Source organism: Nocardiopsis alborubida, from assembly GCF_012396365.1.
Classification (GTDB): domain Bacteria; phylum Actinomycetota; class Actinomycetes; order Streptosporangiales; family Streptosporangiaceae; genus Nocardiopsis; species Nocardiopsis alborubida.
Window position 1 is genome coordinate 57,672 of record NZ_JAAXPG010000017.1, and the last position, 57,671, is coordinate 115,342.

At 72.9% G+C, this 57,671-nt stretch carries 39 protein-coding genes (2 of these 39 cut by a window edge); 9 read left to right on the forward strand and 30 right to left on the reverse strand.

The features are described from left to right. The 5 genes in view from HGB44_RS18535 to HGB44_RS18555 are tightly spaced (at most 41 nt apart) and all read right to left on the reverse strand, a layout consistent with a single transcriptional unit that may run on beyond the window. Positions 1 to 295: the 5' end (the start) of a VWA domain-containing protein gene (locus tag HGB44_RS18535; protein WP_061082012.1), read on the reverse strand. It extends 878 nt beyond the left edge of the window; only the first 295 of its 1,173 coding nucleotides appear in the window; the start codon lies at positions 293 to 295; its stop codon lies off the left edge, out of view. Further along, positions 292 to 2,724: a DUF5682 family protein gene (locus HGB44_RS18540; RefSeq protein ID WP_061082013.1), complete on the reverse strand. Its 2,433-nt coding sequence runs from the start codon at positions 2,722 to 2,724 to the stop codon at positions 292 to 294. Before HGB44_RS18540 ends, HGB44_RS18535 begins: the two co-directional genes overlap by 4 nt. Further along, on the reverse strand, positions 2,724 to 3,794 hold the full coding sequence (locus tag HGB44_RS18545; RefSeq protein WP_394327818.1) for an ATP-binding protein: 1,071 nt from the start codon (positions 3,792 to 3,794) through the stop codon (positions 2,724 to 2,726). The genes HGB44_RS18540 and HGB44_RS18545 overlap by 1 nt, the downstream gene beginning before the upstream one ends. A 41-nt stretch (positions 3,795 to 3,835) precedes the next feature. Next, the gene (locus HGB44_RS18550) at positions 3,836 to 5,338 is read right to left on the reverse strand and encodes a DUF5691 domain-containing protein (protein WP_061082015.1); all 1,503 of its coding nucleotides are present in this window, start codon (positions 5,336 to 5,338) and stop codon (positions 3,836 to 3,838) included. Further along, positions 5,335 to 6,582 carry an SWIM zinc finger family protein gene (locus tag HGB44_RS18555; protein ID WP_061082023.1) on the reverse strand — a complete coding sequence of 416 codons (1,248 nt, stop codon included), beginning with the start codon at positions 6,580 to 6,582 and terminating at the stop codon, positions 5,335 to 5,337. Before HGB44_RS18555 ends, HGB44_RS18550 begins: the two co-directional genes overlap by 4 nt. A 389-nt stretch (positions 6,583 to 6,971) precedes the next feature. Here HGB44_RS18555 and HGB44_RS18560 point away from each other — a divergent pair, with 389 nt between their 5' ends. Next, on the forward strand, positions 6,972 to 8,315 hold the full coding sequence (locus HGB44_RS18560; protein WP_061082016.1) for a cytochrome P450 family protein: 1,344 nt from the start codon (positions 6,972 to 6,974) through the stop codon (positions 8,313 to 8,315). A gap of 184 nt (positions 8,316 to 8,499) precedes the next feature. Here HGB44_RS18560 and HGB44_RS18565 read toward each other — a convergent pair whose 3' ends face one another. Next, positions 8,500 to 9,465, reverse strand: coding sequence for a TIGR03557 family F420-dependent LLM class oxidoreductase (locus tag HGB44_RS18565; protein WP_061082017.1), 966 nt, complete (start codon positions 9,463 to 9,465; stop codon positions 8,500 to 8,502). A 66-nt stretch (positions 9,466 to 9,531) separates the two neighbouring features. Beyond that, the gene (locus HGB44_RS18570) at positions 9,532 to 11,640 is read right to left on the reverse strand and encodes a catalase (protein WP_061082018.1); all 2,109 of its coding nucleotides are present in this window, start codon (positions 11,638 to 11,640) and stop codon (positions 9,532 to 9,534) included. A 283-nt stretch (positions 11,641 to 11,923) separates the two neighbouring features. Between HGB44_RS18570 and HGB44_RS18575 the strand changes: the two genes are divergently transcribed. Continuing rightward, the gene (locus HGB44_RS18575) at positions 11,924 to 12,778 is read left to right on the forward strand and encodes an SDR family oxidoreductase (protein WP_061082019.1); all 855 of its coding nucleotides are present in this window, start codon (positions 11,924 to 11,926) and stop codon (positions 12,776 to 12,778) included. 131 nt (positions 12,779 to 12,909) lie between these two features. On the opposite strand, the gene HGB44_RS18580 is transcribed toward HGB44_RS18575, so the two are convergent. Next, complete coding sequence (locus HGB44_RS18580) at positions 12,910 to 13,323, reverse strand: ChaB family protein (RefSeq protein WP_061082020.1); 414 nt, start codon at positions 13,321 to 13,323, stop codon at positions 12,910 to 12,912. 493 nt (positions 13,324 to 13,816) lie between these two features. Between HGB44_RS18580 and HGB44_RS18585 the strand changes: the two genes are divergently transcribed. Further along, on the forward strand, positions 13,817 to 14,752 hold the full coding sequence (locus HGB44_RS18585; RefSeq protein WP_061082021.1) for an alpha/beta hydrolase family protein: 936 nt from the start codon (positions 13,817 to 13,819) through the stop codon (positions 14,750 to 14,752). Positions 14,753 to 15,421: 669 nt separating this feature from the next. Here the strand turns inward: HGB44_RS18585 and HGB44_RS18590 are convergent. The 7 genes from HGB44_RS18590 to HGB44_RS18620 all read right to left on the reverse strand — a co-directional run bounded on the left by HGB44_RS18590 (position 15,422) and on the right by HGB44_RS18620 (position 25,368). Beyond that, positions 15,422 to 16,714, reverse strand: a complete 1,293-nt coding sequence (locus tag HGB44_RS18590; protein ID WP_168444062.1) for an HNH endonuclease signature motif containing protein — start codon at positions 16,712 to 16,714, stop codon at positions 15,422 to 15,424. 749 nt (positions 16,715 to 17,463) lie between these two features. Further along, a complete protein-coding gene (locus HGB44_RS18595; protein ID WP_061083284.1) occupies positions 17,464 to 18,789 on the reverse strand; it encodes an ABC transporter substrate-binding protein in 1,326 nt (441 codons plus the stop codon). A 64-nt stretch (positions 18,790 to 18,853) separates the two neighbouring features. Continuing rightward, positions 18,854 to 19,948 carry a branched-chain amino acid ABC transporter permease gene (locus HGB44_RS18600; RefSeq protein ID WP_061083283.1) on the reverse strand — a complete coding sequence of 365 codons (1,095 nt, stop codon included), beginning with the start codon at positions 19,946 to 19,948 and terminating at the stop codon, positions 18,854 to 18,856. A 2-nt stretch (positions 19,949 to 19,950) separates the two neighbouring features. After that, the gene (locus HGB44_RS18605; RefSeq protein ID WP_017562488.1) at positions 19,951 to 20,802 is read right to left on the reverse strand and encodes a branched-chain amino acid ABC transporter permease; all 852 of its coding nucleotides are present in this window, start codon (positions 20,800 to 20,802) and stop codon (positions 19,951 to 19,953) included. A 12-nt stretch (positions 20,803 to 20,814) separates the two neighbouring features. Next, a complete protein-coding gene (locus HGB44_RS18610) occupies positions 20,815 to 21,534 on the reverse strand; it encodes an ABC transporter ATP-binding protein (RefSeq protein ID WP_061083282.1) in 720 nt (239 codons plus the stop codon). After that, positions 21,531 to 22,421, reverse strand: coding sequence for an ABC transporter ATP-binding protein (locus tag HGB44_RS18615; protein WP_061083281.1), 891 nt, complete (start codon positions 22,419 to 22,421; stop codon positions 21,531 to 21,533). Before HGB44_RS18615 ends, HGB44_RS18610 begins: the two co-directional genes overlap by 4 nt. A gap of 85 nt (positions 22,422 to 22,506) precedes the next feature. Beyond that, a complete protein-coding gene (locus HGB44_RS18620; RefSeq protein ID WP_168444064.1) occupies positions 22,507 to 25,368 on the reverse strand; it encodes a helix-turn-helix transcriptional regulator in 2,862 nt (953 codons plus the stop codon). 386 nt (positions 25,369 to 25,754) lie between these two features. On the opposite strand from HGB44_RS18620, the gene HGB44_RS18625 reads away from it, so the two are divergent. After that, positions 25,755 to 26,927, forward strand: coding sequence for a carboxylate-amine ligase (locus HGB44_RS18625; RefSeq protein ID WP_061083280.1), 1,173 nt, complete (start codon positions 25,755 to 25,757; stop codon positions 26,925 to 26,927). Between the two features lie 212 nt (positions 26,928 to 27,139). Here HGB44_RS18625 and HGB44_RS18630 read toward each other — a convergent pair whose 3' ends face one another. After that, positions 27,140 to 28,186 carry a carbohydrate kinase family protein gene (locus tag HGB44_RS18630; protein WP_082768622.1) on the reverse strand — a complete coding sequence of 349 codons (1,047 nt, stop codon included), beginning with the start codon at positions 28,184 to 28,186 and terminating at the stop codon, positions 27,140 to 27,142. Next, positions 28,183 to 29,466: an AGE family epimerase/isomerase gene (locus tag HGB44_RS18635; protein WP_061083279.1), complete on the reverse strand. Its 1,284-nt coding sequence runs from the start codon at positions 29,464 to 29,466 to the stop codon at positions 28,183 to 28,185. The genes HGB44_RS18630 and HGB44_RS18635 overlap by 4 nt, the downstream gene beginning before the upstream one ends. Positions 29,467 to 29,740: 274 nt before the next feature. On the opposite strand from HGB44_RS18635, the gene HGB44_RS18640 reads away from it, so the two are divergent. Beyond that, complete coding sequence (locus HGB44_RS18640; protein ID WP_061083278.1) at positions 29,741 to 30,619, forward strand: SDR family oxidoreductase; 879 nt, start codon at positions 29,741 to 29,743, stop codon at positions 30,617 to 30,619. A gap of 122 nt (positions 30,620 to 30,741) precedes the next feature. On the opposite strand, the gene HGB44_RS18645 is transcribed toward HGB44_RS18640, so the two are convergent. The 5 genes from HGB44_RS18645 to putP all read right to left on the reverse strand — a co-directional run bounded on the left by HGB44_RS18645 (position 30,742) and on the right by putP (position 36,887). Further along, the gene (locus HGB44_RS18645; RefSeq protein ID WP_061083277.1) at positions 30,742 to 31,602 is read right to left on the reverse strand and encodes an alpha/beta fold hydrolase; all 861 of its coding nucleotides are present in this window, start codon (positions 31,600 to 31,602) and stop codon (positions 30,742 to 30,744) included. Between the two features lie 186 nt (positions 31,603 to 31,788). After that, positions 31,789 to 33,117, reverse strand: a complete 1,329-nt coding sequence (locus HGB44_RS18650) for an acyltransferase family protein (protein WP_061083276.1) — start codon at positions 33,115 to 33,117, stop codon at positions 31,789 to 31,791. Between the two features lie 535 nt (positions 33,118 to 33,652). After that, positions 33,653 to 34,483, reverse strand: coding sequence for an ammonia-dependent NAD(+) synthetase (gene nadE / locus HGB44_RS18655; protein ID WP_061083275.1), 831 nt, complete (start codon positions 34,481 to 34,483; stop codon positions 33,653 to 33,655). A gap of 131 nt (positions 34,484 to 34,614) precedes the next feature. Further along, complete coding sequence (locus tag HGB44_RS18660) at positions 34,615 to 35,199, reverse strand: putative glycolipid-binding domain-containing protein (RefSeq protein ID WP_061083274.1); 585 nt, start codon at positions 35,197 to 35,199, stop codon at positions 34,615 to 34,617. Positions 35,200 to 35,324: 125 nt separating this feature from the next. Then, complete coding sequence (putP, locus tag HGB44_RS18665; RefSeq protein ID WP_061083285.1) at positions 35,325 to 36,887, reverse strand: sodium/proline symporter PutP; 1,563 nt, start codon at positions 36,885 to 36,887, stop codon at positions 35,325 to 35,327. A gap of 444 nt (positions 36,888 to 37,331) precedes the next feature. On the opposite strand from putP, the gene HGB44_RS18670 reads away from it, so the two are divergent. Further along, the gene (locus tag HGB44_RS18670; protein WP_231972641.1) at positions 37,332 to 39,200 is read left to right on the forward strand and encodes a S1 family peptidase; all 1,869 of its coding nucleotides are present in this window, start codon (positions 37,332 to 37,334) and stop codon (positions 39,198 to 39,200) included. 219 nt (positions 39,201 to 39,419) lie between these two features. Beyond that, complete coding sequence (gene fxsT, locus HGB44_RS18675) at positions 39,420 to 43,205, forward strand: FxSxx-COOH system tetratricopeptide repeat protein (protein WP_168444059.1); 3,786 nt, start codon at positions 39,420 to 39,422, stop codon at positions 43,203 to 43,205. 51 nt (positions 43,206 to 43,256) lie between these two features. Here fxsT and HGB44_RS18680 read toward each other — a convergent pair whose 3' ends face one another. Beyond that, a complete protein-coding gene (locus HGB44_RS18680; protein WP_168444060.1) occupies positions 43,257 to 43,472 on the reverse strand; it encodes a DUF397 domain-containing protein in 216 nt (71 codons plus the stop codon). Between the two features lie 146 nt (positions 43,473 to 43,618). Here HGB44_RS18680 and HGB44_RS18685 point away from each other — a divergent pair, with 146 nt between their 5' ends. Next, entirely contained in the window at positions 43,619 to 43,939 is a 321-nt protein-coding gene (locus HGB44_RS18685) for a CU044_2847 family protein (RefSeq protein ID WP_082768473.1), read from the forward strand. A 214-nt stretch (positions 43,940 to 44,153) separates the two neighbouring features. Here the strand turns inward: HGB44_RS18685 and HGB44_RS18690 are convergent, their stop codons facing one another. The 5 genes from HGB44_RS18690 to HGB44_RS18710 form a co-directional block, all read right to left on the reverse strand. Continuing rightward, positions 44,154 to 45,236 carry a ribonucleotide-diphosphate reductase subunit beta gene (locus tag HGB44_RS18690; RefSeq protein ID WP_082768472.1) on the reverse strand — a complete coding sequence of 361 codons (1,083 nt, stop codon included), beginning with the start codon at positions 45,234 to 45,236 and terminating at the stop codon, positions 44,154 to 44,156. A 162-nt stretch (positions 45,237 to 45,398) separates the two neighbouring features. Further along, complete coding sequence (locus HGB44_RS18695; RefSeq protein ID WP_061081822.1) at positions 45,399 to 47,975, reverse strand: ribonucleoside-diphosphate reductase subunit alpha; 2,577 nt, start codon at positions 47,973 to 47,975, stop codon at positions 45,399 to 45,401. 783 nt (positions 47,976 to 48,758) lie between these two features. Then, positions 48,759 to 49,331: a tetratricopeptide repeat protein gene (locus tag HGB44_RS18700; RefSeq protein ID WP_061081821.1), complete on the reverse strand. Its 573-nt coding sequence runs from the start codon at positions 49,329 to 49,331 to the stop codon at positions 48,759 to 48,761. A 29-nt stretch (positions 49,332 to 49,360) separates the two neighbouring features. Then, a complete protein-coding gene (locus tag HGB44_RS18705; protein ID WP_061081820.1) occupies positions 49,361 to 51,079 on the reverse strand; it encodes an NYN domain-containing protein in 1,719 nt (572 codons plus the stop codon). A gap of 197 nt (positions 51,080 to 51,276) precedes the next feature. Then, positions 51,277 to 54,078, reverse strand: a complete 2,802-nt coding sequence (locus HGB44_RS18710) for a sigma-70 family RNA polymerase sigma factor (RefSeq protein WP_061081819.1) — start codon at positions 54,076 to 54,078, stop codon at positions 51,277 to 51,279. Positions 54,079 to 54,278: 200 nt separating this feature from the next. On the opposite strand from HGB44_RS18710, the gene HGB44_RS18715 reads away from it, so the two are divergent. Then, positions 54,279 to 55,022 (forward strand): hypothetical protein, encoded by a 744-nt coding sequence (locus tag HGB44_RS18715; protein ID WP_061081818.1) that lies wholly within the window; start codon positions 54,279 to 54,281, stop codon positions 55,020 to 55,022. Positions 55,023 to 55,285: 263 nt separating this feature from the next. Here HGB44_RS18715 and HGB44_RS18720 read toward each other — a convergent pair whose 3' ends face one another. After that, positions 55,286 to 56,191 (reverse strand): hypothetical protein, encoded by a 906-nt coding sequence (locus tag HGB44_RS18720; RefSeq protein ID WP_061081817.1) that lies wholly within the window; start codon positions 56,189 to 56,191, stop codon positions 55,286 to 55,288. A gap of 1,394 nt (positions 56,192 to 57,585) precedes the next feature. Next, positions 57,586 to 57,671 carry the 3' portion of a hypothetical protein gene (locus HGB44_RS18725; RefSeq protein ID WP_061081816.1) on the reverse strand. It continues 856 nt past the right edge of the window, so 86 of the gene's 942 nt are visible here — the last part of the coding sequence; the start codon falls outside the window, past its right edge; its stop codon occupies positions 57,586 to 57,588.

The following is a 57,671-nucleotide window of genomic DNA, read 5'->3' on the forward strand; positions in this document are numbered from 1 at the left end:
GGTGCAGCCCCAGCCGGTCCATGGCGTCCTTCTGCATCACCTGCACCACGGAGGAGGGGAAGTACTCGCGGATGTCGCCCAGCCAGCGCGCCACCCGCGGCGCCGATCCGCCGAGCCCGGCGGAGCGCTCGGCGCTGCTCCTGCCGGGACCGACTCTGTCGTAGAGCGCCTCCAGGGCTGCGTCCATCCCCTGGTCGGCGGTGCTGAGACCGGAGGCACCGACCCCGCCGGAGCACTGCGCCTCCCGCCCCAGCACGAGCCTCCAGCGGCGCTCCCGCTCGTCCACGGCGTTCATCGGCGCACCTTTCCGTCGGTGAGGATGGCCAGCGCGGTGGCCAGGGCCGGGGCCGCGCGTCCGGTGTCCACGTCCACGCGGGCCGGGGCGGTCCGGTCGGCGGCGGGAGCCGTCCCGAGCCGCAGGGCGGCCGCGCCGATCTCCTGGCGCTCGGGGCCGTCGAAGGCCCCGAAGGTGCGCCGCAGCAGCGGCAGCACCGCGGTGAAACGCTCCTCGGGCAGGGAGAGCAGCCAGGCGTCGATCAGCCCGAGCAGCCGGTCGTCGTGCACCAGGATCAGCCCACTGCCCTGGAGGAACCCCTCCAGCCAGGCGGCGGCCGAGGCGGGTTCGGCTCCCGGGGACATCGCCAGGCCGAGGCGGCGGCGCAGTTCGTCGGCGTCCACGAGCCCGGAGTCGGACAGGATCCGGTTGACCCGACCGGCGATGCGGCCGGGCAGGGTGTCGCGCACGGCCAGGGCGGCCAGTGCCGCCGTCCAGGCCTGGGCGCCCTCTCCGCCGAGGAGGGTGGCGGCGCCCTGGGTGGCGTCGATGCGCCGGACGAACTGCGCCGCCGCGTCGTCGTCCAGTCCGTGCACGGCCGGCGCCAGCCCGACACACACGCGCCGCAGGATCTGTTCGGCGACCGTGCTCAGGTAGGCGCTGTCGGTGCCGCGCACGTCCCCGTAGCGGGCGGAGCGGGCCAGCGGCGGCAGCGCCTCCATCAGGTGGGTGACGTCGCTGTCGGTGGCCGCGCGGTCGGTGAGCAGGGACAGCACGCGGGGCAGGGCCTCGCCCAGGTCCGCGAACAGGCACTGCTCTGTGAGGGAGGTCAGCGCGGGCAGGGCCGCGTCCTCCGCGAGGTCGGTCACCCGGGCCGTGGCCGCGGAGGCGACGGTGGTGCCCCACCGGCTGGCCTCGATCAGCGCCACGTCCATGTCGGGGTCCCAGCGCAGCCGCCACGACTCCCGGAAGGTGCCCTTCTGCCCGCCGTCGGGGGTACGGGGAACTCCCCACTCGACGCCGAGCAGCCGCAGCCGGTGCAGCAGCACACTGCGTTCGCGCTGGCTGTCCCTGCGCAGGTCCAGGTCGAGGTCGCTGTCGAAGGGCTCGGCCTTGAGCCGCAGGCGCTTGCGGATCGCGATGAGGTCGCGCTGGAGCGGGACCATGGGCGTGGACGGGGGCACCGAGCCCATCCGCTCGCCGACGGCCATCCGGCGGTGGACGAGGGCGGCCCGGGTGGGCTCGCCCTCGCACAGGACGGCGGTGAGCGCCTCGGCCACCTCGTCGAGCCCGGCGAGCGGTCGTCCGCGCAGCACGGCGAGGCTCTCGGCCAGCCGCACGCCCTCGATGACGTGGGACGAGGACACCGCCAGCCCCTCCTCGCGGAGCATGCGGGCGGCGTCGGTCAGCCACCGGTGCACCGGAAGGTCGGGCGCGGTGAACAGGTGGTGGTACCAGCCGGGGGCGGCGACCCCGGCGCCGTAGCCGCTGGAGGAGGCCAGGCGCCCGTGGGTCCAGGGCACCCAGGTGGCGGTGACCTTCACCTTGGGCAGGCCCTTGAGCAGGGCGGTGTCCTCCTTGACCGGGTGGTCGGCCAGGTCGCGCAGGGCGGGGGCGTGCCAGGCGCCGCAGACCACGGCGATCCGCTCGTGGCCCTCCTTGAGGGTGGCGCGCAGGGTCTGGCGCATGTACGCCTCCCGGCGCGCGTCGCGCTCCGTCTCGGGGCCGGACTCGGCGCGGACGGCGGCCATGGCGTCGGCGATCGCCGGGAACGGGGAGGGCTCCCCGTCCCTGCGCTGCTCGACGACGTCGTCCCACCAGCGCTCGGCGTCGTCGTAGCCCGCGGCCTCGGCGAGCACCCCGAGGGGGTCCAGCCGGATCCGCTCCGGCTCGCCGACCTCGCCGCCGTCCGTCCCGTCAGCGGCCTCCGAAGCCTCGGTCCCGTCGGTCTCTTCTGCCGCGACAGCCGCACCGGCTCCGGCAGCCTCGGTGTCTCCAGGAGTCTCCTCGGCCCCCGGGTCCTCGGAGCCGCCCTCGGCCCGGGCGCTCTCCTCCTCGGCCCGGCGCCGCTCCTCGGCCTCGGCGACGCGCTCGGCCAGGGTGTGCGCGGCGGGCAGGTCGCAGAAGCGGACCCGCACTCCGTTCTCCACCGCGTAGCGCAGCGCCTCCCACTCCGGGGAGAAGGTGGCGAAGGGCCAGAACGCCCATCCCTCGCCGGCCCTGGCCTCGTTCCCCTTCGGGGTGTCGGCGAGGTAGGCCAGCAGGGCCACCGGCGGCTCCAGCTCACCCACCAGCGAGGTGAGGGCGTCCGCCTCCGGCGGTCCCTCGATCAGCACGGCGTCGGGTTTGATCTCCTCCAGCGCCGCCCGGACGGCCCGGGCCGACCCCGGGCCGTGGTGCCGCACGCCGAGGACGTGCAGCCCGCTCGTGTCCAGTCGGGGCCGACCCATCAGGCGCCCACCTCGCGGCAGGCGCGGTAGAACTCGCTCCAGCCGTCGCGCCCGCGCGCGACGGTCTCCAGGTACTCGCGCCACACCACGCCGTCGGACACCCGGTCCTGGACGACGGCGCCCTGGATGCCCGCGGCCACGTCGGCCGGGCGCAGCTGCCCGTCACCGAAGTGCGCGGCCAGCGCGATGCCGTTGGTGATGACCGAGATCGCCTCGGCGGTGCTCAGCGTGCCGCTGGGCGACTTGACCTTGGTGCCGTTGTCCTCGGTCACCCCCGAGCGCAGTTCGCGGAAGACGGTGACCACCCGCCGGATCTCGGTGAGGCTGGTGGGCACCTCGGGCAGGTCCAGGGCGCGGCCGAGCTGCTCCACCCGCTGGGTGACGATGCGGACCTCGTCCTCGGCGCTGTCGGGGACGGGCAGCACCACGGTGTTGAACCGGCGGCGCAGCGCGCTGGACAGGTCGTTGACGCCGCGGTCGCGGTCGTTGGCGGTGGCGATGATGTTGAAGCCGCGCTGGGCCTGCACCTCGATACCCAGCTCGGCCACCGGCAGGGCCTTCTCCGACAGCACGGTGATGAGGCCGTCCTGCACGTCGGAGGGCATGCGGGTGAGCTCCTCGATGCGGCCGATGGAGCCGCGCGACATGGCGGTCATGACGGGGCTGGGCACGAGGGCCGCCTCGGAGGGGCCCTCGGCGAGCAGCCGGGCGTAGTTCCAGCCGTAGCGCACGGCCTCCTCGGAGGTTCCGGCGGTGCCCTGGACGAGCAGCGTGGAGTCACCGGAGATCGCGGCGGCCAGGTGTTCGGACAGCCAGGTCTTGGCGGTGCCGGGGACGCCGATGAGCAGCAGGGCGCGGTCGGTGGCCAGGGTGGCCACGGCGACCTCGACGACGCGGCGGGCGCCGATGTACTTGGCGCTGATCTCGGTGCCGTCGGACAGGGTGGTGCCCAGCAGGTACTGGGTGACCGCCCACGGGGAGAGCTTCCAGCCCGGGGGCCGCTGCCGGTCGTCGACCTTGGCCAGCGCCTCCAGCTCGGCGGAGTAGGTCTGCTCCGCGTGCGGGCGCATCGCCTGGGCGGCGTCGGTGCGGATGGAGGGGGTGGAGGTGGTCAACTGAGCTCCCTGTGCATGTCGAGTCGGAACCGGAGGGTGTCCCGGAGTCGGAGGTAGGCGTCGCCGGAGGCGTCGTTGTACGGAGGGGTCTGGTGGAGGTCGGTGAGGTGCCCGGGGGGCATGTGCACGGCCGCCGCCTCGCAGAGCAGCCGGTAGCCGTGGTAGTCGTTCTTGCGGTCCTTGGCGTGCAGGCGCGCGATGACCCGCGCGCTCAGCTCGGGGGTCCAGGGGCCGGGCGTGTCGCTGAGCTGGTCGCCCCAGCGGCTGAGGGAGGACTTGTCGGTCAGGACGCCGTCGGCGTACGCGCAGCGCTCCTCGACCGGCAGCAGTTCCAGCAGCCTGCTCGTTTGGAACCCCGGTCCCGTGCCCCGCGAACCGAGGAACTCCAGGACGGCCCTGGCCCACTCGACGTTCCGCTGGACGATGACGGCGTTGACGAGGGCGCCCACCAGGCGGGCGCTCCGCACGGCCTCCCGGTTCGCCGCCTCGAAGATCCTGACGGGCTCGACGCCCAGCAGCCCGGGCCACACGTCCAGCGGCGCGTGGGTGAGCAGCGCCCACAGCCGCTCGGCCTGCCCGTGCACGTTCTCGTCGCCCTTGGAGGGCGCGGCCAGCGCCAGGTCGCGGTGGACGGCGGCGTCGCGGGTGCGGACGGGGTCCACCCACAGGGCGCCGTCCTCCCTGAGCGAGGCGTGCGCGCGGACGTGGCCGCGCAGCCGCTCGGCGTGCGCGCTGTCGGGCAGCCGGGTGAGCAGGGACAGCGCGATCCCGCGCACGTTGGCGCTGCGGTCGTCCAGTGCCCGGTCGAGGAAGTCCGCGTCCGCCGGGCCGAGCCCGGTGGAGAAGGTCTCCAGCAGGCGGCGGCGCAGGTCGGCCTTGGCCAGGCCGGTCCAGACGGCGGCCAGCAGCTCGCGGGCGCGGTCGGGGTCGGTGGCGCGCAGCGCGGCGAGCGCGCGGCGGCGCTCGCCCGGGGTGCCGCAGCCCCAGTCGCGCTCGCTGAACCGGTCTGTGTGGACCGACTCGGCCAGAACGTAGAACCAGGCGGGGTTGAGCCCGGCCAGCCAGTGGCCGCGTGTGCCGACCGCGGCCGCGAGCGCGGGGCGCAGCTCGCTGTCGCGTGCGCCCTGGTCGAGGAGGGCGGGAACGCTGGAGTGCGCGACGCGCCGTCCCGAGGCGGCCACGAGCTCCAGCCACTCCGGGAGGAGTTCGGTCCGTGTCGTGAGGAGGCCCTCCAGCCGGGTGGTGGCGGCCTGCCCGGGCTCGGGGCGCTCGTCCTCGGCGCCGGGCTCGACGGGCTCGACGCCGGTGGCGGGGACGTACCCGGCGGCGCGGCGGACCGCGATCAGGGCCGCCCGGTCCAGGAGGGCGACGGAGTCCTCGTCCTCGGGGGTGGGGGGCAGGTCGGGGGTGTCGGGGACGGGGCGCTTGGAGGTGCCGACCAGGGCCGTGGAGACCAGGCGGTCCCAGGAGTCCACTGCGGCCAGGGGGTCGGGGGTCACAGGGAGACCGCCTTTCCGTTCCGGTCCCACACGGTGATGGGGGTGAGTCCCGTCCCGGGCGACCACTCGGCGGCGACGGTGGAGGGGTGGCCGCCGGTGACCGCGAGGAGGCGCCAGGGTTCGGGGGAGGCCAGGGGCAGTGCGTGGCCCTCGGTGTCGGTGAGGTACCACCGGCCGTCGTGGGCGGGGGCGGCGCGGTCGAGCACGACCGGCCAGGCGTCGCGCCAGGGGTCCTCGGCGAGGGAGGCGGCGAAGGCGTCGAGGGCCTGTGTGACCGTGCCGCCCTCGGGCGGGGCCGCCTCGGTCGTGACGCCGTCGCCGACGGGGGCGACGCGGTTGCCGTCGGGGTAGAAGGCGAACTCGGCCTCCACGTCGGTGCCGGTCCGGAAGGGGGTGGCGGGCGCCTGGCCGGATCGGGCGAAGGCCAGGTACAGGGCCACGCGCCCGGTCGCGGTGCCGCGCAGCCACAGGCGCCGCACGCGCATGTCGGCTTCCAGGGTGGGGGCGTCGCGCCAGCCCAGGACCCGCCAGGTGTCGCGGACGCGCTCGCCGCCGGCGATGACCTCCTCGGCCTTGACGGTGATGCCCACCCGGGAGCGGACGGCGCCGCGGACGCGCTCGTCGAGGGCGTCGCCCGCGCGGTAGCCGTTGACCAGCAGGTGGAGGAGGCTGAGCCGTTCGAGCATGCGCTCGGGCCAGCTGTCCCCGCGCGCCGCGGAGGGCAGCCGGGAGACGAGGGAGGCCGCGCCGCCCGCCTTGGCGTCCACAAGGCGCTTGGCCATGCGGTCCCAGTGGTCGTAGCCGTGTTTGGGCACCTCCGCCAGCCCGGCGTCGATCTGGTCGCGCAGCCAGAGGCCCAGTTCGTCGATCCCGGCCCCGACCGCCTCCTCCCTCTTGCGCAGGGTCGCGGCCGCCCTCTTGGGGTCGGCGGGCGCCGCCGGACTGTCCGCCTTCGCCTGGCGGGCGGCCCGTCCGGAAAGCCACTTGGCCACCCATTCGGGCCGATCCTCCCGCTCGGCCACGCCGTCCTGGGTCCACAGGGCCAACAGGCCCAGGACGTGCTTGCAGGGAATCTTGCGGCTGGGGCAGCTGCACTTGTAGGCGGTCCCGCCCGCGCCGTCCAGGTGGACGGCGGCCAGGTAGGGCTTGGAACCGCTGCCCTTGCACTCGCCCCAGACGGCGGAGGTGCCGCCGGAGGGGGCGGCGACCGCTCCGCGCTCGGGCCAGGACGACTCCTTGGCCACCTTGAGGGCGGCCTTGCGGGAGGACGCGTCCGGAGCCAGAGCCCATACGTCGTCGGTACTCCATCGATCGCTCACACAGAGAACACTACGGACTCCCTATGACAAAAAGCGGCCTTTTCGAACCTTCTTGCGAAGGCTCGCAAACTGTCGCATCCCCATGGCAGACTCCGGCCGCGGAGCGGCTCCCCCACGGCGCTGAGCCCCAGGATCCGGCACATGGACACCCCCATAAAAAGCACACTTAATACCATTCGTCACTAATGCGTGAGCGCCTTTTCTCCGTCGTGTTGAAAAAAGAACTCCACCCCTCCTACAATGAGTGATCCCGCTTCTCCCCTCTGTCACCGCACCGGCACACCACCTCCCCCGAGAGAGAGGGCATCGGTTCGATGACGACCACCCGGCTGTACGGCACCACACCCGACACCGGACGCGACGCCCTCTGGGCCGCGCTGCGCGAACGCCACGGACCCGTGGCCCCGGTCGAACTGGAGAACGGCGTCCGGGCCTGGCTGCTGCTGGGCTACCACGAGAACCTCGCCGTGTTACAGAACCAGCACCTCTTCTCGCGCGACACCCGCCGCTGGCGCGAGGTCGCCGAGGGACGCATCGACCTCGCCTTCGGTCGGCCCGCGCTGTCCTGGCGCCCCAACGCCCTGTACGCCGACGGGGCCGAGCACACCCGGCTGCGCTCGGCCATCGCGGACAGCCTGGCCCGGGTGGACATGAACGCCACCGCCCGCACGATCCGGCGGATCGCCGACGAACTCGTCGACTCCTTCATCGCCGACGGCAGGGCCGACCTCATCGCGGAGTACGCCAACCCCCTGCCCGTGCTCGTGGTCAACAGCATGTACGGGCTCTCCGACAGCTACGGGTACATGCTCGGCGACCTCACGGCCATCGTCTTCGGTGAGAACGCCGAACGCGCCGAGGACGCCGTCGGCCGCATCCACCAGTACTTCTCCGAACTGGTGGCCCGCAAGCGCCGGGTCCCCGGCCAGGACCTGGTGTCGTGGATGCTGGAGCACCCCGCGGGGCTGAGCGACCACGAGGTCGCGCACCAGGCCGCGCTCATCAACAATTCGAGTCACCAGACCACCACGCACCTCATCGGCAACACGATGCGCACCCTGTTCACCGACGAGGTGATCCGCAGCGCCTACACGGACGCGCAGATGACCGTCCACGAACTGCTCGACCACGTGATGTGGACCGACACGCCCTTCCAGGTCCTGCCCGCCAGGATCGCCCTCCAGGACATGCGCATCGGCGACGCCGACATCCGCGCGGGCGACGCCCTGCTGATCGGTTTCGACGCCGCCCACCGCGATCCGGCCGTCCGGTGCGAACAGGCGGGGGGCAGCCGGGCCCACCTGATGTTCGGCGCCGGACCGCACGCCTGCCCGGCCCGCGAGCTGGCCCGGCTGACCGCCACGATCGCGGTCACCACGCTCCAGGAACGCCTGGGCGGGCTCCGGCTCGCCGTGGAACCGGAGGACCTGCGCTGGGTCCCGTCACCGTTCCTGCGCGGGCTCCGCGAACTCCCGGTGGCTTTCACCCCGGGCGAACCCGTCACCGTCGGCCCCCGCGAGGGCGCCGGGAGGGGCGGGTCCGGAGGGGACGGGCAACCGGAGTCCGGGACACGGGCGGGAGACCGGGACCACGACGACGAGGGCCACGAGGACGACCTCCTCAGCCGCCTGCTCGCCTGGTGGCGCGGGCGGAGTTGACCCTGCCGCGGCGTCAGTTCCCGGGGGTCGGCGGCGGAGGGGACCCCCGGGCGCGAGCGGACTGATCGGAAGAGCTCTGACCTGCGGTGATCTTGTACTTATAGCGAGGTTGGACGGTCGAGGCGAGCTATAAGCACAAGATCACGGCGCGGGCCCTGGCCCGGCGAACCCCTGTGGTCGCGCGCTAGCCGGTCCCCATCGCGCGGATCGGCCCGGCCAACTCCCGCTCGAAGAAGCCGAAGAACCCCTCCGGATCGGGTCCGGCGTTGATCAGGCACAGGTGGTCGAACCCCGCGGAGGCGAACTCCCGCACCACCTCCAGGTGCCGGTCCGGGTCCGGTCCGTACGCGAAGACGTCGCGCATCGCGTCCCTGCCGATCAGCGCGGTGGCCGCCTCGAAGTTCACCGGGTTGGGCAGTTCGGCCTGCACCTTCCACCCCGTGAGGGCGAAGCGGAACAGTTCGCGTGCCGACTCCAGCGCGTCGCCCTCGTTGGTCGCCCACGCCAGCGGCACCTCGGCGTAGCGGGGCCCGGAGCCGCCGTTGTCCCCGTAGACCCGGTTGAGCGCCTTGCTCGGCTCGGTGCAGAACATGCCGTCACCCGCCTCGGCGGCCAGCAGGGCGGCCTCCTCGCCGCCCGCGGCCACGACGATCGGCGGCGCCTCCTCCGGCAGGTCGAAGACCCGGGCGTCCTCCAGGGTCAGGTACCTGCCGTCGTAGGAGTGGTAGCCGCCCGACCACAGCAGGCGGATGATCTGGATCGCCTCGCGCAGCATCTCGTGGCGCCGGGTCGCGTTGGGCCATCCCTGTCCCACCACGTGCTCGTTGAGGCGCTCCCCCGACCCCAGCCCGAGCGTGAACCGCCCCTCGGACAGGATGGCCGTGGTGGCCGCCGCCTGCGCGACGATCGCCGGGTGCACCCGCAGGATCGGGCAGGTGACGCCGGTGGCCAGCTCGACGCTGTCGGTGCGTTCGGCGATGGCGGCGAGCATCGACCACACGAACCCGGAGTGGCCGTGGCTGTACAGCCACGGGTGGAAGTGGTCGCTGATCTCCACGAAGTCGAACCCGGCCTGTTCGGCGCGGACCGCCTGTTCCACGATCTCCCGGGGTCCGAACCCCTCGGCGAAGAGCTTGTAGCCCACCTTCATCGCGTCTGTTCTCCCTTCACTCTGCCTTCGCTCCGTGTCAGTCGCGCCCCGCCCGTGCGGGTACCGTCAGGCGGGCACCGACGCCGTCGGCCGGTCCCAGAACCGGTGCTCCCCCAGCAGCCTCGTGAACGCGGCGACGCCCTCCTCCCCCGCGTCCGGCGAGGCGACCACGCCCAGCTCCACCCGCAGCCCGTCCACGGGAGCGGTCACCTCCTCCGGCAGCGGCGGGGCGAGCAGCTCCGTCCCCGCCCCGACCGCGGCCACCGGCTTGTGGTGCTTGTACGCCTCCAGGACGAAGTGCCGCGCGAGCCCGTCGCCCGCCAGCGTCCGGGCGGCGTCGGGGCCGCCGGTCACCACGACCGCGTCGTAGAGCACCGAGGAGACGGTCGGGTAGGCCCGGTCGACGGTGACGACGCCGCCCCGCGAGGTGCGGACCGCCCCGTCGGTGGCCGCGAGGAGCTCGACCACGGCCCCGGCCCCGATCAGGGGCTCCCGGAACGCGTCGACGGCGGCCTCGTCCACCCCGTCCGCGACCAGGACGGCCACCTTGCGGCCGACGACGGAACCGAACGTGGTGCTGAGCTGGCTCAGGGCGGGCGAGGAGCGGCCGTGGTTCGGCGTGACCTCCTCCTCCGGCGGCTCGACGCCGAGCCCCTCCGCGACCTGGACGGACAGCCGGTGGTCCACGTGGTTGAGGTTGGTCACCACCCGCTGGCGCACCTCCAGCTCCTCGCACTTGCCCAGTTCGAAGCGGAAGGCCTCCACCAGGTGCTCGCGCTCCCACCCGGCCAGGCTGTTGTAGAAGAGCGTGGCCTGCGAGTAGTGGTCGGCGAAGCTCTCACTGCGGACCCGGATCTTGTCGCCCTCGACCTTCTCCGTGTAGTGGCGGTAGACGCCCTCCCCGTGCGCCACGGCCGGACAGCCCCCGCCCAGGCTGTTGGGGTGGTAGGAGGTCCCGCCCCGGTGCACGCGGTGCTGGGCGAAGCCGTCCCGCTGGTTGTTGCTCACCGGTGCCAGCGGCCGGTTGACCGGGATCTGCTGGAAGTTGGAGCCGCCGAGGCGCAGCAGCTGCGTGTCCAGGTAGGAGAAGTTGCGGGCCTGGAGCAGCGGATCGTTGGTGAAGTCGATGCCCGGGACCACGTTGGCGGTGTGGAAGGCGACCTGTTCCGTCTCCGCGAAGAAGTTGTCCGGGTTCCGGTTCAAGGTCAGCCTTCCGATCGGGCGGACCGGAACCTGCTCCTCGGGGATGATCTTGGTGGCGTCCAACAGGTCGAAGTCGAAGGCGTGCTCGTCCTCCTCCGACACCAGCTGCACGCCCAGCTCCCACTCGGGGTACTGGCCGCGCTCGATGGCCTCCCACAGGTCGCGCCGGTTGAAGTCGGGGTCCTTGCCCTGGACGCGCTGCGCCTCGTCCCACACCAGCGAGTGCGTGCCGAGCAGGGGTTTCCAGTGGAACTTGACGAAGGTCCCCCGGCCCCGGGCGTTGACGAACCGGAAGGTGTGGACGCCGAAGCCCTGCATCGTCCGGTAGCTGCGCGGGATCGCCCGGTCCGACATCAGCCACATCATCATGTGCATGGTCTCGGGCTGGAGGCCCACGAAGTCCCAGAGGGTGTCGTGCGCGGACTGCGCCTGGGGGATCTCGTTGTGGGGCTCGGGCTTGACCGCGTGGACGAAGTCGGGGAACTTGATGCCGTCCTGGATGAAGAAGACCGGCATGTTGTTGCCGACGAGGTCGTAGTTGCCCTCCTCGGTGTAGAACTTCACCGCGAACCCGCGCACGTCGCGCACCGTGTCGGCGGATCCCCGCGACCCGGCGACCGTGGAGAAGCGGACGAAGACCGGCGTGGTGACGTCGGGGCCGCTCAGGAAGTGGGCCGCGGTCAGCTCGGAGAGCCCCTCGTAGGGACGGAAGTGGCCGTAGGCGCCCGCGCCGCGCGCGTGCACCACCCGTTCGGGGATCCGCTCGTGGTCGAAGTGGGTGATCTTCTCCCGGGCGTGGAAGTCCTCCAGCAGTGTGGGGCCGCGCGCCCCGGCCCGGAGCGAGTTGTCGGTGTCGCCCACCCGGACGCCGGTGTCGGTGGTCAGGGACTGCTCCGAGTCGGTCCTGACCCCGTCGAGTTGGCGGTCCTTGCCGTCGCGCCCGTCGTCTCCCCCACGTCCTTCAGTGCTCACAGCAGGCCTCCGTCGATCTGCGGGTACCACGTGCCGGGGTCTCCCCCGGTTCCCCCTGACCGACGCCGATTCGGGGCAAACGTCGTTGACCGCCTTTTGGAGCGGTGTTCACCGCTGTGCGGCCGGGACCGGGCCGGCCCGCGCCGGGTCCGAGTCAGCGGAGGCGAACAGGGTAGGGGCGGGCACGCGGAAGACCGTCCGGGCACGCCCGGACGCACAGCGCGGGGCGCCCCGGACGGGTCCGGGTCGGCCCGCGAGACCGAAACGACAGGGGGAGACGACCATGTCCGAGACTTCGCCTCCGGCGCAGAGCCAGCCCTACCCCGGCCGGACCGAGCCGATGGATCCGCAGCCCAGGGACGAGATGCGCGACTACGAGGGTCGCGGCCTGCTGAAGGGGAAGCGGGCGCTGATCACCGGGGCCGACTCCGGGATCGGCCGCGCCGTCGCCGTGGCCTTCGCCAAGGAGGGGGCGGACGTCGTCTTCGGCTACCTCAGCGAGGACGCCGACGCCCAGCACACGGTGGGGCTGGTCCAGGAGCAGGGACGCAGGGCGGTGGGCGTACGCGGTGACCTGGCCGACGAGTCCTTCTGCACCCACCTGGTGAACCGCGCGGTCGAGGAGCTGGGCGGGATCGACATCCTGGTCGAGCACGCCGCCACCCAGGCGCCGGTCGACGACTTCACGGACCTGAGCACCGAGCAGCTGCGCCGTACGTTCGACGTCAACGTTATGGGGGTGTTCTGGACCGTCCGCGAGGCGCTGGAGCACATCCCCGAGGGCGGTTCGATCATCATCACCGGCTCCGTCAACGGTCTGCGCGGCAACAAGTCGCTGATCGACTACGCGTCGAGCAAGGCGGCGGTGATGAACCTGTCGAGCTCGCTGGCGCAGACGCTCATGGACCGGGGCATCCGGGTCAACTGCGTGGCGCCCGGGCCGGTGTGGACGCCGCTCATCCCCTCCACGCTCGGGGAGAAGGGGGCGGAGGGGTTCGGCCAGCAGTCGCCCATGGGCCGTGCGGCGGACCCGGACGAGATCGCGCCCTCCTACGTCTTCTTCGCCAGCGGTCGGCTGTCGTCGTACTACACCGGCGAGACCCTGGCTCCGACCGGCGGGGAGATCCAGGCGAGCTGAGCCGGGGGGCGGGGACCGTGCGCCCCGCCCCTCCCTCGCGCCTTCCCCGCACAGGGGAAAGCCCCTCCCGGACGGAGCTCGGGAGGGGCTGCCTGTGAGGTGGGCCGACGGCGTGTCCGGCCGACGCCGTGTCAGGACGAGCGCGCCTTGGCGGTGCGCCGGTTGTTCTCCTTGCGCAGCGCCTCCACCAGCTGGTCCTTGTTCATGTTCGAGCGGCCCTCGACGCCGAGCTTCTTCGCCTGCTCGTAGAGGTGCTCCTTGCTGGCGTTGGCGTCCACTCCCCCGGCGGTCTTCTTGTCCTTGCCCCGGCCGCGCGCGGCCTTGGGGTTGGACGCCTGCTCGTCCGAGGGGCCCGAGCGCTGCTTGGGCACCCAGCGGTCGCCCTGCTTCTCGAACTCGTGCTTGACCGCGGCGAAGGCGACGCGGTGCGCGCGCTCGCCCTCCCCGTACTCCTCGACAGCGGAGTCGTGCGCCTTGATCCAGGTGCGCTGGGCCTTCTCCGGAGACCGCTGGAGGGTCGACGGAAGTTCGCTTGCACCGGGCATGGTCCTCACTCCCTCGTCGTGCGCCTACACGGTCCGCCTGCCCGGGGAGGAACCTCCGAAACACCGGGGCCCGCCAGCGGCGAGGCGCCGGGCGCGGGACTGTCGGGACACCAGAGTGTCGGGGCAACGTGCTCCGGAACCTCTGGACCCCGGAGTCCCAAGGGCACCGCGTGACCCCGCAGCACCGCGAGCGAACCCGGAGCACTGGGGAGCCGCACGCCCCCCTTGCCCCCCGCGAGCTGGGCTCCGTCACTACTGGTGATTCAACGGATGCACGTTTACCGAAACGACACCATAGTGAACCCACGGCCGAAGGGAGCCGACCCCCCGGCCCCCTCCTCCGCCACCGAGAGGCGGGGCGGCCACCGCCGACCACCGTACGTACCCCTATAGTTACCGTGCGGTAATGTCGGCTTTCCCCCCACGGGAGACCCTTGGTCCGCGAACACCGCGAGGTGCGCGGATTCCCGCTGTACGAGAAAAAGGAAAAACCGTGCGAACATATCCCCTTTCCCCCGAAGAGACCGACGGCGCACGCAGCGGCCCCCGCTCCCGGGTGGTCCGGTTCGCCGCCCGCGCGGGTATGACCCTGGCGCTCACCGCCGGGCTGACCGGCGCCGTCGTCGCCCCGGCCCAGGCCGCCAACCCCTACGAGCGCGGCCCCGCACCGACCGAGTCGAGCGTCACCGCCGTGGAGGGCTACTTCGACACCGACGAGGAGAGGGTGTCCTCCCTGGTGAGCGGGTTCGGCGGCGGCACGATCTACTACCCCACCGACACCAGCGAGGGGACGTTCGGCGGCGTGGTCATCGCGCCCGGCTACACGGCGAGCCAGTCCTCGATGGCCTGGATGGGCCACCGGATCGCCTCACAGGGATTCGTGGTGTTCACGATCGACACCAACACCCGCTACGACCAGCCCGACAGCCGGGGACGCCAGATCGAGAACGCCCTGGACTACCTGGTCGACGACAGCGACGTGGCCGACCAGGTGGACGGTGACCGCCTGGCGGTGATGGGCCACTCGATGGGCGGCGGCGGCACGCTCGCGGCCGCCGAGGACCGGCCGGAGCTGCGCGCGGCGATCCCGCTGACCCCCTGGCACCTCCAGAAGGACTGGTCGGACGTCGAGGTCCCGACGATGATCATCGGCGCGGAGAACGACAGCGTCGCGTCGGTGAACTCGCACTCCATCCCGTTCTACGAGAGCCTGGACGGCGACCTGGAGCGCGCCTACCTGGAACTGGAGGGGGCGAGCCACTTCGCGCCCAACCTCTCCAACACGATCATCGCCAGGTACAGCATCTCCTGGCTCAAGCGCTTCGTCGACGAGGACGAGCGCTACGAGCAGTTCCTGTGCCCGCCGCCGGACACCGGGTTCTTCTCCGACTTCTCGGACTACCGGGACTCCTGCCCGCACATCACCTGATCCCGCACCGGCACCGCTGGGCCGCTCCGGCCCCGCGGTGTCCGGGACAGCGGCGTCCGGGACAGCGGCGTCCGAGGCAACGGCGTCCGAGGCAACGGCATCCGGGGCAGCGGCGTCCGAGGCAACGGCATCCGGGGCAGCGGCGTCCGGGACAGCGTCACGGCGGCGGTCCGGGGAACACTCCCCCGGGCCGCCGCCCCCGTGTGACCGGGCGTGAGAGGTCGTCCTCACGGACAACCGCGGGGGTACCATCCGCGGGCTCCGGTCAGTGCCCTGGTTGCGGGTGGTGGCCGGAGACAGCGGCGCCAGCTGCCGCGTAGTGGCTTGGGAGGGCGTCCAACGGTCGGGGCTCGGGGGTGGTGGGCCTCTGCTGCGCTGGCACCAAAGGCAGCGGGTGTTTGGGGTTCTCGTTCAACGCCCTGGTTGTGGATGGTGGCCGGAGGCGGCGGCACCGGCTGCCGCGTAGTGGCTTGGGAAGGCAACCAACGCCCGGGGCTGGAGGGTGGTTGCTCGCTCCTGCGCTGGCACCAAAGGCGAGCGGGCCCTCCGGCCTCGGGCAGCGCTACCGACCCCGGGGGTGGGGGCGGGCGACGGTGGCAGTGACGACGGTGGGTGGGGCCCGGGCTGTTTGCCGGGTGCGGGCATGCCGGGGCCCGGCCCGGCCGGAGGTCACTCCCGGGGCGGCGGGTCCGGGTCTCTGCCGGGTGGGTGGTTGCGTCCTCGCCCCCGCTGCTGGTGTGTGCGGAGTTCGCGTTGGTACTTGGCCCGGTTGTGCGGGCCGCATAGTGGTTGCAGGTTCGCGACCTCGGTGCGTCCTCCCCGGGAGAAGGAGGTGATGTGGTCGGCCTGGCACCAGGTGATCGGCACCTCACACCCACCCGGGTGCGCACACGTGCTGTGCCCGTGGAACGCGGCCGTGCGTTGCCGGGCTGAGGCCAGGCGGCGGCTGTGGCCCACATCCAGCACCTGTCCGGTGGGCGGGGCGGTGAGCATCCGCACCACCTCGGAGTCCCCAGCGAGTTCGTGCACCAGCCCGACCGGGATCACCCGGCCGTTCTCGTCCAGAGCGGGCCTCTGCTGGCCTTCGGCGTCCAGGTAGGTCTGCACGGGCACCACGATGCGGATCTGCGCCAACGGAGCCGGAGCGTTGTCACATCCGGTGTGGGTGGTGGCAAAGCGCAGCGCGGCGATGAGCGCGTCGTGCTCACGCTGAGACCGGGACCGTTCCTCGCCCTCGCCGGGTGGGGTGGTGAAGGTGTCGATAGCGGCGCGCACGACCAGCGCGTCTCCGGCCCCGCCCCAGGCCTGGAGTTGGTAGCTGCCCTGGAACGTGTCATGCACAGCCAGACCACGCCCGGCGTGGGCGGCCTCGTGGTCACGGTCCAACCGGTGCGGGTCCAAACGGTAGGCGACCTGGCGGGCCACCGACTGGAGTTGGTTGACCGACAACGCGGGCCGCTCCGCCTTGGCCGCCACCAGAGCCGACTCAAACCCCTGCCGATACTCCCCCTCATCGGGGAAATGCTGTTCATCGCGGGTCTGGACGGCCTTGTCAGTCGCTTTGGCGATCGCCACCGCCTCACCCAGCGCCAGAGCGCCCTCCCCTACCGCCTCGGCGGTGGCGGGCAGGGTCTCCTCGTGCACGTGCTGGGCCAGACGGGCCAAATCCTTGGCCTGACCAGTCGGCACCTTGCACTGGTGGGTGATCCACTTGTCCAGGGTCGAATAGCCGCTGTAGCGGGCCACCTCACCGCGCGCGTACAAACGCGCCATCCGCGCCAACGCCTGGTAGCGGATCTTCTCCACCTGGGCCCACAGCGCCGCGACCTCCTCAGCGGCGGCCTCATCGGCCCCGGGCGGCACTTCGGCATCCCACGCTTGGTCGATGATCTCGCGCGCACCGGCCAGCGCGGCCACAACCGGGGAACAAACCCCGGGGGCCGCGTCGGGCGCTGCAAGCATCATCTCCATACCTCTTATTATAAGCCAATGGCAGCCATTGCGCCAGAATTCACAGCACCGAATTACCCGCCCTTCCGGCCTTCCCTCGCGGGAGGCGTGCCCTTCATTGATAAGCCACAATTGGGACAAACCGAAAGGCGCCAGAAAGGGCGCGGAAGAAATGATCCCTCGCCGGGGGTGCCGCCGTCGCCCACCCCGACCACAGGGACCAAAGACGCCATCCGAGGCTGGAGGACCCGCCTGCCGTTGGCGCCGACGCAGCAGAGCCCAGCCGTCCCCGAACCCCGGGCGTTGGTCGCCCTCCGCCAGTCGCTCCCGCCTTTGGTGCCGCTTTTCGTCGGGGACCCTCGCCCCCGCCGGACGACTACCGTTTATCGGAGTCCATTTCACTTCGCGGCAGCGGGTGCGCTTTCGTTGCCGCCAACAACCCCCGTCAAGAGCAGCGTAGGGGAGAGACCTGAAGACGGCCCCTCCCTACCCCTCAATCCATTACTCCCCTTGAGGTGCCGGGTATTTGAGGGCACACCAAAAGGCACAGGGGCGGGATCCCCCCTATTTCCAGGAAACCATCCCCGCCCCTCCCCGGGACACCCCCAACCACCACCTGTGGAAAACGTGGAGGACACGGGAAGGGCCCCGGGCGATCGCCCGGGGCCCGAGGCCCTTCGTCGTTCTGTCGGCGGTGGTTCGGAGGATCGGAGGAAACGCCCTCCGAACCACCGCCTTGCGGAAACCGCCACTCACCGGGCTCAGTCGTGGAAGACCAGCTCGTCCGGGCCGAGGGCCGTGAAGTCGGCCTCCTCGATGGGGCCGCCCTCGCGGTCGGTCACACGCGTTTCCTGGACCATCTCGATGCTGCCGCCCGACTCGTACTGGACGACGTACACGCCCTGGTGGCCGCCGTGGTCACCGTCGCTGGAGGCGAAGGGGACGGGGCTGGGCCCCTGCCACTCCTGGGCCTCCAGGGCGTCGACGAGCGACTGGCGGGTGAGGTCCTCGCCCGCCGACCTGAGCGCCTGGGCGAACATGACGGCCTGGGTCATGCCGAAGACGTGCGTGTTGGTGATCGTGCCGCCCTCGCCGTACTCCTCGTACACCTCGATGAAGAACTGGGCCCACTCGTCGTCCTCGTCCTCCACGCGCGGCATGTAGCTCGTGATGAGCATGCCTTCGAGGAAGGCGTCGGCGGGGACGTCCGCCGCGTCGGTGTCCTGTGTGAACTCCGCCAGCAGCCCCTGGAGCGTCGTGGTGTCGCCGCCGATGCTGGAGACCATCCACTGGGGCTCGTAGCCGATGCTGGCCGCCTCCAGCATGCCGAGCGCGACGAACGCCGGGATGCAGGAGCACACGACCACCTCGGCCCCCGTCCGCTCCAGCTCGGCGATCTGCGCGCTGAGGTCGGGCACCTCGGACTCGTAGTGCTCCCGGGCCACGACCTCGTCGCCGAGGTACTGGTCGAGTCCGGCCTGGGAGTCCTCGCCGACGTCGTCGTTCTGGAACAGGTAGCCGACACTCTGGTCGGGGAAGTTCTCCGCGATGTACTCGCCCTGGATCTTCGCCTCCTTCGTGTAGTCGGTCTGCCAGCCGTAGGTCAGCGGGTGCTCCTCGGGGTTGTTCCACGCCAGGGCGCCCGAGGACGGGAAGACGTCGGGCACGCCCTCCTCGTTGAGGTAGTCGAGGACGCCGCTGTGCGTGGGCGTGCCCAGACCGCCCACCATCGCGAAGATCTCGTCCTCGATGACCAGCTGCCGGGTCACGTCGATCGTCTGCGCGGGGTCGTAGGCGTCGTCCTCGACCCGGTAGTCGATCTCGCGCCCGTTCACGCCGCCCTGGGCGTTGACGTACTCGAACACGGCGCGGGCGCCCTGGGAGACCGCGAGGTAGCCGGGGGCCGCGGGGCCGGTCAGGGGCTGGTGGGAGCCGATGACGACGGCGTCGTCGGTGACGCCGGTGGAGACGTTCAGGTCGGCCTCGGCGCCCTCGGTGACCTCACCGGCGCCGGAGCAGGCCGTCGCCAGCATCGTCAGGGCCAGGGAGGCCGCCAGGGCGGCCCGGGTTCCGCTGCGGTTTCGCATGGTGTTCTCCTTCTCGGGGGGTGGAGGGTGGGGTGGTGCCGGGCGGGCGGGCGCCCCGGCACCGCTAGCGGGGTCTGGACCCGGCGGGTCCGAGGCGTGCGGTCAGGCGCTGGAGCGCGCCGTGGACCCCCAGGGGCCAGAAGCGCAGGACGAGGATGAGGACCACGCCGAAGAACACGATCGGGAGGTTGTTCTCCGCGTCGCGGCTCAGGTTCAGGGTTCCGGCCAGGTCGGAGACCCAGATCTCCAGGTAGACGATGGCGACCGCGGCCCACAGCGCGCCCCACAGGCTGCCGATGCCGCCCAGGACGAGGGCCGCGAGCAGGGTCAGCGACAGCGCGAGGGTGAAGGTGCTGGGGGTCGCGGTGCCGAGCACGTAGGCCTGGAGGCCGCCCGCGAGGCCGCCCGCCGCCGAGGCGATGACGAACGCGACCACCTTCGTCGTGCCGACCGGGATCCCGGCCATGGCGGCCGCGGTCTCGTCGTCGCGGATGGCGCGCATGCGGCGGCCCAGGCGGCCGGTGGAGACGGTGGCCAGCACGGCCAGGCCGATCACCACGGCGGTCCACACGACCAGGGCCTTCCACTCGCTGTCGGTGACCAGGCCCTGGAGGAGGGGCGGCGCGCCCGCCGTACGGATGTTGAGGCCGTTGCTGCCGCCGAGGAGCTCGTGGTAGCGGTGGGTCAGCCCGGGCAGGCCGACGGCGAGGATGAGGGTGGCCCCCGCCAGGTAGGGGCCGTGCAGGCGTGCCGTGGCCGCGCCGACCGCGATCCCGGCGACGACGGAGACCCCCACGATGATCAGCAGGTTCGCCGCCAGGGGGAGCATGGGCTGGTACAGGACGAGCAGCGCCATCGTGTAGGCGCCGATCATCATGAACGCGCCGTGGCCCAGGGACACCTGGCCGCTGCCGCCGACGAGCAGTTGCAGTCCGGCGACGGCCAGCATGGTGTAGCCGACGGCGGCCACGCGCAGCGCGGTGAGGTCTCCGGTGGCCAGCAGCAGCGCGGTGACGGCGGCGAGGCCGAGGGCGGCCAGCAGCAGGTGGCGCAGCGGCGCGGGCAGGCCGCGCCACCGGGCGCCGGAGGAGGCGGCGGACGGGTTCGGGCAGTCGGGGGCGGTGGCGCGCTCCGCGCGCTGCCGGGTGGGTGAGGGCATCGCTACACCTTTCGCGCGGCCGGGCGGGACAGGATGCCGTCGGGGCGCACGCTCAGCACCGCGACGACGATGACGAGGGCGGCGAGGGTGGCCAGTTCGGGCCCGGCGTAGCCGGACACGTAGGACATACCGAGGCCGATGAGCATCCCCCCGAGGACGGCGCCGAACGGGTTGTCCAGGCCGCCGATGACGGCGGCGGTGATGCCGTAGACGAACACGACGTCGAACACGTTGGGGGAGATGAACGGCGGTCCGGCGAGCATGCCCGCCAGGGCGCCGATGAAGGAGGCGATCGCCCATCCCGCGGTGAGCATCAGGCCCACCCGCACGCCGCTGAGCCGGGCGGCCTCGGGGTGGAAGGCGGCGGCGCGCATGCGCAGGCCCAGCGGGGTGAACCGGTACAGGGCGAACAGCAGCAGCGCGACGGCACCGACCGACACCAGGGCGAACACGTTGGCGGGCGAGAAGCGGCCCACGTAGCTGAACGCGTAGCCGAACCCGTGCTGCTCGTTGCCCCAGACCATCCCGACCAGCCCCTGGACGACCAGGAGGAGGCCGAGGGTGACGATGATGGCGTTGAGCTGGGAGACGCGGGCGATGGGCCGGATGACGAACCGCTCGACCAGCGCGCCCGCGGCCAGGCCCGCGGTGAGCGCGGCGGCGAAGCCGAGCCAGTACGAGCCGGTGAGCTGGGTGACGGTGTAGGCCGTGTAGACCGCGACCAGGGCGAGCGCGGGCTGGGCGAAGTTCACCAGGCGGGTGGCCTGGTAGATGATCACCAGGGACAGCGCCAGTGCCGCGTAGGCCGCCCCGGACGCCAGCCCGTTGAGGGTCAGGTTGATGAAGTGGGTCATACGGGGACTCCTCTAAAAGCCCAGGTAGGCGTGGCGCGTGCGGTCGTCGGAGAGCAGGTCGGCGGAGGCGCCTCCGACCGCGACGCGTCCCTGGTTGAGGACGAACCCGGTCTCGGTGACCGACAGCGCCCCGGCCGCGTTCTGCTCGACCAGGACGACGGTGAGCCCGGTGCGGTCGCGCAGGTCGCGCAGGAGGGTGAAGATCTGCCTGGTGACCAGGGGTGCCAGGCCGAGCGAGGGCTCGTCCAGCAGCAGCACCCGGGGCCGGGCCATGAGGGCGCGGCCGATGGCGAGCATCTGGCGCTCGCCCCCGGAGAGGGTGCTGGCGGGCCTGCCGCGCCGTTCGGCCAGGGGCGGGAAGAGCTCCAGGACCTCGTCCATGGCGGAGTCGCGGCGGCGGTCGGACCGCCACAGACCGCCCAGGCGCAGGTTCTCCTCGACGGTGAGTTCCACGATCACGCCGCCGCCCTCGGGGACGTGGGCGAGGCCGCGGGTGATGACCTTCTCGGCGGGCAGGCGGGTGATGTCCTCGCCGTCGAGCAGGACGCGCCCGGAGGCGGCCGGGTGGAGGCCGGTGAGGGTCCGCAGCAGGGTGGTCTTGCCCGCTCCGTTGGCACCGAGGACGGCGCACACGCCCTTGTCGGGGACGGTGAGGGACACGCGGTCCAGGGCGCGGACGGCTCCGTAGGAGGCGCTGAGCTCCTCGACGGACAGCAGGGGCGGGGCGGTCATCGGGCGGCTCCGTTCGCGTCGCCGGGGCCGGTGACGGGTGCGCCGCCCCGGTTCGGGGCGGGGGTGTCCGCGGGGGCGGGCACAGCGGCCTCCTCGCCCTCGGCGGGGGTGTCCGCGGAGGTGCCGAGGTAGGCCTGGGTGACGAGGGGGTCGGCCTGGACCTCGGCGGGGGTGCCGGTGGAGATGACCCGGCCGAAGTTGAGCACGACGATGTGGTCGCAGACCCGCATGACCAGGTCCATGTGGTGTTCGACGAGGACGACGGCCATGTCCCGGCTGAAGCCGCGGATCTGGTCGGCGAGGGCGTCGATCTGCGCCCCCGACAGCCCGCTGGCGGGTTCGTCGAGCAGGAGGAGTTCGGGTTCGCCGACGCAGGCGCGGGCGAGGGCGACCTGCTTCTGCACGCCGTAGGGCAGGGTGGCGGGCAGACGGTGGGCGTGCTCGGCCACCCCGAAGCGCTCCAGGGCGGCCAGGGCGCGACCGCGCAGCTCCCGTTCGTCGCGGTGGTGCCGTCCCAGCCCGGTGAGCAGCGAGAACGGTCCTCCGGCGGCGAGGCGGTCGGCCCCGGCGACGACGTTGTCCAGGACCGTCATCATCGGGAAGAGGTTGAGGCCCTGGAAGGTCCGGGCGATGCCCGCGCGGGCGAGGTGGTGGGGGCGGCGGCCGGGCGGCGGGGCGCCCTTCCAGGTGATGCTCCCCGCCGTGGGGCGCAGGACGCCGGACAGGACGTTGAACAGGGTGGTCTTGCCCGCTCCGTTGGGGCCGATGAGGCCGACGACGGATCCGGGCGCGACCCGGAGTCCGACGTCGTCGAGCGCGGTGAGGCCCCCGAAGCGCACGGTCACCCCGTCAGCGCTCAGGAGGTGCTCCGTTGCGGTCGTCGTCATTGGCTGCCTTTCTCTTCGACCGGAGGCGTACCGACCAGTTGGTATGAGGGGGGTGTCCGGCGGCGCCTCGACCGTCGGCCCGGGGTCAGTTGAACAGGCGGGCCAGGTCCACGCGGGACCTGATGTTGAGCTTGCGGAAGATGCCGCGCAGGTGGTGCTCGACCGTGCGCGGGCTGATGAACATGTGGGCCGCCACCTCGCGGTTGGTGGCCCCTTCGGCGACCAGCCGGGCGATCTGCTGCTGTTGCGCGGTCAGCTCGCTGGTGGAGACGGGGTCGGGGCCGCGCTCGGCGGTCCCGATCGCGCGCAGCTCGGCGCGGGTCTGGCGCACCCACAGCCGCGCGCCGAAGCGCTCGAAGGACTCCAGCGCGTTGTACAGGTGCTCGCGGGCCCGGCCGGGCAGGCGGGCCCGGCGCAGGTGGGCGCCGAACAGCAGCTGGGTGCGCGCGTGCTCGACGTCGTCGTCGCCGCAGGCCCGGTGCAGGGCCAGCGCGTTCTCGAAGTGGTCGCAGGCCTCGTCCCCCGCGGCCAGCAGGCCCGAGCCCCGGGCGGCCAGCGCCAGCGTGCTCGGGCTGCCCACCGACTCGGCCCAGCGCCGGTACCCGGCCAGGGAGGTGCGCGCCCACTCGGTCTCGCCCATGCGGGTCGCCGCCTCCACGAAGTGCGGGGCCGTGAGCAGCCGCATGGTGGGGTGGCCGTGCCCGGGAGCGGCGTGCACCAGGGCGCGCAGCCGGAAGAACGCCTCCGCGGCGTTGCCCCGGGACAGCTCCAGGACGGCCAGAGCCCACGCCGACAGGGCGGCGGCCAGGCCGAGGCTGTTCTCCCCCGCCTGGACGGCGACCGCGCGCGCCCGGATGCGGCAGGTGTCCACGTCGCCCTGGATCGCGGCGATCATCGCCAGGGACGCCAGGTGCTGGGTGGCCCACACGGTCTGGCCGGTCTCGCGGGAGATCCGCAGGCCGGTGAGGGCGGTCCCGGCGGCTGAGGGGAAGCGCCCGCTCCAGAACTCGGAGAAGACCAGGAAGCCCAGCGCGGCGGGCATGGTGGCCCGCTCGCCCCGCAGACGGCCGACCTCGACGGCGCGGGAGATCACCGAGCGCACGAAGGGGGCGTCGCCCAGGCGCAGGCCGCTGATGCCCGCCCAGACCAGTTCGGAGGGCTTGGCGATCTCGGCCAGTCCGGTGGCCTCGCGCAGCAGCGGGGTGGAGCCGGGGTAGTCGCCCCGGAAGGAGACCGCGCACCCCTCCAGGAAGGACGCGACCATGCGCATCGGCGCCGGGTCGTCCGGGCGGACCAGGGGCAGGGCCAGCTTGGCGGCGCGGCCGTGGCGGACGGCGTCCCCTGCCAGGGAGGCGGCGTCGGCCGAGCGCACGAGGGCGCGCAGGGCCAGGGAGCGGTCGTGGGGAATGAGCTCGCGGCCGACGGTGAGCAGGCGCTCGGCGACGTCCATGGCGTTCTCGCCGCGCATGGCGATCTGGGCGTCGATGAGGTCGGCGGTCACCCGCCGCCGGTCGGACACGGCCAGGGGCCGCGCCCGCGCGAGCAGCCGGGTGGCGCGCGCCGAACTCCCGGCCATGTAGGCCTCGTAGGAGGCCGTGTTCAGGCGGCAGGCGCGCTCGTCGGGGTCGGGGCACAGGTCGGCGGCGTGCTCGTAGGCGTGGGAGGCGGCGAGGCGGCCCTCGACACGCTTGACGCGCCGGGCGGCGGAGGTCGCGGCGTCGGCGAGCGCGGTGTCGGGGGCGTCGGCGCCCGCGCTGGTGTGGCGGACGAACTCCGCGGGCGAGAGTTCGGGGTCGCAGACGCGGGCCAGGGCCCGGTGCGCGGCGCGCAGTCGTCCGGCGGGGGCGTCCTGGGCGATGGCCTCGCGCGTCAGGGGGTCGGCGAAGACGACGGTGTCGCCCTCCACACGCACCAGGCCGCGCTCCTCGGCGGGTTCGAGGTCGGTGACGGTCGCTCCGGGCTCCTCGCAGGCCTCCAGCAGCCGGTGGACCCGGGGCTCGCCGCCGAGGGCGGCGAGCAGCAGCAGGTGGCGGGCCCGCTCGGGGAGTCCGTCGTAGGGGGCGAGGAAGTCGGCGCGCAGGCGGCCGGGCAGGCGCGGCGGGTCGGGGAGGGGCTCCTCGCCCAGGAGCTGGGCCCGGGACAGCCCCCGCAGGAGGCCGAGGACGGCGGCGGGGTTGCCGTGGGCGGCGCGGACCAGGGCGGAGCGCACGGCGGCGGCCGGGTTGACCGGGGCCCTGTCGGTGAGGATGTCGTGGACCGCCCGCTCCTCCAGGGGCGCGAGCAGGAGTTCGGTGACGCCGGGGACGAGGGCGTCGGGAGGGGGTTCGGCGGCGGTCTCGGGCACGCGGGCCCCGGCGGGCTTGCCGTGGCCCTCGCGCGCGGTGAGGACGGCGGCGACGGGGGTTCCGGTGAGGCGGCGCGCGACGAAGGCCAGGGCGTCCAGCGAGGGCGCGTCGAGCCGGTCTGCGTCGTCCACGCACAGCAGGAGGGGGCGGTCGGCGGCGGCGCGGGAGAGCAGTTCGACCAGGCCGGTGTAGAGGGTGAGGCGGTCGGCGTCGGCGACCGCCCCCCGGGTCAGGGCGTCGCGGAGAAGGCCGCGCCAGGGTTCGGGGAGGCGCTCGGTCGCCTCCGTGAGGGGGCGGAGGAGGCGCTGGAGCCCGGCGAGGGGCAGGTCCGCCTCGTCGGCGACCCCGCCCGCGCGGAGCACGGTGAAACCACCTGCGGACCCGCCCAGGTGTTCCAGGAGCGCCGTCTTGCCGCGTCCGGGGCCGCCGGAGAGGAGCAGGGAGGCGCCCCGGCGGGACCGCGCGTCCTCCAGGGCGTCGGCGAGGGCCCGCTGCTCCGTGTCACGACCTCGGAGGCGGGCGACGGGGGGTTGTGTGTTCCTGCCAGCCACGTGCACACATTCGCACAGCGGGCCCCCGTCGCGGCAGGTGCGGATGTCCACACTGGTCGTTTCACCGATACTCACCCGGAGTCGCACGCACCCGGCGGGACGGGGCTGGGTAGGGGTACCCGCGGGGAGGGCGGGACGGGTGCGCGGGAGGGGTGTCGCGGTGCCCACCTGGCTTTCCACCGCCGGGGGGAGTGACGGGGCTCACCCCCGCGGAGGGGGTGCGCCGCCGATCCGGCTCCCCCACGGGCCGGGAGCACGGTTATCAAGCCGTAACGCGCGCACAACGACACACCCGCGATACCGGCAAACGGGACAAAAGATCACATGGATAGCTTTTTATCTTCTTCAGGACACTGTCGCGGCCACCCCTGACGGGGATATCCAGTCCGGGACGCCCCCGTGAGGGAGCGCCCCACGGCAGGGAGGGACCGACGCCCATGGAGAACCGCTCCACGGCAGCACACGACAGGCGGTGGCCGGTGTCCGCCGGCACCCGCACCGGGAACCGCACGGTGCCCCCGACCTTCGGCGTCGAGGAGGAGTTCTTCGTCGTCGACCCCGGCACCCGCCTCATCCTGTCGCGAGCGCCCGAGGTGCTCGCCAACACCCGCGTCCTGAGTGATCACCTGTGCGGCGAGTTCAGCCGGGCGCAGGTGGAGGCCAACAGTCCCGTGTGCGACGACGCGGGCGACGCCCTGCGCTTCCTGCGCGCGGCCCGCGGGGAGCTGGACCGCGCCGCCGGCGCCGCCGGGCTCGCCGTGGTCGCCTCCGGCACCGCCGTCCTGGGAGACCCGGCCTCGGCGCGGACCAGCGAGGGGCGCCGCTACGCCGACATCGCCGCGCACTTCGGCGCGCTGCGCGAGTCGCACGTGGTGTGCGGCTGCCACGTGCACGTGGGCATCCCCGACCGGGAGACCGCCGTGGCCGTGGGCAACCACCTGCGCCGGTGGCTGCCGTTCCTGGTGGCGCTGTCGGCGAACTCGCCGTTCCACTCCGGGCGCGACACCGGGTACTCCAGCTGGCGCACGGTCGCCTGGAACCGGCTGCCCTCGGCCGGTCCTCCCCCGCTGCTGCGCTCCCTGGCCGAGCACGAGCAGGCGGTGCGGGCGCTCTCCGACACCGGGGCGATCCTGGACCGGCGGATGGTCTACTGGGACGTCCGCCTCTCGGACCACCTGCCCACGCTGGAGATACGCGCGAGCGACGTGGCCGCCACCGCCGAGGAGGCGCTGCTGCTGGCCCTGCTCATCCGCGGCCTGGCCAGCCGCGCGCTCACCGACGTGCGCTACGGGATCCCCGTGCCGGGCATCCCCGACCAGGCGCTGCGGGCCGCCGTGTGGCGGGCCGCCCGGGACGGGCTGGAGGGCGTGGTGCCCGACCCGCTGACCGGCGAGGCGCTGCCCGGGTACGCGGCCGCCGACCGGCTGCTGCACGCCGCGCTGCCCGGGCTGCTCGCCAACGGCGACGCCGACCTGGCCTCCTCACTGCTCGACCGGGTGCGCGCGGCCGGGAGCGGGGCGGCCCGCCAGCGCGCCGCGTACGCCCGGCGGGGCAACCTCGCCGACGTGGTGGACCACCTCGTGGTCCAGACGAGGGAGGGCCTCGCCTGAGGCGGACGGCCCGCCCCGGCGCGGTTGTCCACAGGGGCTGCCGCTCGCCCCGGATCCGGGGTTTCCTGGAAACGGGGGCCCCGGGCCCGCCCGCGTCGTGCTGCCCTCGTCCGGCCCCGCCCGCCTCGTTCGTAGGAAGCCGGGGCGGCCGGGGACGGCCCCGGGAGCCACCGCACCCGGGGCCACCGCACCCGGGGCCACCGCACCCGGGGCTACCGCTGGGCCAGCTCCTCCGGCCGCCCGTCCCCGCCCGCCACCTCGGCCATGGTGGGCGGGTTCGCTCCCTCCCGGGTCACCGTGACCGCGGCGACGGAGACCGCGAACCCCAGCAGGTCCTCCAGGTCCGCCTTGTCCAGCCCGGTCAGGCGGGCCCGCGGGTCCTCCCCCAGCCGGTCGTGGCGGTCCAGCCAGTTCAGCAGGGCCCCCATGAAGGAGTCGCCCGCGCCCACGGTGTCGGCCACCTCGGCCCTCGGCGCGGCCACCGCCACCTCCTCGCCCCGGGAGACCGCGAGGGCCCCGTCGGCGCCCATGGTCACCACCACCAGAGCCGGGCCCAGCGCGGCGACGGCGTGGGCCGCCCGGGCCGGGGACAGGTCCGGGTACAGGAACGCCAGGTCCTCGTCGCTCGCCTTCACCAGGTGCGCCTGCGCGGCGTGCCGCAGGGCCAGCGCCCGGGCGGTCACGGGGTCGCCGATGACGTCGTGGCGGATGTTGGGGTCCAGCGTGAGCGTCACCCGTCCGCGTCCGTGCTCGCGGCGCAGCATCGCCTCGATCAGGCTGGCGCCGGGCTCGCGGAACAGCGCTATCGACGCGGCGTGCAGCGCGCGGACCCCCGGTTCCAGCTCCTCCGGCAGCTCCCCCGCCCGCCAGCGCCAGTCGGCGGCGTCGTCCATGCGGAAGTCGTAGCGGGCCGACCCGTCCTGGCCGAGCGTGGCCAGGGCCAGCGCCGTCGGCTCCTGTGCCGGGAGCAGCCCCGCCGGGTCCAGCCCCTCCCCGAGCAGGCGCTCGCGGATCAGCTCGCCGAAACCGTCCGCCCCGATCCGCGCGAGCAGACGGGTGGGCGTGCCCAGCCGGGCCGCCGCGACCGCCGTGTTGGCCGGACCGCCGCCGGGCGCCGCCTTGAGCACGTCGGCGCCGTGGGACGTGGGCAGCAGGTCCATGACGTTCTCGCCCACCACGACGAGCCGGGGGGAGGAACCGGACCCCGCGGCCCCTCCGGCCGGGGCGCCCTGCGCGTCCCCTGGGTTCTGGGTGGTCACGGGTTTCCTCCGGAGTTGTGGTCGGCGCCGGGCAGGAGGGCGGCCGCGATGGAGGCCGACAGCCCGACCTGGGGCAGGAGTGCCGCCTGATAGGCGTGATAGACGTCCGGCTTGCCCGGCCACACGCTCGCGGCCGGACGGTTGTCCGGGTCCAGCTCGTGGTGCCAGCTGCCGCGCTCGTGGTCCACGTGGTACCGGTCGGCGTAGGCCCACCAGCGTTCGTACAGGTCGGTGTAGGAGGCCCCGCCGGTGTGCTCCCCCAGCGCCCAGGCGGCCATGGCGGCCTCGGCCACCACCCAGTGCATGCGCTCGCGCACGACCGGCCGGTCCTCCCAGTCGAGGGTGTAGACGAACCCGTCGGCCCCGTCGACGGCCCAGCCGCGCCGGACGGCGTGGTCGAACAGCGCCTCGGCGTCGGTGCGCAGCCACGCGGGGACGGGGTCGCCCGCACGGCTGAGCGCGACCTCCAGGTGGACCAGCAGGCGCGCCCATTCGAGCAGGTGGCCGGTGGTGCTCCCGAAGGGCCGGAAGGGGTGGTCGGGCTGGTCCCGGTTGTAGTCCGGGACGGGCTTCCAGTCGGAGGTGAAGTGTTCGGGCAGGCGCCAGTCGTGCTCCGCGGCCACGCCGTGGATCAGGCGCTCGGCGACGGAGAGCGCGCGGCGGGCCCACAGGACGTCGCCGGTGGCGTCGGCCGCGGCGAGGAAGGCCTCGACGGCGTGCATGTTGCTGTTGGCGCCCCGGTAGTCCTCGGTGGCGGTCCACCCGCTGTCCCAGCTCTCGCGCAGGGCTCCCGCGGGCTCCTCCCAGAAGCGCTCCCCGATGACACGCAGCGCCTCGTCGAGCAGCTCACGCGCCCCCGGACGACCGGCGAGGGTGGCGCTGGAGGCGGCCAGGACCACGAACGCGTGCTCGTAGGCGGACTTGCGCGGAAGCTCATGGGAGCGCTCCCGGGAAGAGTCTCCCGCGGCGTCGTCCGGTACCCGGTCGAACCATCCGCCCTCCCGGGCGTCGCGCAGGGGACCGGTCGCCAGGGCCGCCACACCGTGGTCGGCCAGCCGCCCGGCGTCGGCCTCCCCCCGCAGGTGGGCCAGGGAGAACACGTGCGTCATCCGCGCGGTGATCCAGGCGGCGGCGGGCCGGTCCCGCTCCACACGCCCGTCCGCGTCGAGCCAGCCGAAGCCGTCGGACACGGCGGATCCCGCGGCGAAGCCGTACAGCCGCCGCTCCTCCTCGCGCAGCCACTCGGGGAGACCCGGGGCCGGTCGTGTCGATCGTGTCAATCCACTGCCTCCTCAAGGCGTCGGTGAGCGGGTCCACGGTATCCCGCGAACTCGACACCGCGGTAGACCGGGGAGCCCGGTCAACAGAACACGCCATCACTCCCGTGACAGAACATTCCGGACACTCGGCTCCGGGAGGGCGCCGAAAACCGGATGCGCGGACACACCCCCTCTGCCAGAGTTCACCCGGCGCCGCGCGTCCCGGCGCCCGGGGGCCGCCCGGACCCGCGGCGCGTCCGGCCCCCGTCCGTCCACGGCAGAAGGCAGGTCCGTCATGGCCCGCTCCTCCCGTTCCCCCTCTCCCGAACGCTCTCCCTCCTCCCGCTCCCCCTCCCCAGAACGCTCCGACCGGGACGCCCTCTCCCGCGACCCCCTGCCCCTGCGCGGCAGGGCCGCCCTGGTCACCGGGGCGAGCAGGCGCGGCGGCATCGGCCACGCCGTGGCCCGCCGCCTCGCCGCGTACGGCGCGTCGGTGATGGTCCACCACCACCAGCCGCACGACGCGGAGCTGCCCTGGGGCAGCGACGACCTCGCCGCCGTGCTCGACGGCGTGCGCGCGGCGCTCGGTGACCCCGGGGCCCGCGTGGCCGACGTCGGTGCGGACATGGCCGACCCCGACGCGCCCCGGCGGGTGGTGGAGGCGGCCGTCGCCGAGTTCGGGCACCTGGACGTCCTGGTGGCCAACCACGCGCGCAACGGCGGCGACGCGACGCTGGCCGAGGTGACCCTGGAGATGCTCGACGGGCACTGGGCGGTCGACGCCCGCGCGCCCCTCCTGCTCGCGCAGGCCTTCGCGGCGCGGCACGACGGGCGCCCCGGCGGCCGGGTGCTGTTCATGACCTCCGGGCAGATCCGCGGGGCGTTGCCCGGCGAGGTGGCGTACGCGTCGGCCAAGGCGGTCCTGGCCCAGATCACCCCGACCATCGCCGCCGAACTGGGCCCGCGCGGCATCACCGTGAACGCCGTCGACCCCGGACCGGTGCAGACCGGCTACATCGACGAGGACCTCATGCACCGCATCCTGCCCGGCTTCCCGGCCGGGCGCGTGGGTATGCCGGACGACCCGGCCAGGCTGCTGGCCTGGTTGACCACCGACGAGGCCTCGTGGGTGACAGGCCAGGTGATCAGCGCCGACGGCGGCTTCGGCTGCTGACGGGCCGACCACGCGCCGCCGACGGGACGCGAGGCACCTGACCTGCGATGATCTTGTACTTATAGCGAGGTTCGAGCACCGACATCGGCTATAGGTACAAGATCACGGCGCAGGGGCCGGGTTCAGTCCTGGGGACCGGGTTTGGTCACCCGCCCGGCCGCGTTGCGCGCGGCGGCCTTGGCGCTCCCCAGGTCGGCGGCGCGGCAGGTCCACCGGATGTGCTCGGCGGCCGTGACCGGGTCGTCGGCCATGGGGATGTGCCCGCTGCCGATCAGAGACACCATGCGCGCGTTGGGCACCCGGTGGTGGGCGTGCGCGGCGCTGGACGGCAGCAGCGTCCGGTCGCGGTCGCCCCAGGCGATGGTGACCGGGCACTCGATCGGCCGCGCCGTGAAGACGTACTCGGCGATGTGCGGCACGAGCCGGATGTAGGGCGCACCGCGCTGAAGGCCCCGGACGCTGAACCGGGTCGCCTTGGCCGCGGGCGACGAGGGGTCCCCGCGCAGCGCGATCCGCGCGGCCGTCCTGGCCGGGGCGGTGTTGGCCAGGCGTTCCTTGACCGGCATCGGGACGTGCGTGGCGAGGCGGGAGAGCGCGCCGACCGTGCGTATCGCGCACCGGGCGAGCCTGTCGGAGAACCCCGCCGGGGAGAACACCGTCACCGACGCGGCCAGGCCCCGGACCCCCAGTTCGAGGGCGATCGACCCGCCGAGCGAGTTGCCCGCCAGGTGCGGGCGCTCCAGTCCGTGCAGGCGGCAGAACGCCTGGATGTCGTCGGTCAGGGTGAGGACGTCGTAGGGCTCGTCGGGACCGGGCCCCGGTGAGGCGCCGAACCCCGGCAGGTCCACGCAGATGACGCGGTAGTCCGCCGAGAGCCGCCGCATCACGGCGGTCCAGCTCTGGCGGCGGTCCCCGAGTCCGTGGAGGAGGACCAGGGGGCGGCCGCTCCCCCGTTCTTCGAAGGCGATACGTGTCGGGTCCATGTTCTTCGGTCTACCCGATACGCGGACCGGTCGCGCCCCCGGCACGCGAGGCGGCCGGGAGAGCGGTTGGTCGGGCGCCCGGAAACGGGGGCGCCCCGCGCCGGGCCCAGAACCCGGTCCCCGGAACGGTGCTCCTCCGCGCCGGGCCCCGGACCGGGGCTCCCGCGGACCGGGCACGGAAGCGGGTCAGCTCCTCCGGGGAGCCCGCGTCAGCACCACGCCCGCCAGCACCGCGAGCAGACCGAGCACCGGCCCCGCGCCGAGCCCCAGGCCGGACACCGTCAGCAGCAGCATCCCGCCGCCGACCAGCGCCGCGGCGGCCAGGACGCGGACCATGCCCGGGGAGCCGCTCAGCGCCTTGGGCGGGTTCTCGAACCGCACCGCCCAGTGCGCCAGCGGCACGATCAGGGGCACCAGGACCACCAGTCCCAGCACGCCCCACAGCACCCACATGCCCGTCAGCGGCTCGGGGGTGTCGATCCCCAGACCGAACACCAGCACGCCCGCCACCACGCTGAGCGGCAGCATGTGCCACAGGTAGACCGTCATCAGCTGCGGGCAGATCCGGTCCAGCAGACGCGCCGGGCCGGGGCGCTCCGACCAGGCGCTGATCCGCTCGCGCAGCAGCACCGCGACGCCGATCTGCAGCGCGCCCATGGCGGCGAGCACCAGGGTGGGCGGGGACACGTTGGAGGACTCCGTGGCGAACACGCCCGTCATGTTGAGCGAGTAGGGGCCGAACAGAGCCAGGGTCAGCGCGACGGCCGCGCCGCCCGCCACCATCCCCGCGGCGTAGCGGAGGCGGATCGTCCCCGTCGCGTAGCGGAACCCCAGCTGGTGCACGCCCAGCCACACGAAGGCCACGTTGAGGTAGCCGACCCAGTCGGCGCCGGTCGAGAAGCGGGTCAGGTCCACGGCCGCGGCGGCGGCCAGCAGGGCGATCGGGACCCACCAGCCGAAGAGCTCCTGGGCCCGGACCAGCAGCGGGGTCGACACGACCACCAGCACGTACACGGCGAGGAACCACAGCACCATGCCCGCGGCCTCGGCGCCCACCAGGACCGCCTGGGCCGGTGCGCCGACCAGGACCAGCAGGTGGGAGGCGACGATCCACAGGGCCGCCAGCGGCACCACCGGCCAGGCGAGTCTGCGCAGTCTGCGCGCGAACCAGTCCGAGGCGGACATGCCCCGGCCCGAGGCCGAGCGCCAGCTGATGAGGTTGGCCGCGCCCCCGACGAAGAAGATCAGCGGCATGACCTGGACGACCCACGTCAGCACGAAGCCGCCCTCGGTGGACAGGACGCTGCCCGCCTCGAAGGATCCCGGCTCGTGGACCAGGACCGGCAGCCACCAGTGCTGCATGACCACCAGAGCCATCACGAACAGCCGGATGACGTCCAGGAACCTGTCCCGGCCCGCCCCGGGACGCGGTGTCCGAGGAGACGGCAGGAGGGCGGTGCCGGAGGTGTACGCCGACGACGCGCCTCCGCCTTCGTTCTCGACGGTCACGGTCATCGGTCGCTCCTTGGTCTACCCCGTACGCGTGTGCGTCCCCGGGCGCGGTGGTGCGCGGGGGCCGTGTGGCCGGGATCAGGGGGTGGCGACGCGTTCTCGAACGCGCCCGGTGGCGTGGCCGCGTCAGCTCTGCTGTCGGCGACGCGTGGTAACGAGAGTAGGTCCGGTCGGGTGGTGGCCGCGATGGATCTGACGCCCCTCTCCGAGGGGCGGTTCGCCCGACCGTGGAAGGTGGTGCCTGCACCACCGCGCGTCGGGGCACGGCGGGTCGGGGACCGTCTTCCCCGGGCGGAGGGCGCGGACGCGCCGAGCGGTCCTCCGGAAAACCCGGGAGAGTTCCCGCACACGGTACCCCGCGAGCCAGCGTACGCGGAACCCTCGGGGGAGGTCCGTGTGCGGAGACGGAACAGCTGTCCGGAGCGGTCGGGGCGCGCGACACCGGTGCGAGGGCCCCGGGAGCGAACGGAATCGGCGGCTCAGGCACGAGCGGGACCGGCGCCCGGGGCGGGCCCTGGGCGCCGGGACCCCTGGAACCCTAGGGCGCGGTGGGCAGCGCGCGCTTGTGGGCGGTGACGCGGTACCGGTCGACCAGCGCGGTCTCCACGTGCTCGGGCACCGGCAGGCCCTCCAGGAAGTCGTCGATCTGCTCGTAGGTCAGACCGAGCGCCTCCTCGTCCGGCTTCTGCGGGGCGAGCGTCTCCAGGTCGGCGGTGGGCACCTTGCGCACCAGGTCCTCCGGAGCGCCCAGCTCGGCGGCGACCGCGCGCACCCGGCGCTTGGTCAGCCCGGTCAGCGGAACGAGGTCCGCCCCGCCGTCGCCGTACTTGGTGAAGAACCCGGTGACCGCCTCGGCCGCGTGGTCGGTGCCGACGACCAGTCCGCGCAGGCCGCCCGCGACCGCGTACTGGGCGATCATCCGCTGCCGCGCCTTGATGTTGCCGAGGACGAAGTCCGCCGAGGCGTCGCCGGAGTAGATCATCCCGGAGGCCGCCAGGGAGTCGGCCATGGCGTCGCTGGCGGGCCTGACGTCCACGGTGAGGCAGCGCTCGGGGGCCGTGAACGCGACGGAGCGGGCCGCGTCCTCCTCGTCCCTCTGCTCGCCGTAGGGCAGGCGCATGGCGACGTACTCGCACTCGTGGCCGTTCTCGCGGGCCCGGTCCACCGCCAGGCGGCACAGGCGCCCGGCGGTGAGCGAGTCCACGCCGCCGCTGATGCCCAGGACCAGCGCGGTGGAGCCGGTGCTGATCAGCCGCTCGGCGAGGAAGGCCACACGGCGTTCGATCTCGACGTGCACGTCGAAGTGCTCGGGCACCGCGAGGTCGCGGACGATCTCGCGACGGGCCTGGCTCAGCTCGGTGTCGGTCACTGCGGTCCCCCGTGGATGTGGTGCGTGTGCCCGCCGATTATCGCCTGTCCCGCGTTCGGGGACGAGTCCGGGGAGTGTCCGGAACCGGAAGGGGCGGGGAGGGGGCGAGCCCCCGGGGGTTCGGGGCGGTCTCAGGAGTCCGTGCGCAGGCGGCGGGCGAAGCGCTCGTAGTCGACGACCACGCCGTCGCCGTCCACCGACAGCCGGTACTCGCCGTGCAGGGGGTCGCGGTAGGTGTAGCGCTCCAGGCCCTCCTCGGCGGGGTGCCGGGTGTAGCGCTGCCTGACCCGGCGCACCCGCAGGGAGGGGATGTCGATCCAGACCACCGCGATGTCGCGGTACTCGCCCGGGCGCAGGCCGAGGCGGCGGATGGGCAGGGTGTTGGTGAGCGGGGTGGCGGCGACGTCCACGTCCAGGCAGCCCACCAGCCCGGGGAGGGGGACCCCGTCGGGCCCGGTCCAGTGGCCTCCGTGGGCGTCGAGCGTGACCGACTCCAGGCCCTGGGAGGAGAGGACCTCGGCGCGCATCCACCGGGTCGTCCACGCCAGGTCGGTGCGGACGCTGAATCGGGTGAAGAACCTCTCCTCGCCCACCACGACGGTCTCCCCGGCCTCCAGGCGGTAGCCGTCGGGCTCGGGGAGGAGCGTGCCCAGCCCGAGCCCCTCGGGGACGTCGGTCCGGGTCCACACGGCCGGGTGTTCCGTCAGTGACGACATGTCACCGTTCTACCGTTCCGGGGTCGGGTGCGCCAGAGCGGCCCTCGGCCCGCGCCGCGGGCACGGTACGGGCCGGGAGGGGCCGGGGCGGTCGCCGCCCCGGCCGTCGCCGGTGCTGCGGCCGGTCAGGCCCGGGCGGACTCTCCCGGGGCGGAGCCGGTCCCGCGGATCTCGGCCTCGACCCGGTCGAAGTCGCTCTCCATCTGCGGGGTGGCCCTGGCCAGGCCGTTGAAGACGAAGACGGCGGCGACGCTGAGGATCACGGCCGGGACCATGGCGTACAGGCCGGTGCCGAGGAAGTTCGCGTCGAGGACGTCCCACACGATCGCGGTGGTGCCGCCCGCGATCATGCCCGCGAGCGCGCCGGACCAGCTCATGCGCTTCCAGAACACGGAGAGCACCAGGATCGGGCCGAAGCCCGCTCCGAAACCGGCCCAGGCGTAGCCGACCAGGTCCATCACCGACTGGTCGCCCCACAGGGCGATGGCGGCGGCGCCCAGGGCGACGGCGACCACGGTGACCCGGCTGATCCACAGCAGCCTCTTCGGGGCGGCGTCGCGGTCCACGAAGGCCCGGTAGCCGTCCTCGGTGAGCGCGGACGCGGCGACCAGCAGCTGGGAGTCGGCGGTGCTCATGACGGCCGCGAGGATGGCGGCGAGCAGCAGCCCGGCGACCAGCGGGTGGGTCAGGGCCTCGATCAGGAGCGGGAAGACCTGCTCGGAGTTCTCCAGCGGGGTGTCGAAGTAGGCGATGCCGATGAAGCCGACCAGCACCGCCAGGACCATGGCGGTGACCGCCCAGGCCACGCTGATGGTGGCGGCCTTGGGGATGTCCCGGACCGAGCGGATGCCCATGTAGCGGGACAGGATGTGCGGCTGGCCGAAGTAGCCGAAGCCCCAGGCCAGACCGGAGACGATGACGACCCAGCCGAGGGTGTCGGTGCTCACCCACTGGCCGAGCTCGGCGTCCAGGGAGGTGCCGCCGACGGCCGACAGCAGCCCGGTGCTCTGCTCGGACACGCCCTCGGACAGCCCGGCGAAGCCGCCGAGCATGGTGATCGCGACGACCGGGACGATCAGCAGGGCGATCCACATCATCGCGGCCTGGACCACGTCGGTGTAGGACACCGCGAGGAAGCCGCCGAGCACGGTGTAGAGCACCACGATGCCCACGCCGATGGCGATGGCGGGCGCCGGGCTCAGGCCGAAGATCTGGTCGAACAGGGCGGCCATGGCGACGAGCCCGGAGGCGACGTAGAAGAAGTAGAAGACGATGATGAGCACCGCCGAGACCCCGCGCAGCAGCCGGGTGGGGTCGTTGAAGCGGTTCTCCAGGAAGGAGGAGAGGGTCAGGGAGTCGGAGTCGCCACCCGAACGCGCGTCGGTCACGCGCTCGGTGTACACCCGCAGGCGGGGCGCGAGGAGGATCCAGCTACCGGCGAAACCGCAGGCCAGGCCGACGGCGATCCAGGCCTCCCCCAGACCGGAGACGTAGATGGCACCGGGCAGCCCGAGCAGCAGCCACCCGCTGAAGTCGCTGGCGTTGGCGCTCAGCGCCGCCACCCAGCTGTTGAGCTGTCTGCCTCCGAGCACGAAGTCCGACTGCGAGACGGTGCGCTTGTAGGCCCACAGCCCGATGGCCACCATGACGGCGAGGTACACGCCGAAGGTCGCGACGGACCAGAGCATGGACTCGTCCAAGACCCTGCCCTCCCTTCCCTTGAGCGCGCGGACGAGAGCCTTACGCGCTGTTTATGGACATTGCGGGAGATCATTGCCCTTTGTCCGGCAAGTCACAACGCCCGTGTGTGGAACAACACCGCTTTGAGATCTCGTCGAGTTCTCGACCAGGCACTATTGTCCGTCCGGCCATGCAGGGGCGCCGGTGTTTGTCGGATCGGACATACGCGGGCCGTCCGCCCACCCCCCTGAGAGCACCTGTGACGCGCATCACATCCCTCCGGGGCGCCGGAACCCGTGGGTACCGGTTTCCACGCTCGTCCTTATGGCTCCCTTCCGCCACAGAGATCACTCGTGGAACTCTGTTCCCTCCGCTCCAGTGCCTCTTGATTCACCGCTGCCCGAGGGGGAATTGTTCCGAGAAAAGTTGACATCGAGAGAGGTCTCCCGAACGTGGCCGCCCCCCATACCCCGCGTGGTCTGCAACCCAACGAGCCCTCGTGGCAGATGCGTGTGCTCGACCAGTACGACACCGTGGGCGGTGCCGTGCTCCTGTCCCCCGGCCTGCTGGTCACGTGCGCGCACGTCGTCAACGCCGCGCTCGGCCTCGACGGGGACAAGGAGGAGCATCCGGGCGCGCTCGCCACCGTGCGCCTCAAGTCCTTCGACGACCGGGAGTGGGAGGCCACCGTCGACACCCAGCTGTGGTCGGCGGGCCCCGACAGCCGCGACCTGGCCGTGCTGCGGCTGCGGGACGCGGGCCCCGACACGTCCTTCCCCGTGCTGAGGGAGTGCGCGAGCCTGGAGCCGCGGCAGCCCCTGTACACGGCGGGCTACCCGGAGGGCATGCGCTCGCTCCAGGCACCGCTGGTCTGCCAGGGGCCCGGCGGGCCCACCGGGCTCACCCACCAGGTCGAGACCCCCGCCTCGCAGCCGGTTCGGATCACCGGCGGCTTCAGCGGCTGTGCCGTGCGCACCGGGACCGGCGAGCTGGTGGGGATCATGCAGAAGACCCACCACTACGTGTGGAACGACCCCGACCGGCCCTCGGGCATCGCGTTCATCCTCCCGGTCGAGGAGCTCGTCGGCGAGCGCGACGGGGGCGATGTCGTCTCCGCGCAGCGCCTGGCCGACGAGTCCCTGTGCGGCAGGGAGGCCTACGACAGCCTGCACGACCTGCTGGACTCGGTCTCCCTGGAGGCGGTCCCGCCGGAGGACCTGCTGCGCCCCAGCGAGGCGCGCAGGGCCAGGCGGCACGGCGCGGGCACGACCGCGTGGCGGGTCCTCACCGCCCTGTGGGACCTGGTTCCGCCCCTGGGCGAGCCTCCGCCCCGGGTCGCCTGGGTACACCACGTCCACCAGGAGATCCGGCGCCAACGACCGCTCCCGCCCGCGGTGTGGTCCTGGATCAGGAGGGAGGCCTCCCCGATGGGGCGCGACTGGGAGGAGGTCCTGACCCGCGACCGGGACCGGCGGCTGCTCAGGAACCGGGAGCCGAACGCTCCCGCGGCACCCCGCGACCGCCGTTCCGTGCGGCCGCCCGGAACGGTGGTGACCTTCGAGCTGGAGCCGGTGACCGGCGGCTACCGGCTCCTGCACAGCATCAACCACCGGGATGAGAGGGGCAAGCTGCCACAGAGCACGAGGCTGGTCGGCGAATCGGAGATCTGCGACGAGATCGCCGACCTCATGGGCGAGGCCACCATGCAGATGTTGATCACGCCGGACGAGGACTCACTGCGGCTGAGCGTCCTGCTGCCGAGGGAGCTGCTGCACCTGAGCCTGGGACAGGCCAGCCCGCACCGCGACCTCGTGGCGTTCCCGCCCCTGCTCTGCACGATGTACGAGATCGTCTACCACGTGCGCGAACGCGTGACGGCACCGCACTACCTGGGCGCCTCGGACCGGTGGCGCACACGCACCACGCGGCAGCGGGCCCGGCCCCTGGTGGAGGACCGCAACGTCCTCACCTCATGGAGGCAGGAGGCGAACGAAGTGGCCAACGTCCTCTCCGACCTGGACCTGACGGTGCTCGTCGTGGACGACGAGAGCCCGGACCTACGGCACGTCTACGACGCGGCCCTGTACCAGGGGGTCCCCACCATCATCAGGGGCCCCAAGAGCGCGATCCTTCCCCTTCTCCAGGAACTGCTCGACCGGGAACCCGACGCTCGGGTGCGGATATCCGGGCTCCCCCGTTATCTGCGCGACAGGGCGAGGGAGAATTCGGACAGCAGAAAAATCGCGATTATCCATGACTCCTTTGAGGACACACTCCTCCGGAACGCTCTCGGCGGCCCCGGCGCCCCTGAGAGCCCTTGAGCCTGGGGGATGATGGAGGGGCCCGGCACGCCGGGCACGGCCGCCGCACACCGGTCGTATTCGCGTCCGAACCGCAACGGATCCCCGTCCCCGCGGAGAAGCCGGCGTCTTTCCTGGCTAGAATCTCTCTGATTGGATAGGAGAACCAGGGAGGTATTCCCAGAGGGGCAACGGGGACGCGCCCACCGATTCGGATTTTAGGTCCATATTAGGACAAAGATGGATGATCTGTCGCACAGGTATCGCAACGCACTCGGCAACCTGACAGACGGGCCGTCCCGTCTGGCCGTCCTCGTCGACTCCTCGTCCCTGATGGACCTGCACCAGCGCAGTGTCGCGGAACTGGTCGAGGAGGCCGAGCGGGCGGGGGCGACGGTCGTCCGCTTCCACCCCGGCCACGCCGCGCACGCGCCGAGGATCCACGGCGCCGAGGCGGCCGTTCTCGTCACCGACACCCAGGACCGGGGTTGGCGCCAGCCGAAGCTGCGCTCCTGGGTCGCCGCACTCGCCTCGCGGATCCCCACCGCCGTCCTGCACCTCCTCGACCGCTCCGTGTGGTCCGGGGGGCCGCTCGCACCGCAGCCGATGCGCATGACGGCCCCGTCCCCCGTCTCCCCCGCCTCGTGGACCCTCGCACGCGCCCCGGACGAGGGTTCCGACCCCGTTCTCCCCGCCGACGCGGCGGTACTGCCGGTCCTGGAGTGCGGACCGGAGGCCCTGGCGGAATGGGGCTCGGTGCTGGACGGCGGAGTCCGGGTGTGGGAGGCCGACGTGTGCGTCCTCCCGCCCGACGGCGCACGGCCGCCCAGCACCGCCCCCTGGGAGGCCGACCCCGTGTCGCGCTTCCTGTCCCACGCCTCGCGCGGGGCCCGCGAACTCGCGGTACGCCTCACCCAGGCACCGGTGAACCTACCGGTCGCGGAGCTGATCCAGCGCAACATCCCCCACGCTCCCCGCGACGGGCGCCTCGCCGTCACCGAGATCGCCGAGGTCTTCGGCGGCGAGCTGATGGACCCGACACTGCCCGCCGGCGACCTGCACGACCCGGCCGCCACCGCCCTGGAGTTCCTGCCCGGAGTGCGCAGGGACCTGCTCGGCAGGTTCGGCGACCTCAGCGTCATGCGGTCGGTGTACTACTCGCTCGGCATCGAGTTCAAGGACTCCGCCCGGATCTACCAGTGGCTGGCCCGGATCGAGACCGGAGCGCCCCTCGTCCCCTCGCTCGACGGGGAGGAGGGCCTGGCCAGGGCCGTGCTCCCCGCGCTGTCCGAGATGCCCGGCGAGTACCGGCGCTTCGCCGAGCACCTGCGCGCCGCGCTGGAGGGGGACTCCGGTCCCGCGGTCCCCGACGCCGCCCCCGCTCCCTCCACCACCGCACGCCGCACGACCGCCGCACCCCGAGAGGAACCGAGTCCGACCGTGACCGACACCCACGCCTCCGAGACGGAGTCCGCCCCCTCGGAGCCCACCGCCCTGCGCCCCCGGAGCCGTCAGCCCCGGACCAGGTCCCTGGCCAAGCTCCGCGGCGTGCCTCCGCACAACCTCAACTTCACCGGGCGCGAGAAGATCCTCGAACGCGTCCACGGCCTGCTGGAGGAGTCAGCGGGCGGGATCTACCTGCTGTCGGGCGGGGGCGGCATCGGCAAGACCCAGATCGCCATCGAGTACGCGCACCGGTACCGGGACGACTACGACCTGATCTGGTGGATCACCGCCAACAGCCCCGCCGACATCCAGCAGTCCTACATGCACCTGGCCCGGCACCTGGGTGTGGCCGAGGACGGCGGCAACCTGGAGAGGACCGCCCAGCACGTCCGGGACGTGCTGGAGAGCGACCCCGAGGTGGGGCGCTGGCTCCTCGTCCTCGACGACGTCTCCGACCTGGACCAACTGGGTGCGGGGGAGATCCCCACCAACGGCCCCGGCGACATCATCATCACCTCACCCGACCAGAGCTGGATCCCCAGCGGGCGCAGCGAGGGCTCGGTCGTGCCCAGCCTGACCCCGGAGGAGAGCGTCGCCCTGCTCCGCAAGGTCTGCCCCCAGGGCCTGGAGGACGACGGGGACGCCCTCCGGATCGCCGAGCGTCTGGAGCACCTGCCCCTGGCCCTGGCCCAGGTGGGCTCCTACCTGCGCGACTCCTTGATGAGCGTCGAGGACTTCCTCCAGCTGATCCAGGACAAGTTCGACGACTTCGTCACGCACGTGGAGTCGGAGGACCTGTACCCCCTGCCGCTGGCCGCCGCCTGGAACATGCAGCTCGACGACCTGCGGCGCGGCACGGGAGGCGACCGCGCGCTCAAGCGGATGGTCCGCGAGTTCGTCCAGCTGTGCGCGTTCTTCGGCCCCCGCCCGCTGGCGCGCACCCTCTTCCACCGGGCACGGGGTCTGAGCGCCAATCCCGAGCTGGCGCAGATCCTGGGCAACGAGATGGCCCTGTCCAGGGTGCTGCGCTACGTGAGCAGGCACAGCCTCGCCGAGTTCGACCGGACCAAGCACACCTTCCAGATGCACGTCACCTTCCAGACGGTCGTGCAGAACACGCTCGGCGACGAGGAACGCGTACGTTACCGGGACCTGGCCCACCGGCTCCTGGCGCAGAGCGACCCGCTCGGCCCCGAACTCCCGCAGAACTGGCCCGAGTACCAGCTGCTGTTCACCCACGTGACCGCCTCGGAGGCCTGGCGCAGCCACGACCTACAGGTCCGCGGACTGGTCTACAACGTGATCATGTACCTGGTGGAGACGGGGAACGACAACGAGGCCCTGAACCTGGCGGACCGCGCCATCGAGTCCTGGTACGACGACACCGCACAGCGGTTCCAGGTGCAGCTGCTCCGCGCCCGGCTCCTCCGCGCCCAGGGCGACAACGAGACCGCCCTCTCCGAGGCCGAGCGGATGTACGCGGAGCAGACGGAGCTGGAGGGCGCGGAGAGCGAGGAGGCCCTGGACGCCTACCGCGCACGGGCCACCGCCCTGAGCAACCTCGGCCACTACGGCGAGGCCCTGACCATGTTCGAGGACATCCACCGGATCAGGATCGCCCGGTTCACCGAGGACGATGAGAGCACCCTGAGCCTCGCGCATGACATCGCGGTCTGCCTGCGCCGCCTGGGCCGGTTCCAGGACGCGCTCGACCTGGACCGCCGTACTCTCGAACAGCGCAAGTACGTGTTCGGGACGAACGGCATCCCCACCCTGCGCACGCGGCTGTCCATCGGTCTGAGCCTCATGGCCCTCGGGCACCTCCAGGAGGCCCGGGAGACGCTGGAGGACTGCCAGCGGCGCTTCGACGCCGCCGAGGCGGACGCCAGTGTCCACACCGCGGACATCCCCGTCTTCCTCTCCGTGGTCCACCGCAGGCTCGGCGACCACGACCTGGCCCTGGAGCTGTCCGGGCAGGTGCGCGACGCCAACGCCCAGCGTCACGGGCCGCACACCAGGCCGATGCTGCACATCAACAGCATCCACATGGTGAACCTGGCCCTCACCGGCCGGGTGGAGGAGGCCGAGGACCTGGCCGAGGACCTCCTGGAGCACATGGACGAGGAGTTCTCCAGCCGCCACCTCTTCCCCTGGGCCTCCCGGGCCAACGCGGCGATCGTGTTCCGGGCCGCGGGCGAGTACGAGCGGGCGTACGAACTCGACCGCGCGGCGTCGGAGGAGATCCGCGGCATCTTCCCGGACGCGCTGATCACCCTGGCCGCGGTCGAGGTCAACCTGGGCAACGACCTGTTCTCGCTGGGACGGCTCAAGGAGGCTCGCGCCCAGGACACGGCCAGCGTGGAGCTGTGCCTGGAGAGCCTGGGCGAGCACCACCTCTTCCTGACCACCGCACGGCGCAACCTGCTGATCAGCCGCCGGGCGCTGGGGGAGGACGTCCGGGAGGAGTGGGGAGCCCTGCGGGACCTGTACGCCGCCCGTTTCGGCCCGGACCACCACTTCGTGACCACGATGGCGGACTTCGTCCGGTTGGACACCGACATCATCCCGGTCGGGGGCTGAGACACGGGTCCGGGAAACGCCCAGGAACGCTCCGGATCGTAGGACGCGACGTCAGGAGAGGGACGAGAGAAGGGACAACCACTCCTGACGGCCGAATACCAGCACACACCCGCCCGGATGGCGTGAATCGCGGAAGAGCACCCGGTGAGGTCCTCCCAGAGAGGCCTCACAGCAGTTCTCATGCCCTGCGGACCTTGACGACTTACGCCATCCGGTGCCGTCGCGTCCGTCGCACCAGCGGGCACGCGCGTCGTTTCGCCCGGTCATAACTGGTTCGTCCCACCGTTTCCTCCGCGCGGACGGCAGCGGAATCTCGCCTTTTGCGGACACTTGCCAGTATTTTACTTTCCGAGCTCTCCCACAGGAATAGCTTTCCCCTCCTCCAAGGAACGTGTGAGGTCAAAGTGAACAAAGTGATCGACTTCGTCACCGATGACGGCACCGTGGTCAGCATCGAGTCGCTTCCCACCCGCAGGGAGGGCGCCTCCAACGTCTCCAAGAGGTCAGAAGAGGCCACCGGCGACAAACGGCTCGACGACGTCCTGCTCCGGATCCGCAAGGTCGCCGAGGCGGTGTCCGGGCAGTTGCGGGAACTGTCCTCCGCCTCCCTCGCCCCCTCGGAGACCGAGGTGGAGTTCGGGGTGAGCGTGACCGCCGAGGCCGGGGCCGTGGTCGTCAAGGGGAGCGCGGAGGCCACCTTCAACGTCAGGATGACCTGGTCGGGCAAGGGCTGAGCACACACGGCGGTGGCCCGGGTCGCACGCCACGACCCGGGCCACCGCCGACGGGAGGGGAACCCTCCGGTAGGCCGGCGCGGTGACCGGAAAGGTTCACCGCTCCGGCGCTGACCAGCGTGATCTTGTACTTATAGCGCGCCTCGACCGTCCAACCTCGCTATAAGTACAAGATCACCACGGAGAAAAACCCCCTGGTTCACACCAGCAACATCTAGTCCCAGTCCAGGCCGCCGCCGGTCTGGTACTCGATGACGCGGGTCTCGAAGAAGTTCTTCTCCTTCTGGAGGTCCATCATCTCGCTCATCCAGGGGAACGGGTTCTCCGTCTCACCGAAGATGGGCGCCAGGCCGATCTGCTCGGCGCGGCGGTCGGTGATGAAGTGCATGTACTTCTCACACAGCTCCGAGTTGAGGCCGAGCACGCCGCGCGGCATGGTCTCGCGGCCGTAGGCCACCTCCAGCTCGCAGGCCTCGGTGAGCATCTGCCGGACCTCGGCCTGGAACTCCTCGCTCCACAGGTGCGGGTTCTCGATCTTGATCTGGTTGATCACGTCGATGCCGAAGTTCAGGTGGATCGACTCGTCGCGCAGGATGTACTGGTACTGCTCGGCGATGCCGACCATCTTGTTGCGGCGGCCCAGCGACAGGATCTGTGCGAAGCCGGTGTAGAACCACATGCCCTCGAAGATCACGTAGAAGGCCACGAGGTCGCGCAGGAAGGCCTGGTCGGCCTCCGGGGTGCCCGTGCGGAACTCGGGGTCCTCCAGGTTCTGCGTGTACTTGAGCGCCCAGGCGTCCTTGGCGGTGATCGAGGGGACCTCGCGGTACATGTTGAAGAGCTCGCCCTCGTCCAGGCCGAGGCTCTCGCAGATGTACTGGAAGGTGTGGGTGTGCACCGCCTCCTCGAAGGCCTGGCGCAGCAGGTACTGGCGGCACTCGGGGTTGGTGAGCTGCCGGTACACGGCCAGCACGATGTTGTTGGCCACCAGCGACTCGGCCGTGGCGAAGAAGCCGAGGTTGCGCTTGAGCATGAGGCGCTCGTCCTCGGTCAGCCCGTCCCTGGACTTCCACAGCGCGATGTCGGCCTGCATGGCGACCTCGGTGGGCATCCAGTGGTTGTTGCAGCCCGCGAGGTACTTCTCCCACGCCCACGTGTACTTGAGCGGGAGCAGCTGGTTGACGTCGGCGCGGGCGTTGATCATCGCCTTGTCGTCGACGTTGACGCGCTCGGCGTCGCGCTCGATCTCACCGAGGCCGCTGGTGGCGCTCGCGCTGTTCTCGGAAACTGCGGTCATGCTGGGGTTTCTTCCGTTCTCCGGACGTACCGGAAGGGTCGTGGCTGGGTGGAGGGGCCAGGTGCCTCCGCGGCCCGGGGCCCGCCGGAGGGCGGGGGCGGCGTCGCGCCGCCCCCGCCCTCCGGTCGCCGCACGGGGTCCGCGGCCGCCGGGACGGCGGTGCTACTGGCAGGCCTCGCACTCGGGGTCGTCGATCGAGCAGGCCTGGCCGTCGACGATCTCGAACTCGTCCTCGTCGGCCGCGCCGCCGGTGGCGGCCCCCGGGTTCGGGGACGGGCTCGGGCTGGGCGCGGGGCTCGGCGTCGGTGCCGGGCTCGGCGCGGGCGACGCGACCGGGGCCGCCGGGGCGGCGGGGGTCGCGGCGACCGCGTTCAGGCGGCCGTCGGTGCCCTTGAGCGTGCTCTTCTCCACGTGGGTGGCGCTCTGCGAACGCAGGTAGTAGGTGGTCTTGAGACCGGAGCGCCACGCGCGGCGGTACAGCGAGTCCAGCTTCCTGCCGCTGGGGGCCGCCATGTACAGGTTCAGCGACTGGGCCTGGTCGATCCACTTCTGGCGGCGCGAACCGGCGTCCACCAGCCACTCGGGGTCGACCTCGAACGCGGTGGCGTAGAGGGCCTTGAGGTCGGCCGGGACGCGCTCGATGGCGCCGAGGCTGCCGTCGTGCATCTTCAGCGCGGAGACCATGTCGTCGTCCCACAGGCCGCGGGCCTTGAGGTCGCGCACCAGGTAGGGGTTGACCACGGTGAAGTCGCCGGACATGTTCGACTTGACGTACAGGTTGCGGTAGACCGGCTCGATCGACTGGCTCACGCCGGTGATGTTGGCGATGGTCGCGGTCGGGGCGATGGCCATGACGTTGGAGTTGCGCATGCCCGTGGCCTTGACGCGCTCGCGCAGCGAGTCCCAGTCCAGGGTCTCGCCCCGGTCCATGTCCAGGTCGCCGTCGCGCGACTCGGCCAGCAGGCGCAGCGAGTCGATCGGCAGCACGCCCTGGCTCCACAGCGAGCCCTCGAAGCTCTCGTAGGAGCCGCGCTCACCGGCCAGCTCCATGGAGGCCTCGATGGCGTAGTAGCTGATCAGCTCCATGCTCTCGTCGGCGAAGGTCACCGCGCCCTCGGAGGCGAACGGCGTGCGCAGCTTGAACAGGGCGTCCTGGAAGCCCATGAGGCCCAGGCCCACGGGGCGGTGGCGCATGTTCGCGCGGCGCGCCTCGGGGATCGTGTAGAAGTTCACGTCGATGACGTTGTCGAGCATGCGCACGGCGGTGCGGACGGTGCGGCGCAGGCGCTCGGCGTCCAGACCGTCCGGGCCCGTGTGCTGGGCCAGGTTGACCGAGCCCAGGTTGCAGACCGCGACCTCGTCGGCGCTGGTGTTCAGGGTGATCTCGGTGCACAGGTTGGAGGAGTGCACCACGCCGACGTGCTGCTGCGGCGAGCGCAGGTTGGACGGGTCCTTGAAGGTGATCCACGGGTGCCCGGTCTCGAACAGCATGGTCAGCATGCGCCGCCACAGGTCGACGGCCGGGAGGGTCTTGGAGACCTTGATCCGGCCCGCCGCGGCCTCGGCCTCGTAGTGGGTGTAGGCCTCGGCGAACGCGGTGCCGTACTTGTCGTGCAGGTCGGGGACCTCGTCGGGCGAGAACAGGGTCCAGGTGCCGCCCTGCTCCACGCGCTGCATGAACAGGTCCGGAACCCAGTTCGCGGTGTTCATGTCGTGGGTGCGGCGGCGCTCGTCACCGGTGTTCTTGCGGAGGTCGAGGAACTCCTCGATGTCGATGTGCCAGGTCTCCAGGTAGGCGCACACCGCGCCCTTGCGCTTGCCGCCCTGGTTGACCGCGACGGCGGTGTCGTTGGCGATCTTCAGGAACGGCACGACGCCCTGGCTCTTGCCGTTGGTGCCGCGGATGTGCGAGCCCAGGCCGCGCACCGGGGTCCAGTCGTTGCCGAGGCCGCCGGAGTACTTGGACAGCATCGCGTTGTTGCTGATGCCGTGGAAGATGGCCTGGAGGTCGTCGCCCACGGTGGTGAGGAAGCAGGAGGACAGCTGCGCCCGCACGGTGCCCGAGTTGAACAGGGTGGGGGTGGAGGCCATGAAGTCGAACGAGGACAGCAGCTCGTAGAACTCGATGGCGCGGGCCTCGCGGTCGTCCTCGTTGAGGGCCAGACCCATGGCCACCCGCATGAAGAACGCCTGCGGCAGCTCGTAGCGCACCTCGTCGCTGTGCAGGAAGTAGCGGTCGTAGAGGGTCTGGATGCCCAGGAAGGTGAACTGCTCGTCGCGCTCGGGACGCAGCGCGGCGCCCAGACGGGCCAGGTCGAACTTGGCCAGCGCCGGGTCGAGCTGGCCGAGGTCGATGCCGCGGCCGACGTAGGCGGCGAGGTAGGCGGCGTAGCGCTCGCCCATCTCGGACTGGCCAGCGGCGTCGGGGACGCCGCTGATGAAGGTGAGGGCCTCGCGGCGCAGCTTGTCCAGCAGCAGACGGGCGGCCACGTAGGAGTAGTCCGGGTCGACCTCCACGAAGCTGCGGGCGGCCATGACCAGGGCGAGTTCCACCTCGGCGTCGGAGATGCCGGGGTAGAAGCCGCGCCGGGCCTCGGTGAGGACCTTCTCCGCCGAAACACCGGTGAGCCTCGCACAGGCCTCGGCTACGACGTGCTCGATCCGGTCGACGGCGGCGGGGGGGTTGCCGTCCCTGCTGGACCGAACGGATGCGGGCACGGCCTCGACGTCAAGGGTCATACAGCGGCTCCAACCTCGATAGAAGAGTCCCGGCGGGGAGGGGACGAGAAGCGAGGGTCGCGCGGCGCTTCCGGCGGACCGGCGCACTGGGTGCGCGCGGTCGTCCGGCCGGCGGGCCGCGGCGGCTCGTTCTCGAAGCCCCGTCGTCGGCACACACTCAGGTGTGCATCGCCGGTGGCGGGTGCGCGGGGACCATGGCACCGGGGGGCCACGGGGGTTCCCAGTGCCTGTGAAGGCCTCTTCTTCCACTCACCGCTGCGGGGACGGCCCAGCTCGCGCCGGGTCCCCTCTGCCTCACCCCGGGGGGTGAACCACCAGCGGGAGAGATACTACATCTAGGGGATGGTGCGTTGGAACACCGCAAGATGATGGCGTGTCATCGGTTTCTCAGGTTCTTCGACGGTTGTCGAACACACCCCGGAGGCGTGGTATGAGGGGCTTTCGGAGGCCCGTCGGCGCGAGGGTCGAGCGCCCCGCGGGGGCGGCCCTGAGGCGACCCGACACAGCCTAGGTCGTCGCCGGGGCCGCCCGTACCCGGGCCGCCCCGTGCCGCCGCCCCGGTCGGCCCGCAACGCCCGCGCACGGCGGCCGGACGGCTTCGCGGAACCTGGCGTACCCGGTCGTGCGGCCGCGGCCGCCGGGCGCTCCGGAAAAGCGCTTCGGCCGGGGCGGCCCGGGCGTGTCGCGGCCTCCGTCGGGGAAACGTCGGAAACCTCACTCGCCCCGGTCGGCGCGGGCCGCGGAAGGCGGACGGGCTCGGCGCGGGAAGGCACGCCGCGGCCCTCACCCGGCGTCGAGCCGCCGGTCCAGGGCGTCCTCGTCCAGGCCCAGGTCGACGCGGACGCGGAACCGGATGCGCAGCAGTTCCAGGAGCAGGTCGTGGACGTAGGGCGAGGCGTCCAGGCCGAGGAAGCGGTGCGCACCGACCGTGGCCCACCGTTGGGCGCCCTCCAGGTCGTCGTGCGCGTACAGCGCCTCGGCGACGTGGATGTAGGTCTGGAGCCCGGAGGGCTCCTCGCCCTCCAGGCGTTCGAGGTGGGTGTAGGCCTGACCGACCTCGTTCAGTTGCAGCAGCGCCCCGGCGCTGAGGGCGCGCGCGTCGATCACCGTGGGCCCGCCGTCGTCGATCGCCCGCTGGTAGGCCGAGCAGGCGCGCTCGAACTCCTGGGCGATCTCCCACTGCTCCCCCGCGCGCACGAACAGCTCCGCGCGGGAGATCTCGCTTCCGGCGTCGACCCTGTTGGCCAGGTCCATGAGTTGGGCGGCGACCCGTCCGTGCTCACCGGACCGGACGGCGTGGAATTCCAAACGGTCGAGTTCTGCCGTCGTCACGTGGGTCAACCGCATCGCCCCCATCCCCTACTCGCACTCCCCGCGCAAGGCTCTCAGGGCCTGGCACGCTCCAGCGCCTGCCAGAACCCCTGACGCAGTCCGTCCCGGACCTCGTCACGCAACAGGTGGTCGATCGGCAGCGAGGAACCCTGGAGCAGACGCGCCTCCAGGTCGGAGGGCATCCGGGGCCTGCGGGCGAGGACGGCCTCGACCCACAGGGCGGGTGCCTCGCGGGCGATCGACTCCGCGAAGTCGTTCCCTTCTTTGTGCGCAACATGCACCGCTTCGTCAACGGTATGCGTGGCGGGACGCGTCTGCTGGGGATATCCAGGACTGGGACGCGGTTCCCGGTAGTCGCCGGCGCCGAACCGGCTGTCGTGTTCGGGACCAGTAGGCCGCGGTCCCCCGTAGGAGGGGTCCGCCGCACCGCGTTGGGCGGTGTCAGTTTCCGTACTGGTCCCATAGGTAGGGTTTGCGTCGTTCGCACCCCCGAAACCGGGGTTGTCCCCCGGGCCGAACCTGGGGTCCTGCGGTGGCGCGTTCCTCTGCGGTGGCGCGTGCCCCGGCTGGCCGTGTCCCGGTTGCCCGTGCCCCGACTGGCCGTGTTGACCCGGCTGCAGGGACTGCCCGTCCTGGGAGAACGAGCGCTGCGGCCCGGTTCCGCCGGCGAAGGACTGCTGTGGTCCGGTCCCGCTGGCGAAGGACTGCTGCGGCCCCGTCATGTGCTGTTGTGGAGGCGGCGCCTGTCTCCCCGGCAGTCCGTAGCCCGTCTGGTCGGCCCCGCGCAGGGACTGGTGCCCCCCGGTGACGGGGTAGCCCCCCTGGTTGCCCTGCGCCGGGTGCCCCCCGGTCATCGAGGCGCCCGGGTAGGCGCCGTTGCCGCCCACGTTCGGCGGGATCTGGCCGCCGGAGGGGAAGCCGTTGGCGTCGATCGCGCCGGACTGCTGGTTGTCCGTGCCCGGCCCGGCCAGGTGGTCGCCACCGCCGCGCTGCTGGGCGAGGGACCTGCGCATGGCGCGCAGCTGGTCCATGGCACTGCCCTGGGGGGTGGGCTGTCCGCCGGTTCCGGCGAACATCGCCTCCAGGCCCACGGCGGAGGAGGAGGCCGACTCCACCCGGTTGCCGCCGGGCTGCGCCGTCGCGACGGGCTGTCTCGGGGTCTCGGGCGCCGAGCGGGAGCGGCCGTTGGCGAACGGCGTGGTGGTCTTGGCCGCGGTCTCCTGGGCGGAGCCGCCGCTGGAGAGCAGGTTGACGTGCGGACGCAGATGGCCCGCGCCGATCTCGATGAGGTCGTCGCACTCGCGGCGCAGGGCCCGGGAGATGGTCCAGTTGCCCTCGACGGAGACGTGCACGACGGTGACGCGCACACCCATGTCCTGTACGTCCGCGACGACCGACGCCATGTCCTCGTCCCCGCTGACCAGGACGGCGTCACACAGGACGCCGGTACGGGCCAGCGTGGTGAGGTCGCGCTGGACGTAGCTCTCCACGCCCTCGCGGCGGCCGGGCCTTATCCGCGCGCCGCGGAACTTGATACCGGGGATGTCGGCGATGCCGTCCTGCTCCTGGGTCCGCCGGTCGTCGGCGACGGCCTCGTACCAGTAGCAGCGCAGGAGCGGCAGACCGGTGCGGTCCCGCGCGACCTCGTTGAGGAACTGGACGAGACCGGTGTAGTCCCAGGAGACGGAGTCCCGGTTGCGGGTTCCGTGCACTGCCATCGCGCCGTCCGCGAGAAGGTACCCCGCGTCAACGAACAACGCGCAGCGGTCCACTGGCACCGACCCCCTTCCCTGTTGTCTCTGGGCCATGTCCATGACCGGGCCACAGCCTAGCCAAGTCTGTCTGGTTTTGCGTGTCCACTGTGAATACACAGAGTTATGGACCTGCTACGCACCGACGGTCCTCCGGTGGAGTCGGGGGCTCCGAGGCGACCGGACAGGCCCGGACGGGGCGGGTGGAAGCCCGTGCCTCAACTACGCATGGGGGCCGTCAGGACCACGGCTCCCACCATCACGGCGTCCTGTTCCGTCAGGATTCGGATGTCCGTTTCTCGGCCAAGTACTGAGTCGAATCGAACCACGTCGGTGCCGAACGCGAGCGGGTCGCCCACCGCGCCGCGGGCGGAGCCGGTGAAGGCGTTGTCCACCCGACCGTGGCCGCCGACCGGCGCCACCGCCGTCCCGTCCACGCTCACCCGGTCCCCGCCCAGGTCGGGGTCGCCCTCCCAGGCCACCACGTCGATCCGGGCGGGTACGGCGGCGGGCAGCAGGCCCGACACCGCGAAGGGGCCGTCCCCTCCGCCGTGGAAGGAGACCCGGCTGTCGTCGAGGACCATCACCTGGTTGCGGGTGCCCACCCGCGGATCCTCCAGCACGACCACGAGGCTCCAGCCCGCGTAGTGGCCGCGGCCCTCGCGCACGGGGGCGTCGCCGACCCACCACTGGCCGCCGCCCTGGGCCCGCACCAGGTCGGTGACCTCGGCGAACGCCTGGTAGGCGGGGTAGCCGGGCAGCTCGGCGACCCGGCTGTCCGTGGCCGCGACAGTGCGGTAGTCCGTCATCCCCGGGCCCCGGACCCGGACGGAGGGGGCGTCGGGGGTTCCGGTCCCGGAGAGGTAGAGCCCCGCCCAGCGCACCCTGCTCCCCTCGGGGAGCTCCCAGGTCGCGGAGCTGGAGGAGGTGGTGGAGGGGTCGTCGTCGGCGTCCAGCGGGGCCATCGTCCAGTGGTCGTTGTCCAGCCGCGGCCCCTGGCGCAGCCTGGCCTGGGCACAGGGGCCGTCCTGCGGCTGCTCCTGTGTCTCGGGGGTGCCGCGGGGTCCAGGATCACCGTGGGTCGCCGTCACCGGGACGGGAACGCTGCGGCCCGCGGCGCCTGCCGACGACGGGTCGCGCACCGTTTCCGTGGGCACATTGTTGTCCGGCCCGCCCGCTGTCCCGTCAGGAGCCCCTTCGCCCTCTTGCTGACCAGGGACCACACCCTCCTCCCCACCCTCCTCCGTGGTCGCTTCGGAGTCCGGCGGCCCCGGGCTCGGGGACGCGGGGACCTCCGGGGCCGGGGAGGACTCCGTGCCCGGTGCGGTCCCGGGGCCTGGCGGTCGCGGGTCGGGGACGTCCGGATCGTACGGCCAGTCCCACCACGGCCACGGCCAGCGGTCCCCGCGCTCCGGTTCGACGCAGGTCATCAGCGCGTTGCCGACGCTCTCCGCGCGTACCCGGCCCGCGGTGGCGTAGCGGGCCGTGACGCCCTCCGCACTCACACCCCGCTCCCCCGTCGCCTCGGCGGTCACGCCCGCGGAGGACACCGACACCGCCGCCGGAACGCCGACCTCGGCGTCCGGGGCCACGCGCACGTCGATGAACTGGGTGCCGTCCTCCCCCGCCGCCATCCCCGGATGCGCGCAGCGACCGCCTCCACTGCCCGCGGAACAGCTCCAGTCACCGTGCCCCACCGCCGTGGGGACGGCGTTGCCCGCGCCGCCGGAGGAGACCATCTCCACGCCCGGGGGCAGGGTGAGCAGGGCGACGACCTCCTCGGCCGCGCCGCCGATGTTGCGGACGTCCATGACCATGATCCCGTCGCTGCCCGGGAGCAGGGAGCCGACCGGGTCGATCCCCACGGCGAACCGCGGTTGGGGTTCCTGCGGCGCCACCTCCTCCTCCGGTACGTCGGCGGGCGGCACCGCCGCGACCGGTGCGGCGGGCTCGGGCCGCTCGTCCGCGTCCGGGCTCGGCCGATCGTTCGCGGAGGGAGCCGGCTGTGGCGCGTCCGGGTCGGGCCGGGGCGCGTCCGGAGCGGGCGGTGTCTGAGGCTGCTCCCACGGGGCCGCCACCGGGGGCGGCCCCTCGCCGGGAAGCGGTTCCGGTGCGCCGGCCAAGGCCAGGGCGACCGCGACCGCCACGCCGGCCGCCGCCGTGCTTGCGGCCGCCGCCTGCTGCTGGCGGCGCGACATCCTTCCCCACCAGGCGCTCCCGGCGGTCCCGGCGGAGAGGTAGCCCGCCGCCCCCGCGCCCGCCACCAGCGGCAGAACGACACCGCGCAGCCCGACGTTGACGTCCGCCAGCTCGGCGTAGACCTCGCGGCAGTCCGCGCAGCCGTCCATGTGCCGGTCGACCTTGGCGGTGTCGCGCCGGGACAGCCCCTCCCTGACGTGGGCGCCGAGCAGGCCGAGGGTCGGGCGGCAGGCCTCGGCGGCGTTCCCGCCCGCCAGGTGCATCTGGAGGTAGGCCTGCCGCAGACCCTCCCTCGCCCGGTAGGCGAGGGCGGCGACGCTGTTCGGCTTCATCCCGAGCACGTCCGCGACCTCGGCCGGTTTGGCCCCCTCGATCTCGGTGTGCCAGAGCACCGACTGCCAGCGCTCGGGGAGCGAGAGGAAGGCCCGGGCGATGAGGGAGCGCTCCAGTCCCTCCAGCGCGGGGTCGACGAAGGGCTGGCCGGGGTCGAGGCTCTCCATGTCGTCGGTGACGACCTGGCGCCTCTCCCCCCGTCCCCGGTCGTAGGCGGCGTTGCGGACGGCGGTGAGCAGGTAGGGGCGGAAGGAGTCCCGCGGCCCCCCGCCGCGCCGGATGACGCTGAGCACGCGGGTGAACGCCTCGGCGACGGCGTCCTCCACCTCCGCCTCGCCGCGCAGCAGCTGCCGGGCCAGTCCCCGCGCCGCCGCCGCGTGGCGTTCGTAGAGGGTGGCGTACGCGCCGGTGTCGCCGCCCCGCACCCACTGAATCAACTCACCGTCACCGACCAGAGTCTCTGTGTGATCGTCGGGGACGTCGTTCACCCGGCGTCCTTTCTGGGGAGTGTGCGCCGCGGTCAGGGGCGGAGCCCCGGTGCGGCGCTGGAGGACACGTGCTCGAAAAATATCCCGCATTCGCGTCACAGCCGCCACCGATCTCCGTAATCAGGGGTGAGGGAGGACGGAACGCGCCGAGCGGACGCGGGCCCGCCTCCCCGGGAGGACCGACGGACGGGAGCAGCGCCATGGGAGATGCCGAGGTGAGGACCGGAACGCGGGACCGTGCGGCCCGTTCCCGCGAACTGCGCGCACCGTGGGGACGACGGAGCCGGGAGGCGGGGTGGGATCCGCCCGAGAGTTGGTGGACGCCCGCCGTGGACGCGGTGTGCGGGGCCTTCGCCTCGGGGGACGACCTGGCCGGACCGTGCGGCCTCCTGGGCGGGGCGAGGGCGCGCTCGGGGGTGGGGATCGGGCAGAGCCTGGACGACCTGTCGGCGTTCACGTCGGTGGCGGGGTGGCGGAGCCCGCCGCCCGTCCTGGTCCGGGCGCTGGCCGAGGGGTGGGCGGACGCGGGGCGCGGGCGGGAGACCTGCCAGGACCCGCTGACCGGCCTGGCCACCGCGGAGTACCTGCGGACCCGGCTCGGTGAGCTGTACCGGCACACCGGCGACGGGGCGCCGCCCGCGTCGGGGCACCGGCTCGTGGTCGTGGCGCTGGATCCGGGGATCGACCCGTGGCGGCGCACCGCGCGGCTGATCGTGCTCGGCCACGAACTGCGCAGGTTCTTCACGCGCGGGGAGTCGGTGTGCCTGCTGGCCCGGGGGCGGATCGCGGTGGTGGCCCCCGAGTCCGCGGACCTGGACCGCGAACTGGACGCGCTGCGCCGGGGGACCTGCTGGGAGCACGGGGCGGCCGTGTGGGCGGTACCCCTGCCCACCAGCCACGGGGAGGCGATGTCCCTGATCGGGGGGCTGGAGGAGAGGCGATGACCTGAGGACGCCGTCCCCGCGCCGCGAGGCCCCGGCCTGAGCGGCCCGGCGCGGGACGGCCGAGCCGACCGGACCGGTGCTTCGCCGAGGGGACGAACCCGGACGGTCGGCGCCCGCCGGACCGGGTTTTCCGGGTTTTCTGGCCCTTGGAAGGGCGGCCCGGGGACCGGACCGGCGGATGGGGGATGCCGTAGGGCGTCCCCGGAGGCGCGTCCGCAAGGGGAGGCGGGCGCGCCTCCCCGCGCCGTCACCCGACCACGGGTTCATCCCAGGTTGAGGCGTCCTCCGGTCACCGCGAAGACCGCGCGGCGCCAGGAGGAGGCCGGGACGCTCCTCACCTCGGCGATCCTCTGCTCGTATCCGCCCTGGACCGGGGTGCGCCGGTCGTCCACGGCGTCGATCCAGGACTCGATTCCCCCCGCCGGGGGCTCCTGCGCCGGGGCCTCCGGGGACGGGAGGTCCGAGGTCGGAGCGTACGGGGCCGGGATGTCCGGGCGGCCCTCCGCGGGCGGCACTCCCCGGTCCGGCTCCGGCCGCTCCCCGCCCGCGTAGGGCGCGGCCGGGATGTCCGCGAACCCGGTGGACGCCAGCGACCGGTCGCCGTACGCGGGATACGGAGCACCCCGCTCCGGGTCCTGGACTCCGGAGGAAGCGGACGCCTGTCCGGCGCCCGGAGCGGAACGCCCGGAGGCCTCCGCGGGGCCGGTCTCCTGCGGCGCGGGCCCTCTGACGGCGGTGCCCGCCTCGGGGGGCGCGCCGATGGGCTGGGAGGGGCCAGCGGGACCGGAGTCCCCAGGAAGGGCCTCTTCCGTCCCGGAGCCCGGCACGGACGCGTCGGGGCGCACGGGGGCGAAGGCCTCCGGGGAGGCATCGGCCTCCTCCTCCGGGCCGCCGGGTGCCGTCGTCTCCGTCTCGGGTGCGGACAGGGAAGCGCTCCGGTACGGAGGGAAGCCGTGCTCCCGCGGGGCCTCCGGGGCCTCCGGAGTGTCCGTGGCCTCTGAGGTCCGCGAAGCCTCCGCGGAGCCCGCGTCCTCCGCGGTCCGCGGGGTCTCCTGGTCCTCCTCCCGCGTCTTGCGGGCACGCCGGTCGGCGCCCATGACCAGGAAGACGTCCGTCTCCTCCGCGTCCGGGTCCGGTGAGTCCCCCTCGCCTCCGGGGTTGACGGTCACGGCATCCGCCGGGCGCGGTGGACCGACCCGCCGGGGCTCGCGGGTTCCGCCGGGAGGTACCGGCGGACGCGACGCCTCGGAGGAAGGGGTCGTACCGAACCAGGCGCGGGCGGGCGGGACCTCCTCCCGGGACTGGGACACGGAGGGCGTGCCCGGGTTCGGGTGCGCTTCCCGCCTGTCGGGCGGCGCCTGGCCATGCGACGGCTCCGGACCGGGCGACGGGTTCGCGGGAGGCGCCGGCGGCGCGGCGGGAGGCGCGGCCGACGCGTTCCGGTCCAGGGGCACGGCCGGGTCCGGCTGCGGCTGCCATGGCGCCTGCTGCTCCGGCTGCCGCGAAGACTGTGGTGGCTGTGACGGCTGTGACGGCTGTGACGGCTGCTGCCACGATGTCCGCTGTTCCGGCGGACTCTGCGGAGGGCCGTACTGCTGGGGTAGCTGAGGCTGTTGGGGCTGTTCGGGAGGTGCCGGAGGATGCTGGGTCGGCGGGACGGGCATGGGCGTCCCCGACAGGAAGGCCTCGGCTACCGAGTCCTGCGCGAAGGTGCGCGGCGTCGCCGTTCCGCCGGGCGGGGTGGGGGGTCGTTGCGGCCCCGAGTGACCCGTCCAGGGCGCCTGGTTGGGACCGGTGGGCTCGTGCGGCCTCGGCGCCTCGACGGCGTAGGGCGTCGGAGGAAGCGCTCCCTGCGGCGGATAGCCCGGCACACCGTCGGGCGGGGTGCCCTGACCGTGTCCGGGGGCCTCGGAGAACCAGCCGCCGGACGGGGCCGGCTGCGGACCGCTGGCGCCCCCGCCCGGAAAGCCCTGACCTGCCGCGGGGTGAGGACCGCCGGGCCCGCCCCGCTGGCCGTACGCATGCTGGGGGCCGCTCGGAAGACCCTGGCCGGCGGCGGGTTGCGGCCCGCTGGGGGCCACGTGCGGACCGTGGGGCCGCTGCCCGCCCGAGGAGGCCTGTGGCCCGCTCGGCGCCGCGTCGTCGCTCCCCTGCCGACCGTACGGACGCGCCGTTCCCCGGCCCGGGTGCGGCGTGTGCGGGAAGGGCTGCTGGCCGCCGGACGGCGCGCCCGGCCCCGGGCCCGTCCACCGCGCGGCCTCCTGACCGGTGGCGGGTCCCTGCGGGCCGCTCGGCGCCGTGTTCCCCCACTGCCGGGCGTCGTGGCCACCGGACGGGGCGGGCCGGCCGTGCACCGGCCCGGCGTACCGTCCCGGTTCGCCCCACGGCGCCTGCCGCGGACCTCCCTGGGCGGGCCCCCCGTGCACGGGCGCCCCCGGCTGCCAGCCGGTCGGGTTCCCGGCGTCCGGCGGCGTGACCGGGTTCCCCCGGCCGTCGCGCTCCTCCCGGGCCTCCTGCTCCCCCGAAGGGGTCTCCCGTTCCGGATCGGGTCGCTGCTCCATGGCTACTCCCCTCCTTCGACGCGGGTCCGGCCCGGCCCGGCGGCGTCCACCGAACGGTCCAGGGCCTCGGCGGCCACCAGCTGGACGG

What these genes read in the sequence shown, in the direction of transcription:
- HGB44_RS18610 (WP_061083282.1), bottom strand. Translation starts at nt 21,534, where the DNA reads ATGACCGCCCCGCCCCTGCTGTCCGTCGAGGAGCTCAGCGCCTCCTAC.
- HGB44_RS18575 (WP_061082019.1), top strand. Translation starts at nt 11,924, where the DNA reads ATGTCCGAGACTTCGCCTCCGGCGCAGAGCCAGCCCTACCCCGGCCGG.
- HGB44_RS18615 (WP_061083281.1), bottom strand. Translation starts at nt 22,421, where the DNA reads ATGACGACGACCGCAACGGAGCACCTCCTGAGCGCTGACGGGGTGACC.
- HGB44_RS18660 (WP_061083274.1), bottom strand. Translation starts at nt 35,199, where the DNA reads ATGTCGTCACTGACGGAACACCCGGCCGTGTGGACCCGGACCGACGTC.
- HGB44_RS18545 (WP_394327818.1), bottom strand. Translation starts at nt 3,794, where the DNA reads ATGCGCCCGCACGCGGAGCAGACCTACTCCGCCGAGCTGGAGGCGCTG.
- fxsT (WP_168444059.1), top strand. Translation starts at nt 39,420, where the DNA reads ATGGATGATCTGTCGCACAGGTATCGCAACGCACTCGGCAACCTGACA.
- HGB44_RS18645 (WP_061083277.1), bottom strand. Translation starts at nt 31,602, where the DNA reads ATGGACCCGACACGTATCGCCTTCGAAGAACGGGGGAGCGGCCGCCCC.
- HGB44_RS18680 (WP_168444060.1), bottom strand. Translation starts at nt 43,472, where the DNA reads ATGACCGGGCGAAACGACGCGCGTGCCCGCTGGTGCGACGGACGCGAC.
- HGB44_RS18625 (WP_061083280.1), top strand. Translation starts at nt 25,755, where the DNA reads ATGGAGAACCGCTCCACGGCAGCACACGACAGGCGGTGGCCGGTGTCC.
- HGB44_RS18650 (WP_061083276.1), bottom strand. Translation starts at nt 33,117, where the DNA reads ATGACCGTGACCGTCGAGAACGAAGGCGGAGGCGCGTCGTCGGCGTAC.
- HGB44_RS18560 (WP_061082016.1), top strand. Translation starts at nt 6,972, where the DNA reads ATGACGACCACCCGGCTGTACGGCACCACACCCGACACCGGACGCGAC.
- HGB44_RS18595 (WP_061083284.1), bottom strand. Translation starts at nt 18,789, where the DNA reads ATGCGAAACCGCAGCGGAACCCGGGCCGCCCTGGCGGCCTCCCTGGCC.
- HGB44_RS18580 (WP_061082020.1), bottom strand. Translation starts at nt 13,323, where the DNA reads ATGCCCGGTGCAAGCGAACTTCCGTCGACCCTCCAGCGGTCTCCGGAG.
- HGB44_RS18695 (WP_061081822.1), bottom strand. Translation starts at nt 47,975, where the DNA reads ATGACCCTTGACGTCGAGGCCGTGCCCGCATCCGTTCGGTCCAGCAGG.
- HGB44_RS18600 (WP_061083283.1), bottom strand. Translation starts at nt 19,948, where the DNA reads ATGCCCTCACCCACCCGGCAGCGCGCGGAGCGCGCCACCGCCCCCGAC.
- HGB44_RS18605 (WP_017562488.1), bottom strand. Translation starts at nt 20,802, where the DNA reads ATGACCCACTTCATCAACCTGACCCTCAACGGGCTGGCGTCCGGGGCG.
- HGB44_RS18715 (WP_061081818.1), top strand. Translation starts at nt 54,279, where the DNA reads ATGGGAGATGCCGAGGTGAGGACCGGAACGCGGGACCGTGCGGCCCGT.
- HGB44_RS18565 (WP_061082017.1), bottom strand. Translation starts at nt 9,465, where the DNA reads ATGAAGGTGGGCTACAAGCTCTTCGCCGAGGGGTTCGGACCCCGGGAG.
- putP (WP_061083285.1), bottom strand. Translation starts at nt 36,887, where the DNA reads ATGCTCTGGTCCGTCGCGACCTTCGGCGTGTACCTCGCCGTCATGGTG.
- HGB44_RS18690 (WP_082768472.1), bottom strand. Translation starts at nt 45,236, where the DNA reads ATGACCGCAGTTTCCGAGAACAGCGCGAGCGCCACCAGCGGCCTCGGT.
- HGB44_RS18540 (WP_061082013.1), bottom strand. Translation starts at nt 2,724, where the DNA reads ATGGGTCGGCCCCGACTGGACACGAGCGGGCTGCACGTCCTCGGCGTG.
- HGB44_RS18590 (WP_168444062.1), bottom strand. Translation starts at nt 16,714, where the DNA reads ATGCTTGCAGCGCCCGACGCGGCCCCCGGGGTTTGTTCCCCGGTTGTG.
- HGB44_RS18640 (WP_061083278.1), top strand. Translation starts at nt 29,741, where the DNA reads ATGGCCCGCTCCTCCCGTTCCCCCTCTCCCGAACGCTCTCCCTCCTCC.
- HGB44_RS18700 (WP_061081821.1), bottom strand. Translation starts at nt 49,331, where the DNA reads ATGGGGGCGATGCGGTTGACCCACGTGACGACGGCAGAACTCGACCGT.